Genomic DNA, 48,517 nt, shown 5'->3' on the forward strand with positions numbered 1-48,517 from the left:
ATCTTAAAAGGTAATTTAAAAGTACAAGAAAACGTATAACCAATTATTATTTAATGACTTTTAATTAAAATCGTTTTAATTAACATCAAAAATCTCTTAAAGTTGATCATTTCTTTAGCAGATTCATTTTATTTTTTATTTATAAAAGCGCTTTCAGCTAAAAATTAGCTTTAAAAAAAAGATGCTCCAAAAACAAAACAACGGTTTTGAAATGCTCAAAACCGTTGTTTTTATTGTATTCAGTACGAATCTCTGATTAAGAAGTTGTACCTCGTACAACATTCAAGAAGTAAAGATGACGTTCATACTGATCAATAATGTCCTGAATTAAATCCTCTTGGGTCCAATCCATGACATCATAGTTTTGACCACCTTCTCTCAAGAATACTTCTGCCTGGTAATATTGAGCTTCGTCAGCATCACCTTGTCCAAGCATAAAACTTGGCGGTACGGTCTCATGGGCATATACCGTATAGATGAAGTTAATCTCATGATGATGATCAACACGCAATTGCAAGCCTTGTTCAGTATTTTGAATATTCACTTCAAGATGACGGCGTTTAAATTCTTTCTGAATACTTTCAAACGCTTTTCTCACCTGAGTATCAATATAGTTTCTTACCTCAGCTTCAGTATGCGGGTAATGCATAATCAGACCTAAACGTTGTTGCCAACTACGCGGATTATGAATTGCCCGCGGTGTAATACGCGCTTCCTGAATAGCTTGCATTTTGGTCACATCGATTTTTAAGGCCTTCAATAAACCCCAACTCATCAATAACATCACTAAAGTAAAGGGTAAGGCACTCATAATGATTGACGCTTGCAACGCAGCGAGACCACCCACCAGCAGCAAAATAATTGCCAGAGCCGCCATCAATACCGTCCAGAACAGTCTTTGCCAAGCCGGCGAGTTTTCTGTTTTAGCGGTCAGATAATCCGTCACTAATGCACCAGAGTCCGCAGAAGTCACGAAGAACAGCATCACCAGTACTGTTGCCAGTAAACTCATCACACCCGAAAATGGTAAATGATTCAGGAATTCAAATAAGGCTACTGAAGAATCATTTTGTACAGCTTGAATCAGAGTGACATTGTGTTCTTGCAAAATGCTGAACAGTGCAGCATTCCCTAAGAAGCCCATCCAGATGATGGTAAAGCCCGTTGGAATCAGTAATACACCGACGATAAACTCACGGATGGTTCGACCACGTGAAACCCGTGCAATAAACATCCCGACAAATGGCGACCAAGAAATCCACCATGCCCAATACATGATCGTCCAGCCACCAATCCAGCCATTCGGTTGGTAGGCATATAAGTTAAACGTCATGCTAAACAGATTGGAAATATAAGAACCTGTGTTTTGAATGGTTGTTTGCAATAAGTAGATACTTGGCCCTGCAATAAAGACAAAGGCCAACAGCACTAAAGCCAAGATCAGATTCAGCTCAGAAAGACGCTTTACGCCTTTATCCAGTCCTAAGAACACAGATAAAGATGCCAAGGCACTGACAAAGATAATCAGAACAACCTGAACATTGCTACTTTGCTCGATACCAAAGAGATAATGTAAACCCGAGTTAATCTGGGTAACACCGAAACCTAAAGAGGTCGCAACACCAAATACTGTACCAATGGTGGCAAAAATATCGATACTATCGCCCAAAGGACCATAAATCTTTTTACCAATAATCGGATATAAAGCGGAACGGGTTTTTAACGGGAGATTATGACGATAGGCAAAGTAAGCAAGCGCCAACCCGACAACTGCATAAATTGCCCAGGCATGTAAGCCCCAATGGAAAAAGGTGATGCGTAAGGCTTGCTGCGCTGACTCTACACTTTCAGGATCACCACTCGGTGGACTGATATAGTGCATGACGGGCTCCGCCACGCCAAAGAACATCAGACCGATCCCCATCCCAGCAGTAAATAGCATGGCAAACCATGAGCCATTGCTATATTCAGGCTGACTGTGATCAGGTCCTAATTTAATTTTTCCGCTGGCGGAACAGGCAATATAAATCAGTAGAATCAAAAAGACGGCGACTGATAAAACATAAAACCAGCTAAATGAATCGGTGATCCATTGTTTAAGCTGCTGTGTAAGAAGTTCAAAGGAACTCGGTGCAACAATGACGATTGCGAGAAAAATCGCAATAATGATCACCGTGCTTAAAAACACGTTTGGATTCACATTCGCAAACAGCGAAGATGGCTTGGAAGGCATAATTCCCCCACGTTATTCTAATGATAATGGACAGGCCATAACAGCCAAAATAAGACATTCACAACGTGAATAAAAGCGAGTTCATGTAATGTAAAACTCGTGCTCTAGTATAAAAAATATCAAGAATAACGCAGTTGTAATGCTGTAACAGAATATAAAAATAAACAGTAAGATTTTGATTTTATGTAGATAAAGCTTCAATTTCCAGCGATCTAAACGACACAGGGCATTCTCTACAAATGCCCAATCACCCCTTGCTCAGTCAACGCCGCCAAGACCTCTGTTGAACAATATTTTGCTAAAACCTGTTGGGTATGCTCTCCCAAACGGGGCGGTGCAAGACGATATTCCACAGGTGTCTCAGACAACTTCAATGGCGATGCAATCATTTTAAATTGACGATATTGTGGATGTGGAATCGACACCACCATTTCCCGTGCCTGTACTTGCGGTTCTTGCAAGGCCTCATCCACATTATTGATCATACCTACAGGCACTTTAACAGCGTGAATACGTGCTACCCAGTATTGTGCAGATTGCGTGAGAAAATGCTGATCCATTAACGTGGTCAATTCCCCACGATGCGCAATCCGATCCTGATTGAATCGAAACTTGGGATGCGCTGCCCATTCAGCTTGACCGATGGCCTGACACAAGGCTTTAAACTGGGCATCATTGCCGCACGCAATAATAAAGTCCTTATCTTTTGCCTTAAAGGTTTGATAAGGCACAATATTGGCATGGGCATTCCCCCAACGTTTCGGTGCCTGACCTGTGATCAAATAGTTCATGCCATGATTGGCTAAGCCTGCAACCTGCACATCGAGTAAGGACAAATCAATATGCTGTCCTTTTCCTGTCGTTTGACGCGCCCAAAGCGCTGCCTGAATCGCAATGGTGGCATATAACCCTGTTTGTAAATCTGTGACTGCAACGCCAACTTTTTGTGGGCCACCGCCTGCCAGATCATCCTTTTCACCAGTAATGCTCATCAATCCCGCCATACCCTGAATCACAAAATCATAACCAGGTTCAGATGCTCGCGGCCCTGTTTGCCCAAAGCCCGTAATGGAGCAATAGACCAATCTCGGATTGATTTCACTCAGGCTGGCATAGTCCAGCCCGTATTTGCGTAATGAACCGACTTTATAATTTTCAATCAGCACATCACTGTCCTTGACCATTTCTCTGAGCAAGGCTTGGCCTTCCTTTGATGCAATATCAATGGCGACAGAGTATTTATTCCGATTGGCAGCCTGATAATACCCCGCTTCGCGTGTAGGTTGTCCTGCATCATCTTTCATCCACGGTGGTCCCCACATACGGGTATCATCCCCTGTTTGAGGACGTTCAATTTTGATCACTTCAGCGCCTAAATCGGCCAGAATCTGACTACACCATGGTCCTGCCAACACTCGGCTAAGATCCAGTACACGTAAACCTGTTAATGCACCCATCCTGTTCCTTCCTTATGATTGTTGTGGATCGTATTGACGAACCCGCTTACACAGCCTTGGACGATATTTTTAGGCATGAATTTGCCTAAAGACACACCCAAAAGCGTATCTTTACGTTCAAAAAGTGATGAATTTTTAGTTAGAAAATGCAGCGATGTCTGTTTGTGCACGCCCAAGAATCAAGGCATGCACATCATGAGTTCCTTCATAGGTATTCACCACCTCCAGATTGACCAGATGACGTGCTACACCAAATTCATCACTGATGCCATTACCGCCCATCATGTCACGTGCCAATCGAGCAATTTCCAGTGCTTTACCACAGTTATTGCGTTTGATCAGCGATGTGCCTTCGACTGAAGCAATGCCTGCATCTTTCATTTGACCAAAACGCAAAGCGGCTTGTAGCCCCAAGGCAATTTCAGTTTGCATATCTGCCAGTTTTTTCTGGATGAGTTGATTGGCTGCCAGAGGTCGCCCGAACTGTTTACGATCCATGGTGTATTGATGTACGGTATGCCAACAGAATTCAGCAGCACCCATTGCACCCCATGCAATACCATAACGGGCACTGTTCAGACAGGTAAACGGCCCTTTCAGACCACGCACCTCAGGAAATGCATTTTCTTCTGGTACAAACACTTGATCCATCACGATTTCACCCGTAATTGATGCACGTAGTCCGACCTTGCCATGAATGGCAGGTGCAGAGAGCCCTTCCCAGCCTTTTTCCAAAATAAATCCGCGAATCTCTCCGACATTGCCTGCTTCAGAGACTTCTTTAGCCCAAACCACAAAGACATCTGCGATTGGACTGTTGGTAATCCACATTTTACTGCCACTGAGACGATAACCGCCTGCAACTTTTTTGGCACGGCACAGCATGCTTCCCGGATCAGAGCCATGATCAGGTTCAGTCAATCCGAAACAGCCAATGTATTCACCTGTTGCCAATTTAGGCAGGTATTTCTGTTTTTGCGCCTCTGTACCAAATTCATCAATAGGTACCATCACCAACGAACTTTGCACACTGGCCATAGAGCGATAGCCAGAATCTACGCGTTCAATCTCGCGCGCAATCAAACCATAACTGACGTAGTTCAATCCTGCTCCACCGTACTGCTCTGAAATGGTTGGGCCTAATAGACCTAGCTCACCCATTTCCCGAAAAATACTTGGATCTGTTTTTTCATGGCGGAATTGTTCCAGTACGCGTGGCATGAGCTTGTCTTGACAATAGGCCTGAGCGCTATCCCGAATCATGCGTTCTTCTGAGCTGAGTTGCTGTTCGAGTAAAAATGGATCTTGCCAGTTAAAAGAGACACGCTTTCCTTGATTTGCCATGACTTTTATCTTCCTTTTGAGCAATCTGAATATCAGTGATGCACATGATGCTAGGCCAGATTAAAGCTTCAGGCAAACGATGTTTTTTCATACAGCTATGCGTTTTATGCATAGCTCAATTGAAATGGACTCCATTATTCTGTTAAAAATACAGCAGAGAATAATGTACAACGCTTGAATTATCCCAACCTCATGGTTCTTTTTTTGCAGGTAACACAAGGACGCTGTTATGCGACGTATGATTCCTTCACTCCAGTCATTGATTTGTTTTGAAGCCGCTGCCAAACATAAGACCTATACCCACGCAGCACAGGAACTCAGCATGACCCAAAGTGCGGTTTCCCGACAGATTCAGCAACTGGAAGAGTTTCTTAATCTGCCCTTGTTTCATCGGGTCCGACATGGGGTAGAACTGACGATTGCGGGAGAGCAATATCTCAAGAATATCAAGACGCATTTGCTCGGACTGGAACACAGCACGCTCGACCTGATGTCACATCAAGGTTTAGGTGGCACACTCAAACTCGGGGTAGTGCCGACCTTTGCAACACGCTGGCTGCTACCACGCCTACATCGTTTTAATGAAAACTATCCCGAAATTACCATCCATCTTGAGACCAGCACCAAGCCCTTTTTATTCAGTGAGCAGATTTTTGATGCTGCCATCTATGCAGGTACGCCCGCTCAAGTTGAAAATTGGCCCGGAACAACTGCACATTTTTTGATGCAAGAAGAAGTCGTTGCCGTTTGCTCGCCGACGCTGATTAAAAAGTTCTTCCCTGATCTGATTCCAAATGAATCACCAGCGGCGCTGGATCTGACTGCGGCACAACTCTCACAACTGCCCTTATTACAACAGACCACTCGCCCTGCAATCTGGAAAGAATGGTTCGACAGTCTGGGCTATAACGCCCCCTATGCGATGGAAGGTCAGCGCCATGAGCTGTTTTCCATGCTGGCCGTTGCCGCTACACACCATCTTGGCGTGGCCCTGATTCCACAAATGCTGATAGAAAAAGAACTGAATCGAGGAGAATTGATCATCGTGTCATCGCATAAACTCAGCGGTTCGCGTTGCTATTATTTTGTTTATGCCGAACAGCCGCATAATCCGATTATGCTGAAATTCATCGAATGGCTGGAACAGGAAACTACAACCCGCTTCATTTCAACATCGGATCACTGATTTTTGGGTAAATGCGCAATATATTGCAATGCAATCAAACGGGATACCACCACGGCGAGGTACATCACCCCACCAAACATTTGTAACATTGCTAGGACTCTGGCGGCTGGACTCATCGGCATCAAGTCAGATAAACCTGTTGCCGATTGCAGGCTAAAACTTAAGAACAGCAGATCCAGCCAACTTTGTAAAGCTTGGGGCTGATTGGGATTCAGGAAACTGTTCGGCAAAAGTAGCTGACAAATACTGTATAAAAAAGCAAAGGCCCAAGCGATCAAGGTAAATACGGCACCTGCTGCAAATAGCTCATCCTTGGTCAGATAACGGTCGGCAAACATATAGCGCAACAAGCCATAAGCCGCATAGAAATAGGCCAAAGCCTCAAAACTATAGGCCATAATTTGAATGGTCGGCGTGGCATAACCAATAAAGAGCATAATCGAAAATAGGAAGGCACCACTGACAAAAACCAAACCCCAAAAGGTAAATACAGGTGTTTGTCGAATCACCTTAGCAATAATCAGCAGAGCCAAAACGCCCATTGACCAAGTTAAGGCACGATATTCACTATCACCATAGGTCAGCATATACAGAACCAATAAAGCCAGTTGGACCAGCAACAACCATGCAGATGGCAATAAACGAAATGTACTCCAGAATTGTTTTAAGCTTTGCATGTGGTTTTCCTGAATATTGTTATGGTTTTCATTTTTGTTGAGTGCATCATACTGCATCTAAAAAAGAAACGATCATTTTAGACAGTTCTTGTTGCAGGCGTTGTTCTTCAATAAGAAAAGTATTTTTACTGGCATAACGCATCATGGTAAATAAGGTACTGTTAATAATTACAAAAGACTTATGTTTTAAGGTCTCAAAATCCCAGTGCGGATAATAACGCCCGAATAAATACATGCCGACTTCTAAAAAGTGCTGCTCTAAAACTTGTGCCGCTTCCGAATCACTATATGCATGCCAGTTTTTTAAGATTTCGATAAAAAAGCCTTGATCAGACTTTAGCGATTCAAAGCCAAAGGCAATACTTAATGTGATGATGTCCTGAATAGACGTTTGCTGTTGTAGCATCACCAGTTGCTTTACCGCCTGTCCCAAATTTTCACTTTTACGTAGCAATAATTCCGCAATGATTTGCTCTTTATTTTCAAAATACTGATAAATCGATCCAACACTCACCCCTGATTTTTCAGAGATTTTAGGTGTAGTCACCTGCAAAACCCCATATTCAGAAATACATTTCTGTGCCCCTTCCAAAATGCTTTCAACGATCATTTTGGCGCGTTGCTGCTGCGGTCGTTTTCTCATGCTCAGCCTCAATTGAAATGCGAATTGAATGCGAATAATTATTCATATTAAGCTTTGATTAAATAACAATCAGGGACTTTATGCAATGCAAAGCATCGTTAAACCTAAACGCTTGGCGGCGTTTGAAGACATGATTCAGCGCAATATCAAAACGAAAATTCTCAGTTATATGACCCGACAGGAAGTTCAACCGAGTTATCAGGAATATCTTGACTTGAACACAGCCCTGCAAAGTGGTGATGAACCGATGGATCAGGTACTGCTTTGGGTGCTACAAAACCCTAAACTTCATCGTAAATATTTTGAAACGGCGCTTTATGAGGGCTTAGACAAATTACCGCATGAAATTCCTGAACTCACCACTTTCTTCCAATTCATTGAACAAAAACCTGCGTGGTACGAGCAAACCAAAGTCGATGAGGCACTTAAATTTACTTATCGTTTAGGCATTAATAACGGACTGATCCTGCGAGATTTATCCTTAATGACTGGCTATATGTATCCGGGATTTAACCAACCTCTGATCCTGACTGGTGCATTAAAGAAACAGGCGGGAACACGTCTCGCTGAAACCACCAAATGGTGGGTCGACATCACCGAAGCAGATGGTTTTTCACGTTTTAGCAAAGGTTTTACCTCCACCATTTTTGTACGTTTTATTCATTCACTGGTTCGTCATCAACTGCAAAAATCAGAAAAATGGGATGCCGAGACTTGGGGTCTACCGATCAACCAATACGATCAGGCCATGACCAATATTGCCTTTAGTGGTGTGGTACTGATTGGTATTCGTGCTTTGGGGATTTTTCCGAGCAAGCAGGAAATTGATAGCTTTTTACATTTCTGGAAATATGCGGGCTGGTTAATGGGTGTTGAGGAAAAATGGCTGGTCGATCATGAGGCAGAAGGCTGGAAACTGATTTACTGGATGCAATTTGCCCATCCGCAATCCGATGCCAGTAGTATTTCGCTTGGCTCCAGTCTTTCAAAAGAGCCATTCGAACGCAAATATCGTTATTTACGGACTTTCCAGCAAAAACTGGCATATAAACAGCATTTAGAAATTACCCAGTTTTTTATTGGTCGCAAGAAAATGCAGAAATTAGGTTTGGCTCCGCAATCAGCAGCTTGGTTTGCTTATTATCTGATTGGTCGAAATTTAGCGCTGTATACCAGTGCCAAACATATTCCAAAATTAAACCGTTTTCTTGAACAAAATGGGCGTCATTTGCAACGCATTGGCTTGTCGCTCTATCGCAATCAGTCACAACAACTGGCGAGCATGCATCAATAAGCCATAAAAAAGCCCTCAATCAATGAGGGCTTTTTTTAGCTCAAGCGAATTAGTGATCTGACGCGCCAGAAGCACCGATCCCTGTCATTGAGCGAACAAACTGAGCATCAAAGGCTTTACGCTCTTTCTCTGCACGCGCTGACTTGTCTGTTACAGAGAAGAACCAGCAGCAGAAGAATGAAAGTGGCATTGCAAATAATGCTGGGCCATTGAATGGGTTTGGCGCAGTTTCAGAAATCGCCAAGGTATCTACCCAAACCGCTTTAGATAGAATGATCAGACTCACCGCACCAACTAAACCTACGACACCACCAATCACTGCACCACGCGTTGTTAAGCCTTTCCAGAACATTGATAACACGAGTACCGGGAAGTTTGCACAACATGCCACCGAGAATGCCAAGCCAACCATAAAGGCAACGTTTTGTTTCTCGAACAAGATACCCAAAATCATGGCGAAGATCGCTAAACCTAAAGTTGCGATTTTTGACATCTTCAATTCAGATTCAGGTGTTGTTTTGCCTTTCTTGAATACGTTGGCATAAAGGTCATGTGAAATTGCAGATGCACCTGACAGCGTTAAACCTGCAACCACCGCAAGGATTGTTGCGAATGCGACCGCTGAAATGAAGCCCATGAACAAGTCACCGCCCACAGCATCACTCAAGTGAACTGCCGCCATGTTGTTACCGCCCACCAGCTCTAATTTGCCTGTCACTGCTGCTTTCGCAAGATCAAGGAATTGCGGGTTATTTGCAACAAACAGGATCGCACCGAAACCGATAATGAAGGTTAAAAGATAGAAGTAACCAATAAAGCCTGTTGCCACCACAACTGATTTACGTGCTTCTTTGGCATCTTTCACCGTGAAGAACCGCATTAAGATATGCGGTAAACCAGCAGTACCAAACATCAAGGCAAGACCAAGTGAAAGCGCATCAATCGGGTTTGCCGTTAACGAACCTGGCCCCATGATTTTAGCGGCTTCATCCCAGCTCATGCTGTGCGCCTGGCTATACACATCAATGGCTTGATTAAACATATTGGTGAAGCTAAAACCAACTGCTTTCATTACCATAAATGCCATGAAAGTCGCACCACTGAGCAACATCACTGCTTTAATGATTTGCACCCATGTGGTTGCCAACATGCCACCGAAGATCACATACGCCATCATCAAGAGGCCTACGATCACAACTGCGATGTTGTAGTTCAAACCAAAGAGTAATTTGATGAGCTGACCTGCACCCACCATCTGTGCAATCAGGTAGAACGCCACGACAACCAATGAACTAAATGCTGCCAAGGTACGGACTGGCTTTTCTTCCAAACGGAACGACACCACATCGGATAAGTTATATTTACCCAAGTTACGTAAACGCTCTGCCACAAGGAACAAAACGATTGGCCAACCGACCATGAAACCGAGTGAATAGAGCAAGCCATCAAAGCCCGAACTGAACACCAATGCAGAAATACCCAAGAACGATGCAGCTGACATATAGTCACCGGCAATCGCCAAACCATTTTGGAAACCACTAATCCCGCCACCAGCGGTATAGAAATCTTGTGCAGACTGGGTTTGCTTCGCTGCCCATTTGGTAATGAACAATGTAAAACCGACAAAGATCGTAAACATAATAATCGCATGCCAGTTGGTCGCTTGCTGTTCAGCTGTACCTAAATCTGGACTGGCGAATGCAATACTTGTGCAGCAAAAGCTGAGCAGTGTGAACAGTATCGCTTTGAATGATGTCCCTTTCATCTCAGTGCATCCCTTTTTCATGTGCAATGGCCTCAACTTCCTTGAGGGCTTCTTCATTCAACTGGTCAAGCTTATTATTGGCAATGTAGGAATACACCCCACATAAAATAAATGACAACACAATAATGCCTAAACCGAGGGGAATACCCCAAGTGGTTACACCACCGCTAAATGAACTTGCTAAAAATTCTTTGTTATAGCCAACTAAAAGCATAAATCCAACGTAGATAAACAGCATGATTGCTGTTAATGTCCAACTTAATGTACGCTTTTTGCTGACCATTTCTTGAAACTTTGGATTATGTAGAATTCGATCTACCTGAGAATCATCCATAATCAACTCCTTATTTTTGTGTCCAACCGTGGACCCCTTTTTACGTGGGATTTTTCATTATCCAACTTAACAAGATTATGATTGACTCGTAACTTAGACTTTGGTCTCTAAATGCAAATCTCTACTCCTTGCTATACCCGCGCTTCGGGTATGATAAAAAATGGAATTTGATCACGTGAGCAATATGAACAGTTGGCTTATTCTTGGGGTATTGGCCCTGTACATCGTGCTGTTATTCGGCTGTGCTTTTTTTGGTGAAAAGCACGCTAGCCGTTTAAGTACGCGTGGTCGGATGCTGCTGTTCAGCTTAACTTTGGGCGTATATTGCTCTTCATGGACCTTTTATGGCGCAACAGGTGCCGCGGTTCGTCAAGGCGTGATCTTTCTACCGATTTATCTTGGGCCATTGCTATTTATCTGGTTTGGTTATGACATCTGGAAGCGCTTGGGCCGCATCCGTCAGCACCATGCTATTTCGTCAATTGCCGATTTTGTGGCTGCTCGTTACGGCAAAAGTGGAAGTCTGGCAGCACTGGTCACGATTCTTGCCGTCATTGCGATTGTGCCCTATCTGGCTTTGCAACTTCGCGCTATTGCACTCAGCGCCTCGGTAATTCTGGAGCAAAACGCACATATCCATACCACCACCAATAGTGTTCTGGTGCTGACGGCTGTACTGGCAATTTTAGCCATGATTTTTGGGACACGGCATATTGCGCATACCGAACAGCACGGCGGTTTAATGCTGGCTGTTGCCTTTGAGTCCTTTGTTAAGCTCTTTGCCCTGCTCTGTGTGGCAGCATTTTTCTTATTACAATCACCGGACAATATTAAACAGGTCAGTACTGATGTTCATCAGCATTTTCATGACCTGCAACAACTCGGTGTCCCTGAAACTTTCTGGGTGCAAACATTACTGGCAGGTCTAGCCATGATCTGCCTGCCACGCCAGTTCCATGTGGCGGTGGTGGAATTACGGGATGAAAAACATATTCGTGGGGCGCGTCGCTGGTTCGCTGCCTATCTGATTCTGACCGTGATTGCGATCATTCCAATTGCCAGTTGGGCGCTGCATTCTTTACCCGAATCGTTGGGGACACCAGACATTGCCGTACTGGCCTTACCGATGAGCTATCAGCAAGATTGGTTAGCACTTTTGGCTTTTCTGGGAGGCTTTTCAGCTTCGACCGGAATGCTTTTGGTTGCCTCTGTGGCATTGTCAATTATGCTCAGTAATGACCTGATTATGCCTGCCCTGTGGCGTTTTAAAATTATTTCCCGTCATGATCAGCATTTGCCTCGGGTACTCAAACTCACCCGCCGCATTAGTATCATTAGCGTGATGTTACTGGGCTTTTTGTTTTTCCATTTCTTTAATGATATCAATCAACTCTCTGTTTTTGGCCTACTGGCTTTTAGTGCGGTCGCACAATTTTCTCCTGCCTTGATTGGCGGCTTATACTGGCGTGGTGCAAGTCGTCAGGGTGTCTACGTCGGCCTGTTAATGGGCTTTGCTATGTGGAGCTACACCTTACTGTTCCCGACTGTACTGCGTAGCCTGCCTGATCACTATCAAGATTTTGCACAACATATTTTATTGTTTGGGCCTTTTAATATTAATGGCTTACGTCCCGAAGCCTTACTCGGATTTGAATCGTTTGCCCCACTCACCCATGGTGTGTTGTGGTCTTTAGGTTTGAACGTGGTGCTTTATATTTGGGTATCGCGCCTTTACCGTCCAAGTGTAGCCGAACAAATTCAGGCGGAAAGTTTTTTCTATTATGAAAGCAAACCATTGCCTTCAGCCCAGTCCAACACTGACCTGACAGATCTGCATCTGAATGCTGCACGACTTAAAGTCGGTGATTTACTGGCATTGGCCAAGCGTATTACCGGCGATAAACCAACACTACAAGCTTTTCAGCAATTTTGTGAGCAAAACCATGTGGTTTTAAATGAAAATCATGTGGCGAATGGCATGTGGTGGCGCTTTACCGAGCAGTATCTGGCGGGGATTATTGGAGCTGCCTCTGCCCGTACCTTATTGACCACTGCCATGATTAATAATGGTCTGGCGCTGGGTCAAGTCGCGAATATTCTTGACCAAGCCTCGCAATGGCAGCGTTTTAACCAAAATTTATTGATGACCATGATCGATCACATGACACAAGGGGTCAGTGTGGTGGATAAAAATATGTGTCTGGTGGCGTGGAATAACCAATACCTGAAACTATTTGATTATCCAAAAGATCTGGTCTATGTCGGCTGTCCAATTGCAGACTTGATTCGCTATAACGCGGAACGTGGTGAATGTGGGCCGGGCCCAGTTGAAGAACATGTGCGTAAACGACTGCACTGGATGAAAGTCGGCAGTGCCCATGAGTTCGAGCGGATTCGTAAAGATGGTCTCGTTATTCAAATGCGCGGCAACCCAATTGAAGGTGGTGGCTTCGTCACCACTTTTGCCGATATTACGGCATTCCGTGAAAATGAAGCCGTACTGGAAGAACGTGTCAGTGACCGAACCCAGCAGCTTGCGAATGCGTTGACCGAACAGCAATTGGCGCTGGAACAAGCCGATAAAGCCAATCAATCGAAAAGCCGTTTCTTGGCCGCAGCCAGTCATGATTTACTTCAACCGATGCATGCAGCACGTCTATTTAGCACCGCTTTAGAACAAAGTGTCCATTCCGCAGAAGATCAGCAGACCTTACAACAGCTGGATCGGGCACTTTACGGCGCAGAAAGTATGCTCTCTGCCCTACTTGATATTGCCCGTTTAGAAGGCGGTACCATTCAACCCAAACGCCAAGCCTATTCATTGCATGATTTATTGAACGACCTAGAATTACAGTTCAAATCCATTGCGGCCCAGCGCGATATTCAACTCTCCGTCCACGATACCAAGTTTTGGGTAGATACCGATCCTCAATGGATGCGACGAATTATCCAGAATTTTGTCAGCAATGCTTTACGTTATACAGCGCAAGGACGTGTGGTGGTTGGTGTGTTGCGTTCCGCACAGCGAGCAAACCATATTCGTATTGGTGTGTGGGATACAGGGCCAGGGATTAATGAACAACAGCGCCTTAAACTGTTCCAAGAGTTTGAGCGTTGTGGGCATACTTCACCTTGGGGCGAACAAGGTCTTGGACTGGGGCTTGCGATTGTACAACGAATGACCAGCCTGCTGGATTTCCCCGTACATGTTTATTCTGAACTAGGCAAAGGCTCCTGCTTCATGATCGAAGTACCTTTAGTGGAAGCACCTAAAATTCAAACGGCGACACCTCATGTGACAGCATTACAGCATACGGCCTATAAAGTCCTGTGTCTGGATAATGATGAAACCATTCTGGAAGGCATGCGAACACTGTTGAGCAAATGGGGCTATCAGATCTTCACTGCAACAGAACCTGAAGAAGCACTACGACTCATTGAGCAGGAAGAGATTCAGGTCTGGCTGATTGATCAGCATTTGAATCATGATCAACGTGGTTTGGACTTTATTGAACAATATCGTCCTGCACATATTCCAGTAGCATTGATCACAGCAGATTCTGATCCAGAACTGCCTCAATATTTAAAACAGCAGAATATTGTATTGCTGAAAAAGCCGCTTAAACCTGCTGGTTTACGTGCGTGGTTATCTGGTTTAAAAATCATGCCTATGCAATAAATGACCAAATATTTTGCAATATAGGCAAAAATCATCAAAAAGCAGCATTTTGAGCGATGATAAATTGACCAAAGTGCTCAAATGATAATTGGCTATGGCAAAAACGTTCACTTACATTAGTGAACGTTTGTACACTTACTTACAATTAATTAAGTTATTGTTTTTATTTTATAATTTTACCCTAAAAAACCACCCTACAACTTTAGTCGTATTCTACTTGCTTTCTTGATACCGCATAAATTGATCAAATTAATGGAAACCTATGGCTCATCGTGTTGGGTTTCTAGAAACAGACTGTCGAAAAGGACATTGATCATGAATAATAGTCACCCCACAACAGACCATACGTCACAACAGTTTTATCGCCAATACAGCGCGAATGCCTTATTACCGCAATTAGACTGGCAACAGGTTTTTGCGCATAGCAAACTCGAAGAGACACATTTACATGCACTGGATACCCTCTATCAGGCGGCAGTTCCACTGGCGTTGAATGTATTCCATGAACTGAATTTTGATGTATTTGCTCCCGCAGCCTACCATCCACAAGGTTTGGGATTATTTGAAAAGCTGGCACAGCAAGAACAGAAATTTTTAGATGCACTTGAAGCAGAATCTGCTCATCTCGGCCATGAAACACGCCATCAAATCTGGAGCATGCTGTTACGCGGCGGTGCAGTTCTGGTCTTTAAAGCATGGTTAAGTCATGTCAAAGGCGATGAAAACCAACTGGACAAAAGCCAGTTTGATGAACTTTCCGACTTATTGTTTATCAAAACGCGTCCTGAACAATTGGCACAGCTTTTAAAAGTCGATAGCAATGCACCGTTCACACATATTTTCCTGATGCATGATAATGATGTTTTCCTCGATCATTTTAATAGTCTGGAAACAGCCGCTTTATTTGTTGATTTAGGCGTTTACGATGCGGCATTTTTAAGCCTGCGTGATGACCGCGTGGCGGAATATCTCAAGAGTAAGGGTTACGTCACTCAAGAACAAATTGATGATTTGCAATGTGCATTAAATCCATTGTATTGCGATAGCCTGATGCCAAAACAGGATTGTCTGGCTTAGAGCTAAAGTAAAACAAGGTGGACTGATCCACCTTGTTTTTGCATGGCTTAGAACTTCATGCTCATACGCATCCAGTAGTTGCGTCCAGTATTATTGAACTGCTCTTCACTGGCAAAACCAAAACCTGAACTGCCCGCTTTATTGAGGTGTTCGGTATAAGTTTTATCGAGCAGATTATCGACACCAACTGAAAGATCGACGTCTTTATTCAGACTATAACTACCATTCAATGAAATCGTTGAGAAACCCGCACTTGGTTTAAGGTCATATCCCACGATATTTCCTTGGTGCAAACTCACACGGTTTTGCTGATCGACGACACGCCACAACATACCAAGCGTGTATTTATCAGCAACATAACGTAAATTCACACGACCTTCTAAAGGTGCAATTTGTGGCAACGGCGTATTGTCGCTGGTATTTTTACCCCATGCATACATCGCACTCACGTCTGCCTGAATATGATCGGTAAACTGATACCCGATTCCAGCCTCAGCCCCTGCAATGGTGGCATCAACATTCTTGGCACCTGCGGTAATTCCACCACCTCCATGCCCGCCATGTCCACCTTCATGTAAGTGGCTATGATCGTGATAACTCATCAGAATATAATCATCAATCAGTCCTGCATAAGCAGAAACCCATGAGTTAAATGCACCCTGTTGCTGGGTAAAACCAAGATCTAGCTGTAAGGTTTTTTCTGGACGGACGCCGTTAAAAGTATTGCTCGAACCTGCATTACCATGTTCAGGACTGAATAGCTCCCAATAATCAGGCATACGTTCTACATAACCCAGTCCAACATAGCTGTTAAGGCCATGCTCGGCATTTTGATTTTCCAAACGCACAAACGCACTTGGTAAGGTTTTTTCAAGCTGGGTATTGAACCCTTTAGCTTTAGAGTCAGCACGCTCATCATCCACCTTGACCTGATCGACACGAGCGCCTGTTACAATCTTGTTCTGCGGATTCAACTGATAGGTTAACTCACCAAAAGCACCATAAGACTGGAAGCGCATATCCTGACGGAATGGAACATTCATAGATGGCATGATCGGTGATGACATGCTGCCACCATGTTTATTGAACTGAGAATCCACTCCAGTGATTAAACTCCACTGATCCCATTCAGAGGTCATCGCCAAACGTGAGTTCAAAGTACGGCGCGTCACTTGCATTGCCATTGGGTTTGGCATCAGCATGCTGTGATCACCATGCTGCATTTCAACCATGGGCGGTGTGCGCAAACTATAGTTATCCATAATATGGTCGTTGTAGCTATAGTTCACCTGACCTTCAATTTTCTTGATCACATCGGTGACATTTTTCTTTTCAAAGCGCAGACCTAAACTCTCACGCGCGAATTGGGCACCATCCATACCACGACCCGCATATTCAGCCTCGCCATCAGCCTTGCCGCCCGTCAATTCCAACCAGGTATTTTCGTCAGGTGTCCAGCCTAAAGCGACGTCTGCATTCCAGCGCTCCCATGAAGAAGGCACGGTTTTACCGTCACCATCCTGATAGCTATTCGACTCAGAACGATTGGCATTCAAACGGATATATTTTTTCTCGTCCCCAACCGCGGCTTCAACATTTTGGTCTAAACGCCCAAATGAACCCCACAGTACACTTGCTTGTCCACGATAAGGTTTAGCTTGGGTTAACTTTTCAGGTTGACGTTCAAAAATCACGGTTGCAGCAGAACCTGTATTGGCATATTGAACCGTTTGTGGGCCTTTAATCACCGAAATACGATCATAGCTTTCGGGTGAAATATACGAGGTCGGTGCATCCATACGACTCGGACATGCCCCCAGATTTTCCGTACCATCGGTCAGAATTTTGATACGTGAACCAAACATGCCACGGAAAGTCACGTCACTATTAGTACCGCCACTCTGTATCGCATTAAAGCCCATAATACTTTGTAAATAATCTGCCCCATCCGTTGCAGGGATCGGCTGAATCGGTTGTTTTGGATCGGCTTGTACCACCAAACCATTGCTTTCATTTGGTTGTTGGGCGGTTACCACAATCGGCGCAAGCGAAACATGAGCATGTTCAGTTGCGGATGAGTCGGCTGGATTTGCCCAAACCGTTACCGTATTTGAGGCAGCAAGGATCGCAACCGTGAGCGGTTGTAATAAAAATTTAGGTTGAGCCATGATAGGTCTCTCTTAAAACATAAGTAAAACTAGGCTAGAGTTTTGAAAACCCTAATGAAAATGACGTTTTAATTTATGCAAAGAGTGGCGGGGCTCGCCCTTGGGGCAACAGAAATAATCGTTGTAGTGCAAAATAAACATGCTTAAATGCTTGCTGATAAGCAACTAAACGGATTTGAATCCGAACCAGCACTTCTTTCACACCAAATTCAGGCGGCAGGACCAGATTGGCATAAACCGTACAGTACTGACATTGGTGATTAGGATCATGATGGTCATGATGCGGCATCGAAACCTGAGCATGCTCAAGCTGATGTTCATGAGGATGTTGTGCCGAATGGCTCTGGGTACTTTGTAGTTTAGGTAACAGAAGCGCTTGGGTGATGGTTTCACACACAGGCGCAATCTGATATTGCTTCGGAAGGAGCGGCTGCAAGAAAACCGCAATCTGTAAACAGACCGCGGTTAAAGCCAGCAACAACCCACAACGAAACAAGGACAACATCTGTTAATTCATCGTCGCTACAGTTTAGCGTTTAACTGCAACTTTCTCTTTATCGCGTTGGCGCACCACTTTTTCCACTTTTTCGCGGGCACGCTGACGTTTTAAAGGCGATAAATAATCGACAAAAAGTTTGCCATTTAAGTGATCCATTTCATGTTGGATACAAACAGCGAGAAGTTCGTCAGCTTCTAACTCAAATGCTTGACCTTCAAGGTTAATTGCCTCGATTTTTACGCGTGACGGACGCTCAACTTTGTCGTATATTTGAGGCACAGAGAGACAGCCTTCTTCATAAGGCTGAGTATCTTCGGTCAGTGGAATGACTTTGGGGTTAATGAACACCATCGGTTGGTTTTTCTCTTCCGAGATGTCCATAACAATAAGCTGAATATGATGATCAACCTGAGTTGCCGCCAAACCGATACCTGGTGCTTCATACATGGTTTCAAACATATCTGCTGCAAGCTGACGAATTTCATCAGTGACTTCTTCGACTGGCTTGGCAATGGTACGAAGGCGGGGATCAGGAAAACTTAAAATAGGTAATAAGGCCATACTGTCGTCCTCACTTATGCCATTGATCAAAAAACCAACTGAAGGGAATGCTTGATCAAAAAAATTGTGTGTAAAGTCGTTATTATAGCGCAACTACACACATAATTTTTAGGAATTATGATAATGAAAAAGGTTTTAAACGGCATACCATCATTTCATGCCTTGGGGTTAAAAAAACAACTGATTGCAGCTGCAATTTGTGCAGGATTGGGGATGAGTGTCAATTTTGCGCATGCAGCCAGCCCGAATGTTAGCCCACCTGCAGTAAAAGTAGGTGCTCCGCATGTCTATGTGGTGAAAAAAGGCGATACACTCTGGGATATCTCGGGTAAATTTTTAAAGAAGCCTTGGCGCTGGCCTGAAATCTGGGCAAGCAATAAGCATGTCAAAAATCCACACTGGATTTATCCAGGGGATCGCCTATTACTCTGTAGCCTGAACGGTAAGCCATTGATTGGTAAAGATGAAGGTGATGGATGTGACGGTATTATTCGTCGCTATACAGGCAATACGTCTACCCTACGCCCGCAAGTCCGTGTTGAAGCACTGAACAATAGCGTGCCTGTTATTCCATTGACACATATTCAGCAATGGTTAGAGCGCACTTCTGTGCTGCCAGCAGACGCGATTGCCAATACACCTTATATTCTCGGCACTGCTGATAACCGTGTTATGGCAGGTAAAGGCCAAAGTGTTTATGTGCGTGGACAAGGCCTTGAAAATGGCCAACGCTACGGCGTATTCCGTGAAGGTGAACCCTATGTAGTACTGGATCAGAATGGTAAAAAACAGAATCTTGGCGTTGAACTGACTCAAGTTGCCTCAGGTGTGGCGATTCGTAGTGAAAATGACATTACTACGGTTGAACTGACCGATAGCTATAATGGTGAAGTACGTCGTGGCGACCGTGTTATGGCTGAACAGGATGCCATGCTTCCAACTCTGTTCTATCCAACTGACGCTAATCAGGTCAAAGATGGCGGTAAAATTATCCGTGTGATGGGTTCTATCGGTACAGCCGCAAAAAATGGGGTCGTAACCGTAGATCGTGGAACGGTTGATGGTGTTGAGGTCGGTCAGGTATTTAGTATCTATCAAGATGGTGAAACTGTTCGTGACCCAAAAACCAAAGAACAAGTGAAACTACCTGGACAATATTTGGGTAGTGTCATGATCTTCAAGAGTTTTGACCGTATCAGCTATGCCTATGTACTCGAAAGCGAGTTACCAATTAAGCTTGGCTCAGATATCAAACCACCACGTCTTGACGATTAAGGCCTAAGATGTTGAATCAATTATCGCCTCATCACTACCATACTGTGCTAGTGTGGTACTTGGTTCAACATTCGCTTTCCAGCTTCCAAAAGATCCAACAGCATTTCGGTAGCTGTGAACAGGCCACACAAAGTCATCGTTTTGCAGAATGGTCTCAACTTGGCCTGCATGCCAATCATTTAAAACGTTTAGCGGAATTCCAGACCGCACAAGGCCAGCAACAATTTGAACAACTGATTCAATTGATTTGCCGCCATAGTGATTTTATTTTAACGCCCGAAGATATTGGCTATCCAACGCAACTGCTGCCTTATACAGATCGTCCACCAATCCTTTTTGGGCAAGGTCAGGCGCAAGCGCTGTTACAACCTCAAATTGCCATGGTCGGGAGTCGCAAACCGAGTCCTCATGGGCGACAAGTTGCCTATGATTTTGCTTACTATTTAAGTGAAAAAGGTTTCTATATTAGTAGCGGCTTGGCTCATGGCATTGATCAGGCAGCCCATCAAGGTGGTCTGGTTCATCAGCGTACTATCGCAGTGACTGGCACAGGACTAGACACCGTCTACCCTGCCCAGCATAAACAACTGGCACAACAAATTACCCAGTCAGGCGCAGTAGTGACTGAATTTCTACCCACGACCATGCCCTTACAACAACATTTTCCACGACGGAATCGTATTGTCAGTGGGTTAAGTCTGGGGGTATTGGTGGTCGAAGCTGCACTTAAAAGCGGTTCATTAATTACTGCCAATGAAGCCGCCAGTCAGGGAAAAATGGTATTCGCCATTCCTGGACATATTTATAGTGAACATCATCAGGGCTGTCATCAGTTGATCCGCGAAGGTGCAATTCTGGTAGATCATCCTGAACAGGTGATTGAAGATCTGGCTTTACCCACACAATGGCAAGCCCAACAACAACCAGCAACAGATATTGCCTCTGCACCGCCAACGCTACCCGCTCATTTAATTGAGCTCTATCAGGTTTTAGACTGGGTTGGACAAGATCTCGATCAACTGGCGCAACGCTATTCTGCACCTATTGCTGAGTTAACGGCCCAATTAATGGAACTGGAATTACTCGGTTTAAGCATGCAACAGGCAGGTCGCTATTTACGTTGCCGCCCAATGCATTAAACTAGTCATCTCTCCCTCGCTATTATATTGACCTCGCATGATCACCTCTTCTATTTCTGAAGCAGCACAACTTTTAAAACAAGGACAAATTCTGGCTTACCCAACCGAGGCGGTCTGGGGTTTGGGCTGTGATCCCTATAATGAACAGGCTTTTCAGGAAATTCTGGAACTCAAACATCGTCCCGTTGAAAAAGGCGTCATTTTATTAGCAGGTCATTTAGATCAGGTTGAACATTTACTACAAGGTTTAAGTAACGACATTCGTCAGCAAGTGATCCGCAGCTGGTCAAATCGCCAGCCAACTGAACGGGCCACAACATGGCTATTACCTGCTGATCAACATATTCCAACATGGATCAAAGGTCAGCATCCTCTGGTGGCGGTGCGTGTCACCACCCATCCTTTATGCGTGCAACTGTGCCAACATTTTAATGGATTTATTGTCTCGACCAGCGCCAATCCCGCAGGCCAGACACCTGCCCATAGTTTGGCAGATGCTCAAGCGTATTTTGGCGACGCATTACATTATCTAGAAGGTGATCTGGGATTGAGTCGGGAGCCGAGTCGTATCCTCAATGCACTGACAGGTGAAATTGTTCGGGCTTGATGATTTAGGTGAATAGCGGACAAAAAAAAGCTCAGTTATATAGGGATAACTGAGCATAAAAAGGATGTGTATAATCACATCCAGAGGGTTCATCAATTCGGTAAGCAACTTATTCATTCTAAAATGAATCATTTTGCTGTGGCTGGTATTATGAGCCAATCATTTCATTTATACAAATATATTATTTATCTAACAAAAAATGTGAAAAGCGTACCTTTTTTGTCACTTCAACCTTTTTAATAAAATTATATTTTTATTTTTATTCAGCTTTTTTTGAGCCTAAACCTTCACTATCTTAAAAAATATAGTTGCAAATCAGATAGAAAGGAGAATCATTCAAAAAATAAATTGGTGCGTTTGTCTATTTTTTAAACAAACACACCTATGACTTTCATCTTTATGAGGCAGACTCTGCCAATTTGACTGGTGCTTTAAGGGTTTTCTTTTGTGCCATGATGATCCCCACCAGAATCATGACACCACCAATGGTATGGTAAATAGTCCAGTGTTCCGATAACCACAGACTGGCAATAATCGCGGTGAATACTGGCATCAAGTTCATGAAAATACTGGTACGGTTTGGCCCAATCGCTTGCACGGCGATCATCCATAATAATGGTGCAATCAATGACGGGAACATCCCTGCATAAAGCACACTGGCTGCATTTTCAGCATTGATCCCATCCAGCCCCAACCACAATAAGAATGGCAAGTGATAAATCAGAGCAAATGCAATCTGCACATATAAACTGGTCATCAATGGCAACTGAACTTGCCATTTTTTCAGGAACACACCATAGAAGGCATAGAATCCCACGGCCAATACCATGACCGCATCACCCCAATGACCACCCTGATCAAATAGGTTAGAAATACGTCCCTGACTCATGACATAAATCAAGCCAGCAAAAGACAATAAACTCCCGAAAATGGCATAGCGATTCGGTGCATCTTTTAAAATAATGTAAGAGATGAAAATGGTAAAAATAGGCACAAAGGCATTCACGATTCCCATATTCGTCGCGGTGGTATAGTGCGCTGCGGTATAAGACAGCCCTTGATACAACACCATCCCAAATGCACTGAGTACCGCCAGTTTAGGAATGAATGGACGAATTAGAGCACGTTGCTTCCAGACTTTTGGCAACATAAAAGGAGTCAAGATCAGGAAGGCAACAAACCAGCGATAAAAGCTGATACTGACTGGGGAAATATAGTCTGCCACATAGCGAGTTACCGCAATATTGAGTGACCAAATCAACACGGCAATCAAAGGCAATACAAATGCCCATTTTTGGTATTTCGTTAACTGACCCATCATTTTCTCACAATATTTCAGCAATGGATGTATTGTGGAAGATGTCCAAAATAATTGAAATATCGTATTTCAGACATTTATATCGCGCTTACGACATCCCTGCCTAGAACAGCTCCCAAGCGCGCATGGCATGTTCCACAACTTTATGCAGTTGCTCAACCGTTGCACCATCTCGAGCCTGAATAGTTAAACCTTGTACCACGGTGGCATAGAAGTCTGTCATTTCCTGCAAAGGAGCGGTTGCTGCCAGATCACCGTTCGCTACACCCTGCTCTAAGCGTTCAAACAGTTTCTGCTTGGTTTGCAAACGTTTTTCAAGAATATTATGTTGAACCGCCTGCGCATTATCCGAGCAGTTCATGGTTGCCACCACCAGCATACAGCCTGCTGGTTTATTGGGCTGCGCCAAACGTTTGACGTTGTCATATAGATACAGCTCAAATGCAACTTTGGCAGTTTTAGCTTCTAAGAAAATAGGGACAATTGGACATGCTTCATGTGCCAGATAATAATCGATGCATTTATAAAACAGTCCAGCTTTATCACCAAAACTACTGTATAGACTCGGTGCAGTCAGTTCTAAAGCCTGAGTCAAATCACTGATCGACGTCGCTTCATAGCCATTCGCCCAGAACAGCAACATGGCTTTTTCCAGTGCCTGCTGTTCATCAAAACACTTCGGACGACCACGCTTCTTTTTTAAGCTGTCATCACAGGGTGCTACTGTTGGCTCATGTGCATTTGTCATAACTGTCACAAATATTTCATAACGATCACTATTAAATTAATTGACGCACGCACTTTAATCAACTATTTTATTTTATATCGATCGTTATAAAAACTAATGTTTTTTCAATTTTATTGTTATCTCTATAACAATAAAGGGAATTATTATGGAAAACTCCACGCCCGCTGAGCTAAGTACACTTGAATCTAATCCATCTCAAGGTAACTGGTTTGCCTTACTGTCTGTCACCTTTAGCGCTTTTGCCTTAGTCACTGGCGAATTCCTTGCCATTGGTGTACTCAATGATATCGCGCGTGACTTTCAAATCTCAGTCGGAACAGCAGGTCTCACCGTTTCTTTAACTGCAATCGTGGGCATGTTTGCTGCGGTCCTGATTCCGATCTCAGCCAAAACGATGGATCGGCGTTCGCTCTTATTAATGCTCACCCTGTTGATGATCATTGCCAATCTGCTCACCGCATTTGCGCCTAATTTCATGATTTTATTGTTCGGACGAATTATCTTAGGTGTTGCAGTCGGAGGATTCTGGGCAACCGCTGTTGCATTAAGTGGTCGTCTGGCACCACCTCATTTACCCATTGCCAAAGCGACTGCATGGGTGGCTTTCGGGGTGACCTTAGCCAGCGTGTTAGGTGTCCCAATGGGCACATGGCTTGCTCAATATAATGGCTGGCAAACCTCTTTCACAGCGATTTCGCTCATGGGCATATTGCTTTTGATCTTCCAGTATCTCTATCTGCCTCAATTAAAGCCATCTTCATCTTTGCGCTGGAAAGAGCTGCCTATCTTGGTGCAACATCCTGCTGCCCGCAAAGGTCTGATCATTTTTCTATTTATGGGGTTCGCCCACTTTGCAGCTTATAGCTACTTTTCAGCCTTCTTTAAACATCAGGTCGATTTTTCGGATAGCCTGATCAGCCGTTTACTGCTGGTCTACGGGATTGCAGGGATTTTTGGTAATGTTTTTGCAGGCTACCTCGGTCAGATCAATATCCGTTATACCTTTGCAGTGAGTGGTGTTGCGTTCTTGCTTGCATTTTTAGCTCTTCCGCTAGTCGGGGCAAATGTCATGCTTGCCATTGTATTGACGGCTTTATGGGGCTTTGCCTACGGGATTATTCCAACTGCTGTGAATATCTGGATGTTTACGCATGCACCTGAAGCGGTTGAAAAAGGTATGCCAATGGTGACATTGACCTTTTTAATCCTGATTGCGCTGGGCAGCATGTTCGGTGGCATTATCGTTGACCATTTTGATGGCTCAATCTTATTCTTCGCGATGCTTCCGCTGGTGCTTTGTTCACTTATCCTGATCTTTACACTGGCACGCGGCTTAAATAATCCTAAAGTCACTTATAAAAATTAGTCTTTAGCCTACAGATCAAACAGGAGATTAAACGACTTCTGTTTGATTTGAGAGAAAAATCCAGAAATTTGCTTTTCCTCTTATACAGTTCGCCCACTCCCATGATTCAGGGCGACTGTATTTTTCTTGAACAATCGCCTGCGTACCCATGATGACAGCTCATGCATAATTCTTATAAATGCCACATATATTTTTATAATGACCATTATAAAATTAATTGACGTCTCTCTTTTTATTCTTTATTTTATTTCATAGTGATCGTTATAAAATAAAACTTCATCTTTAGCTTTTGTCCTTGTGCTGACACCTCAGGAAAACCCCATGCAACAATCTACATCTTCAGACGTACGACCCACGCAAACCACACAAGGAAGTTGGTATGCCATTTTAGCGGTTGCCATCGCAGCTTTTGCACTAGTCACCAGTGAATTTTTACCTGTCGGCGTGCTCAACAGTGTCGCAGCCGACCTGAATATCTCAGTGGGCACAGCAGGCTTGATCATTACCCTGCCAGGGGTGATGGCTGCAATTGCAGCGCCGCTCTTGCCCGTTTCCGTGAAACAGCTTGATCGACGCTATGTATTGATCTTGCTGACCGCAATTATGGTGTTTGCCAATACCATTACCGCCTTTGCAGAAAGCTTTAATGTTCTGTTATTGAGCCGTTTGGTATTAGGCATTTCGATTGGTGGTTTCTGGGCAACTGCAATTGCCTTGAGTGGCAAACTGGCACCGCCTCATTTACCCATCGCTAAAGCAACCGCCATTGTTATGGCAGGTGTGACCTTTGCCACTGTACTCGGTGTTCCGATCGGAACCTGGCTTAGCGAGTTTTACGGGTGGCGCAGTGCATTTGGTATTACCGCTGGCATTGGCTTGATTGTCTTGGTGGTACAACTGATTTTCTTGCCTGAACTAAAACCGGATTCAGCCATTCATATTCGCGATTTACCTGCATTGTTACGTACTCCCAAAGCACGTAGCGGTATGTTAATCGTCTTGCTCATCGGTCTCGCCCATTTCTGTGCATATAGCTATCTAGCGCCATTCTTTAAAAATATTGCTGGATTCAACGGCACCACCATCAGTTCCTTGTTATTGCTCTATGGGATTGCGGGTATTTTCGGCAATGCATTTGCAGGCTATAGTGGTAATCTGAATGTACGCTATACCCTCGCCTTTGTCGGGATCTGTTTTGCAATTGTGTTCTTTGGCTTCCCGATCTTTGCGATTCATGAGTTTGGCGCGATTGTATTAACCGCACTTTGGGGCTTTGCCTTCGGCGCATTTCCAACCTCGGCCAATATCTGGATGTTTGTGCATGCACCGCATGCGGTAGAAAAAGGCATGCCTTTGTTCGTTGGCATGTTTCAGGTCATGATTGCAACTGGTTCATTACTTGGCGGTTATGTGGTTGATCATTTCAATGAAAACATCCTGATTTATGGCGTTATCAGCTTTGTGGCTTTGGCATTGATTAGTATCTTCACTTTAGCCAAAGGCTTGAATAATCCTAAAATGACGTGCGAAAACTAAAAGTGAGCCTCCCCGAATGAAGCATAACCTTGCTGAACAATTTCCCTTGCTACGCGATATAGAAGTCCATGAATTTCTATATCAAAAGGATGATATTGTCAGCCCGCATTCTTCGCTCTGGGGGGATTTTAATTTCAGTTTGAACGGAACTTTAGAGTTTGATATTGAAGGGCAATATTACCTCTCGCCTCCCAGCTATGGACTGTGGCTGCCGCCTCGCACTGAGCACCAGTCACTTCCTGTTGAGCATGAAATCCACTATATCTGTATTCGATTACATCCGCGGCTCGGCGCATTTTTAGGCGAAGTTTGCCGTTGTTTTAGTATTGAACCTTTTTTCCGCGCACTGGTCATTCATATTCTGGAACAGCAAAAACAGGCAGCGGCACCTGAATATCTCGAACACCTGTTTCAGGTTTTATATGATCAACTGAAACAGGCACCCGCTTATTCGCATTATCTCCCGCAAAGCACGCATCCCGTTCTTTCCCCAATTCTGGAACAGCTTGCAGACCCAGATTTATTTCATCTCAGCCTACAGAAAGTCTTACAAAACTTTGCGGTCAGTGAGCGTCATGTGTTACGTCTCAGCCAGCAAGAACTGCAATTGTCTCTATCTGAATGGCGTAATCGGGCCAAAATCATTTTTGCCATCAATCAGATTCGGCAAGGCATGACCATAAAGCAACTGGCATTTACGCTGGGTTATCATCATAGTTCCAGCTTTATTGAATTCTTTAAACGCTATACTGGACAAACGCCGATCCAGCTTAAAAATGCGGCAAGCTAAACAAATCCTTGGTTTTGCTTATTATTTGTATGTATTGCAAACAAGAGGATTGCACTCAGCCTCAATAGCAGTTAAAACAAACAGGTCTTGTCACAACAACAAATTAGGACGTATCCCATGAGCCAGTCGGTTTATCATATCCCTGTTAAGGACATCAAAGGTCAGGAGGTCGATCTTGATCAACATCAAGGCAAAGTGCTTTTGATCGTAAACGTTGCATCTAAATGTGGCTTAACCCCGCAATACGAAGGCTTAGAGAAACTGTATCAAGCCAAGAAAGATCAAGGTCTGGAAATCCTCGGCTTCCCTGCTAACAATTTTCTGGAACAGGAACCGGGCAGCAACGATGAAATTCAACAATTCTGTTCATTGAATTATGACGTGCATTTCCCGTTATTCGCCAAGATCTCAGTTGCAGGTGATGATAAGCATGCTTTATATGAGACATTGACTCAGGCAATTCCTGAGCGTACAGGTGAAGGCCCTTGGTGGAAAGATCTGGTTGATTACGGCTTAACACCAAACAACCCACCTGAAGTATTATGGAATTTTGAAAAATTCCTCATCAATAAGAACGGTGAAGTGGTTGCCCGTTTTGCACCTGATATTACGGCAGATGATGAGCGCATTGTCAGTGCTATTGAAGCCGAGTTAGCAAAATAAGCATGAGAAATGTAGAGAAAAGAATAGCTTATCTATTCTTTTCTTTTAAACTCCTAGACAGTTCCTTCTACCATTTTCCTAGATCAAACTGTTGCTGAATTGCAAAAATCACTTTTTTCTCCACATTTTCTCATTATAGTGACGCTCTTCTCATAATCTGGTGCAATTCAGCCATGATGGAACATTTCTCTATCAAAGCCATTCTCTCAGTAACCACCTTGGTTAGTCTCTTAACGCTGGCAGGTTGCGATCAGGTTCCTCATGACAATGAGCAAGCTGAGCAAAACACTGAGATTGAACAATCAATAACAACCTTTGAAGATACAGAACGTGAAGCAAGCATTGCTCAGGACACTCAAAATCTGAGCAAAGGCAATATGCTGAATATCGCCCGCGATATTGCCAAGTTGCAAATTGAAACTGATGACTATGTAACGCTACTCAAGCAATCACAAAGCAATCTTGAACAAGCCATTCAAGATAAGAATGTCCAGAAATTACAGCATACAACAGGCGATTTAAACCAAGAGCTACATGGCTTGCATGATGCTTTATTATCGTTAAATTTAAGAAGCAATGAAGTGGATCAGATCCGCCAAAACTTATTAACTGCAAATCAAAAACTGTTAAATATGCCGTTATTGCATGGTCAAACTGATCTTTCAAAAATTGATTTTGCCAAGATTGAAAAACAGTTCAATACCATTCAGATGGATATGGTGAAACTGGCAACCTTAGTACTCGGCAATAAAGATGATTCAAACGCTTAAAGTCCGTTTATTTTAATTTTCGATTCCATATAAAAAAGCCACCTAACGGTGGCTTTATTTTTTACTTTTTATCGAGCGTAATCGTTGGTTTGCTGCATTTACCAGATTGTGCAAGTTTATATTCACTCACCGCTTTTTTTCCAGTTTCATCATCAACCTGTTTCACATTTGCACCACCGACAAATGCACCCATTTTGATTGATTGTTGAACAAAGTAATTTTTACCTGGTTCTGTTTTAAGTACCAAATGGTTAGGTGAAAATTCTGATTCAGTCGAGATTGTATGCTCTTGATTTCCTAAAACTTCCTTTAAGAAAAATGTGCCACGAGCAGTTTCACCTAAACACTCCCCATCTACCCATACATCTTTCTTGAGTGCCGCACCCACAACACTATTTGAACGATAAACATAAATTGCGGCATTACCCTCAGAAGGAGCTGCAAGTTTCTTGGCTTGTTCGTTCAGTTGATTGTTCGCTGGTGGTACCGATGCACACCCCACAAAAGCCACAGCAATGAACAATGGAAGACTTTTTATCATTTTCATGATGATTTTTACTCTTTGGTTTAATAATTCTAAATATGCTTGGTAATTTATAGAAAATTTATAATTATTCAAGATATCTAAATAAAAAAAGCCACCTGACGGTGGCTTTTTTCAATCTCGAACCTGCAATAATTAAAGTGCGCGGTTTTTGATTTTACGAATCGTTTCAAGCTGAGCTGCAGTTTCTGCAAGCGAAGCAAGTGCAGCAGCAGAATCCAAATCACTCTTTTGATTGGCTAACAATTGTTCAGCTTGTTTACGAGCTTCCATAATTGCAGCTTCATCCAAGTTGTCAGCGCGAATTGCAGTATCTGCAAGCACGGTCACAACGTGAGGTTGAACTTCTAACACACCGCCTGATACATAAACGATTTCTTCTGTACCATTTTCCAACTGAACACGAATCGGGCCCGGTTGGAGCAAAGTTACGAGTGGCGCATGTCCTGGTAAAATACCAAGCTCACCGCCCGCACCTTTTGCGATTAACATCGTAACTTGTCCAGAGTAAATCGACTCTTTAACACTTACAACATCACATTGCATAGTCGCCATGAGAATCTCCTTAAATTAGAGTTGCTAATTAAAGTTTCTCGGCTTTAGCAATCACTTCGTCAATACCACCAACCATATAGAACGCTTGTTCTGGGATGTGATCGTATTCACCAGCTAATAGACCTTTAAAGCCACGAATCGTTTCTTTAAGTGGTACTAATTTACCAGGTGCACCAGTAAAGACTTCAGCTACGTGGAACGGTTGAGAGAAGAAACGTTGGATTTTACGCGCACGGTAAACAACCAATTTATCTTCTTCTGCTAACTCGTCCATACCCAAGATTGCGATGATGTCTTTAAGCTCTTTATAACGTTGCAATACGTTCTGTACAGAACGTGCAATTTCATAATGCTCAGCACCAACCACTAACGGGTCTAACTGACGTGAAGTCGAGTCAAGTGGATCGATCGCTGGGTAAATACCAGAAGATGCGATGTCACGGCTCAATACAACTGTAGCATCCAAGTGAGCAAACGTTGTTGCAGGCGATGGATCTGTTAAGTCATCGGCAGGTACGTATACTGCTTGGATCGATGTGATCGAACCAGATTTAGTAGACGTAATACGCTCTTGAAGAACACCCATTTCTTCTGCAAGTGTCGGTTGGTAACCTACTGCAGATGGCATACGACCTAACAATGCTGATACTTCAGTACCCGCAAGTGTATAACGGTAGATGTTGTCGACGAATAATAATACGTCACGACCTTTACCATTTTCGTCTTTTTGATCACGGAAGTATTCAGCCATAGTCAAACCAGTTAACGCTACGCGTAAACGGTTACCTGGTGGCTCGTTCATCTGACCGTAGACCATTGCTACTTTGTCAAGAACGTTAGAATCTTTCATTTCGTGATAGAAGTCGTTACCTTCACGAGTACGCTCACCAACACCAGCAAACACAGATAAACCTGAGTGAGCTTTCGCGATGTTGTTGATCAACTCCATCATGTTAACGGTTTTACCAACACCGGCACCACCGAACAGACCAACTTTACCACCTTTCGCGAACGGGCAAAGTAAGTCGATGACTTTAATACCAGTTTCTAAAAGGTCAGTCGAAGCTGCTTGTTCAGCATAAGAAGGTGCTTGACGGTGAATCGGCAAACGCTCTTCAGTCGCTACAGGACCTGCTTCATCGATAGGGCGACCCAATACGTCCATGATACGACCAAGTGTCGCTGGACCTACTGGAACAGAAATCGGTGCATTTGTGCTAGTTACATTAAGGCCACGTTTAAGACCTTCTGTAGAACCCATTGCGATGGTACGAACAACACCATCGCCAAGCTGTTGCTGAACTTCTAAAGTAGTTTCAGTACCGTCAACTTGGAGAGCGTCATAGATCTTAGGAACGCTATTGCGCTCAAACTCGACGTCGATAACCGCGCCGATGATCTGAATGATACGACCGCTACTCATTGCTGTCTCCTCAATTCAAACTTAATAATGTTAAACGGCAGCGGCACCGCCAACGATCTCGGAAATTTCCTGAGTAATCGCGGCTTGACGCAGCTTGTTGTAAATGAGTTGTAGGTCTTTAATCAGTTGTCCTGCGTTGTCTGTCGCTGCTTTCATCGCGACCATACGAGCTGACTGCTCACATGCAACGTTTTCAATCACACCTTGATAAACCATAGACTCGATATAGCGAACCAACAAACCATTTAACAATTCTTCTGCTTCTGGTTCGTAGATATAGTCCCAACCATAAGTACGGTTGAGGTCATCGCCTTCTTCTGCCGGTGCTAAAGGAACAAGTTGTTCTACTTTAGGCTGCTGAGTCATTGCATTGATGAAGCCATTTGAAACGAGATAGATACGATCTAGTTCGCCTTTATCAAATGCATCAAGCATTACTTGTACTGAGCCTGTTAACTGTTCCAAACTCGGCGCATCGCCAAGTTGGGTCGTTGCACCAAGCACTTTACCGCCGTAATTCTTAAAAAACGAAACCGCTTTTTGACCAATCAAAGCAAATTCAACTTCAATTGACTGCTGTTGTTGTGCTTTGACATGCTGCACAACTTTCTTGAACAAGTTAATGTTCAAGCCACCCGCCAAGCCACGATCTGAAGACACAACGATATAGCCAACGCGCTTAACCGGGCGTTCAACCATATAACGGTGTTTGTATTCAGGGTTTGCTTGTACCAAGTGAGCAATTACACGGCGCATATTATCGGCATACGGACGGCCCTGAGCCATGCGCTCTTGCGCACGACGCATTTTCGAAGCAGCTACCATTTGCATCGCGCGAGTAATCTTTTGCGTGCTCTTGATACTAGCTACTTTGGCGCGAATTTCTTTTAAATTTGCCATACGCTTAACCTAGTATTCGAAAGCTCTTTCGAGCTTCCGAAGGTTGATCCGTGAACCAAACTTAACTAAAGATAAACTTAGTAAGTTTGAGTCGCTTTGAAGCTCTCAATACCTGATTTGATTGCTGCTTCGATGTCTTTGTTGTAATCACCAGTTTCATCGATCTGTTGCATTAACGCAGCATATTCAGAACGGAAGTAAGAGATTAACGCAGCATCAAAGTCTACGATTTTCTTCACTTCTACGTCAGCCATATAGCCTTCGTTAGATGCATAAACAGATACAGCCTGATCAGCGATTGAGTAAGGAGCATATTGTTTTTGCTTCATTAACTCAGTTACACGTTGACCATGCTCAAGTTGCTTACGAGTTGCTTCGTCAAGATCAGAAGCAAACTGAGCAAACGCAGCCAATTCACGGTATTGCGCTAGAGCGGTACGGATACCACCAGACAATTTCTTGATGATCTTAGTTTGCGCAGAACCACCAACACGAGATACAGAGATACCCGCGTTCACAGCAGGACGAATACCTGCGTTGAATAATGATGTTTCTAAGAAGATCTGACCGTCAGTAATCGAAATTACGTTCGTTGGTACGAATGCAGATACGTCACCAGCTTGAGTTTCAATGATCGGTAATGCAGTTAAAGAACCAGTTTGACCAGTTACTGCACCGTTCGTGAATTTCTCAACATAATCAGCTGAAACGCGCGAAGCACGTTCAAGAAGACGCGAGTGAAGATAGAATACGTCACCTGGATACGCTTCACGACCTGGTGGACGACGTAAAAGTAATGAAATTTGACGGTAAGCAACAGCTTGCTTAGACAAATCATCATAAATGATTAACGCGTCTTCACCACGATCACGGAAGTATTCACCCATTGTACAGCCAGAGTACGGAGCTAAATACTGCATTGCTGCAGGATCAGCGGCCGCAGCTGCGACAACAGTTGTATACGCCATAGCGCCAGTTTCTTCTAGCTTGCGTACAACGTTTGCAATTGTTGATTGTTTTTGACCAATCGCAACGTATACACATTTAATGCCAGAGTTTTTCTGAGCGATGATCGCATCGATCGCCATTGCTGTTTTACCAGTTTGACGGTCACCAATAATCAACTCACGCTGACCACGACCTACAGGGATCATGGTATCAACTGATTTATAACCAGTTTGAACAGGTTCGTCGACAGACTGACGCCAAATTACACCTGGTGCTACTTTTTCAACAGCATCAGTAAGTTTTGCATCAATAGGGCCTTTACCATCAATCGGGTTACCCAAAGCGTCTACGACACGGCCAAGAAGTTCAGGACCAACCGGAACTTCTAATACACGACCTGTACAACGAGCTTTTTGACCTTCTTGAAGGCTTAGGTAGTTACCTAAAACAACGGCACCCACTGAATCCTGTTCTAGGTTCAGTGCCATACCAAATAAGCCGCCGTCGAATTCGATCATTTCACCGTACATTGCATCCGCAAGACCGTGAATACGCACGATACCGTCAGATACCATGACGATGGTACCTTCATTCTTAGCGGTCGCGCTGGTGTCCAGATCGCCGATACGCTGTTTAATGAGCGCACTGATCTCGGATGGATTCAGTTGTTGCATTGCGCTATTCCTCAATCTTTTTTAAGTTCAGTCTTTTTGCTGTTAGGCAAGAAGACGAGTCCGCATTTTTTCAAGCTTGTTAAGCGCAGAGTCATCTATCACTTGGTCGCCTGCACGAATCACAACACCTGCGATTAACGCTGGATTAACGTTGACAGTAACCTGAACGGTTCTGTTAAAACGTTTTTCAAGCGCATGAGCCAAAATGTGCTCTTGTGTCGCATCCATTGGGAAAGCAGATTCAATCTCTACTTCCAACGTGTTGTTGTTCTGCGATTTAAGTAATTCATATTCTGCAGCGATTTCAGGCAATAAAACTAAACGATCGTTATCCGCAAGCAATGTCAAAAAGTTAGACACTGATTGTGATTGATCTTCACCTAAAACCTTTGCAAAAAGACCTACTTGTTCCGCAGGAGTCAGCTCAGGGCGATTTAAATAAGCGGAAAATGCTTCGTCTTGCACCGCAGCACCGAGCAGTTGTAACGCATTTGACCAAGCGTCAGTTGCATTCTGCTCAGATGCATAAGCAAATGCTGCTTTGGCGTACGGGCGTGCTAACGTCAAGAGTTCAGCCATATTCGCCTCGCTTAAAGTTTAGCAGCCAGCTGATTCAGCATGGCATTATGAGCTTCTGCGTCAACTTGTTGGTTCAGAATTTTTTCTGCGCCAGCAACTGCCAAAGCAGCAACTTGTTGACGTAATTCTTCGCGAGCAGAATTGATGTCTTGATCAACAGTTTCTTTCGCCTGTTGACGAATACGCTCACCTTCAGCAGATGCCTGGGTACGCGCTTCTTCGACCAATTGTGCTGCACGACGGTTCGCTTGTTCGATCAATTGAGCCGCTTGTGCTTTTGCTGCGTCTAATTCTGCCTTAACTTGTGCTTGCGCATCAGCAAGGTCAGCTTTTGCTTTTTCAGCAGCATTTAAGCCATCAGCGATTTTACGCTGACGCTCACTAATCGCATTGATTAGTGGTGGCCAAACAAACTTCATGCAGAATGCGACAAAAAACGCAAATGCAATCGCTTGGCCAATCAATGTGAGGTTGATATTCATTTCGCTATTCCTCAATATGTGGATTTAGGAATTAAGCTATTAACCTACAAATGGATTAGCGAAGATGAAGAACAAGCCAATACCAACACCGATCATAGGCACAGCATCAAGAAGACCCGCAATTAAGAACATACGAGTTTGAAGTTGTGGAGCCAATTCTGGTTGACGAGCAACAGCTTCTAAGAAGCGACCACCTAAAAGACCGAAACCAATCGCAGTACCTAAAGCACCGAAAGCGATCAAGATAGCAGATGCAATTGCAACTAGACCTAAAGTGAGTTCCATGAAAAATTCCTCAGAGGTTAGGTTATTACCAAATTAAACTAAAATTTAAGCCCAACCATCAGGTGACAGTTAGGCAATACCATTAATGCTTTTCGCTTGCCATGCTCAAGTAAACGATGGTCAGCATCATAAAGATAAATGCTTGCAGCGTGATTACGAGAATGTGGAAGATAGCCCAAGGCACAGATAACGCCCACTGGATCCAGAACGGCAATAATGCGATCAAGATGAAGATCAACTCACCCGCATACATGTTACCGAACAGTCGTAGAGCCAACGAAACTGGACGAGCAAGGAAAGTTACTAATTCCAAAACTAAGTTCACTGGAATCAATAACGCTTTTGCAAATTTGTTACTTGGGTTGAATGGGTTAAGTGCCAATTCACCGACGAAACCGCCGATCCCTTTCTCACGAATACTGTAGAACAAGATCAAGGCAAATACTGACAAAGACATACCTAAAGTAATGTTAGGGTCAGTAGATGGAACAATCTTGAAATACACGTGGTGAGGGTCCATACCAAACACACTTGCACCAATTTGTTGAGCTAGATAAGGAACCCAGTCAACAGGGATTAAGTCCATTAAGTTCATGAGGAAAATCCACACGAAAATGGTTAATGCCAATGGCGCAATTAAGCGTGATTTGCCGTGGAAAGTATCACGAACACTTGAGTCAACAAACTCGATAATCATTTCGATTGCTGACTGGAATTTCGTTGGAACACCTGCGTTAGCAGCTTTCGCAACGATCCAGAACATCAAACAGAAAATCACACCAAGTCCGATAGACCAACCCATTGAATCCAAGTGAATTGCAGTGAACCCCATCGATTGAGCTTCTTCAGCAGTCTCAGCCAATTTCCATGTACCGTCAGGCATTTTGCCATAGGTCATATTGGTCAAGTGATGCTTGATATACTCGGTCGAAGTCAGGGCATGTTCTTCAGCAGCCATAAATCACACCTGGTCAATGTCAATCATTAAAAAGAAGAGAAACGAATCGTGCGGATGGCAATGATTCCGCTTCTACTTCCAAAAATCTTAAAATGTGTCTTAAACTCGTTTTTGTAGACGTGCCACCCAAAATGGCGCGACCCACGACATCGCTTGTACGAGAATAAATCCACAAAACAATGCAACCGGTGACAGCGGTTTAACATTGCTCAAAATTAATATAAAACCCACGATCACAATCGCAAACTTACCGAGCATCCCTCGGTACATATTCAGCATGACTTGTTTTGATGCTCTTGCGCCTGCCGTTCTAAACGACTGCCAAGCAAAATAACAATGTGCCAACCAACATACCAAAGCCCCAAGCGCAGCACTCAAAGCAGCAGTTGTGTCTTTCATTGCCCATGCCAGTAAAGCGGCAACGGGAATCATACATGCTTGTAAGAAGACCAAAGCTTTTGCTAATCGTCGGTCAATCATGCGACTAGTTTGGCTCATTTTTTACCCACTTACAGCAGAACTGCTTGACAAGTTTTAATCATGATCGTTTCGAATCGCAGGCATTATAGAGTTACACCCCTGAACATGCAATCTTTTCTCGACTTAAGTCTGGTTTTTTCGTTACCATATTTTTTGACGCTAGAGTCAATTGATTTTTATTTTTTTCATCAATTTTGTGCACTTATTACGCATTTATCGGTTTTTGAAGCCAATTTTTTCCACGCTGTTACAAAATCGTCTTCACCACGCATGCTTTCATCGACGGGTTGGAAAACTACTGGGTTCATTTTTTGGTACTGACTCGAACTTGCTGTCGTTTCGGCCAATAAGCACATTTTATTCTGCGGACGATTGTCTCTTAAGTACTTAATTTGCGCTGCTGTCGGTGCAATATGTGGATCATCGGTCAAAGCGCCCGAAAATTTTAGATTTAATGCTCTTTCCAGATACTGATAGGCATCGTGATAAGACCAATAGTTTTTCGCCTTGCTTGAGCTTTCATATTGTTGTGATGCCTGCAACATTTGTTGTGAGAATGCTTTGGCATTGGCAAGATATTTGGCTTTATTTTCTGGATGTTGTTGTGAACGTAAAGTTGCGATAAAGAAGGCAATACGTACGGCATTATTCGGTTCTAACCAGACATGGCTATCCACTGTGTTCGCCAAAGATGCACCACGCAGGTTACGCTGTGGCAAAACGGTTAAAATACCAGAGTCTAATAGCGCAATCGCTTTACGGTTCTGATTCAACATCTTTTCGAGGGGCGCTTCATGCGACTTGCCTAACCAGATAACGAGAGAGGCATCCTGAATCGCTTTACGGTGTGCAGGTGTTAGTTGTACATCATGACCACTTTGGTCTTTCAACAAAAGAACAGGTTCTTCCACCCCTTCCGTGACTTCTTTCGCAATCAGGTAAATTGGATGTGTTGAAACCACCAAGCTTTGTGTCCAGCCCCATGTGCTTAACATTGAAAACAAGACGAGAACAATTAGGCGGGACATCACAATATTACTCAATTTGGCGAAGCATGTTATAATATAACAAAAGTTGCAAAATACCTATGTCTATTTTCAGATTTGCCGCACTATCCGTCGTGCGCTTCACTTATATAGATAGTTATCATAAATTGCATGTTATGATAGCAGGGCTATTGAGACATCAGCGAGCCATTCTGTGCCAGTGAAGAATCAATAGACTCTACAAAAACAATGAGGTCAATCTATGAGTTCTTGTTCACATGAACATGACAATGCTTTACATGGTGTTCACGGTCATCACGATATTAAAGCGCGACTTGCCGAAGCAGAAATTTTATGTACTGCGACTGGCGCACGCCTAACACCTTTACGTAAAGAAGTCCTTGAACTCATTTTGAATGCCTCTGCACCAATGGGTGCTTATGACTTGCTGGCTAAAATAAAAGGTCAGGCAGACCGCCCTGCTGCGCCACCCACGGTGTACCGCACTTTAGACTTCTTATTAGAAAAAGGTCTGATTCACCGCTTAACATCTATTAATGCCTATATTCCATGTTGTCACCCACGTGAAGGACATCAGGCTGCATTTTTGATTTGCACCGAATGTCATTCTGTAAAAGAAGCCTCCGCTCAGGGACTGATCCAACAACTTGATCAACTTGCTGCCTCAGACCAGTTTTCTGCTCAACATAGCATTATTGAAATTTCTGGAAAATGTCATCAGTGCAGCACACTTCAATAAGTACTCCACTTATTCAACTGGAGGGTATCTCGGTTCGACTTGATGAACGGGATATTTTGAGAAATGTCGATTTTTCGCTACAAGCAAAAGAGATTGTGACGCTGATCGGTCCCAATGGTGCAGGTAAATCAACTTTAATTAAAGTCCTGCTCGGGATCATGTCACCGACTAAAGGCAACATACATTTCTCAAAAAAATTAAAGCTGGCTTACGTACCACAGAAGTTTAATCCTTCTGCTAGTCTACCTTTGCGTGTACAGGACTTACTGGATCTGGAAGTTTGCGAAGCATCGCTTCGTGCAGAAATCATTCGCGATACGGGCATCCAGAAGTTACAGTCATCTAAAGTACAGCAACTTTCTGGTGGCGAACGGCAACGCGTTTTACTTGCGAGAGCCTTATTACGTCAGCCAGATATTCTGGTGCTGGATGAACCCATGCAAGGTCTGGACATCCAGTCCGAAGCAGAACTATACGAATATGTACGCAGCCTGCCAGAACGTTATGGCTGTGCCGTATTGATGGTCTCGCATGATTTGCAATGGGTCATGCAAGGGACTCATCGTGTCGTCTGTCTGAACAAACATATTTGCTGTAGCGGTTTACCTGAAAGTATTCAGCAACACCCCGAATATCAGGCCATTTTTGGTACGCAACGGATGTTCTATCAGCATCATCACAACCACTGCGGTCACAGCGATCATGCCGAACCTTGCACACATGATCCACGTCCACACATTCACCCTGAGCCGAAGGTCTAAGCCATGATGGAATGGTTACAACTCCTCTTACCTGCTTGGATCATGGGTTCACTGCTGGTTTTCCTGACTGCACCACTCGGTTGCCTGATGCTTTGGCGCAGAATGTCTTTCTTTGCCGATACCATGGCACATGGCACCCTGCTCGGCGTTGCGATTGCAGGAATCCTCAATTTACCGTTCTGGTTAGGCGTCGCCTGTCTGGCATTATTACTGGTGGCGATTCTCTGGGTATTACACGACTCGCGGTTACCGAATGATGCATTGCTGGCTTTAAGCTCTGCCACCCTGCTCTGTTCTGGCCTACTGTTGATTCAACAGGTGCCAAGCTTGCGTCCAGAATTGCTTAGCTATTTGTTTGGCGATCTGCTTAGCATTGAATGGACTGATTTGCCTATGTTTGCGGTCGTCATTGCGGCAGCATTGATCGTACTCTATCGTTCATGGTCAGCGCAGATTCAAATTGCCATTGATCCAGATATTGCCATGAGTGAAGGCGTCAGCGCCAACTGGCAACGTTTAATCTTTATGTTGCTACTGGCATTATTTACAGTACTGGCATTACGTGCGGTGGGTTCATTATTGATGGGTGCTTTACTGGTGATTCCAGCGCTGAGCGCTCGCCTACTGGCCCATTCTCCAAAACAAATGGTGATCTGGGCCTTTGTACTGGCTCAATTCGGTGTGACGGTCGGTCTCTGGTCAAGTGCGGCGCTCAATATTTCGACGGGCTTAAGCATTGTTTTATGTATGGCACTGTGCTTTGCCACTATTTTCCTCGTACAAAAATTAAAAAGCCAAGCTCAATCTGCCTAATCGGCTATTAGCTTGACTGTTGAATCGCACTTAATAACAGTGCCGCGCCACTAAACATCACAGCAAAACCACGATTTAAATACTTTTGCTGTGAGGGTGAGCGCAACAGCCTGAGTACTTTCGATGCCAGTCCTGTATATCCCGCCATCACAATCAGATCAATGATCACCATCGTGATCGCCATAATCAGGTATTGCAGCCACTGTGGTCGGCTCAGATCCAGAAACTGAGGCAAAACAGCAAGCAAAAAGACAATCGCTTTCGGATTACTCATATTCACCACAAAGCCTTTCAAGATTAAGGCGAAAGCAGATTGATATTGTTCCTGCTGAATCTCAATCGTTTGAACAGGCGCAGTCCACTGTTTATATGCCAGATAGATCAGATAAGCGACACCAAACCATTTCACCGCCTGAAAAGCCCACGGCGTTGTCGCAAACAGCACCCCTACCCCTGCGGCCACGATCAAGAATTGAATCATCAATGCGATCTGTAAGCCAATCACATTCCAGTAACCATGACGAAAACCATAATTGAGACCACTCGACATAGATGCAATTGCGCCTGCGCCCGGCGAGATGCTAATCACCCAACACGCCAACATAAAAGCAAACCAAACCTGCAAAGACATAACCACAGCATCAAAAACGAAAAGGTGAATTATACTGTTTTATTGGCAAGTTACGATGCTTTTTTAGGCAACAAAATTGCATAAATAAGCTACTCAGCTCTCGTAACATCAGGCACAATAATTCTTTTTTTATCCCTTAAACACTAAGGAGATTTTAATGACTGCGCAATCTGTCATTCTTCCATTACCTTCTGATCATGCACGCTTTATTGTGTTACGTTTAAAAGACCTAAGCATTGCCGAATTAAAACAACAGATTGAAGCTCTACTTTCAACGCGCGATCGTTTAATCACTCAACATCCCAATGACCAGATCAAAACAGCAATCGCCTTTGGTCCTGAACTTTGGGCAAAACTTTATGCACAAACACCTGAAGGGTTTAAGCAACTTGACCCTCAAAGTGGGGCATTTAACATGCCAGTAGTGCCAGCTGATGTCTTTATCCATATTGCCAGTGCGCGTGCAGATATCTGCTTTGCCATGAGTCAGGCCTTCTTTACTGGCATTCAGGATAAAGTTGAAGTACTGGATGAGCGTGCCTGCTTCCGTTTCTTCGACGGTCGCGACATGACAGGCTTTATTGATGGAACAGAGAACCCACAATTCCCTGATGATCGTGCTGAGGCAGCCTTACTTCCTGAAGAAGCGGGTGCCTTTGCAGATGGCAGTTTTATCTTTGCTCAGCGCTATACGCATGACCTAGTCAAATGGCGCCAGCTCAAAGTAGATGCACAAGAACATGTATTTGGTCGTACCAAACTTGAATCGATTGAACTCGATGATGACGTAAAACCAGAAAACTCACATGTCGCGCGTACAGTCGTTGAAGATGATGAAGGCGAAGAAATGGAAATCTTGCGTCACAGCCTACCTTATGGAGATGGTAAAGGCGAACAAGGACTTTTCTTTGTGGCTTATACCAACAATTTAAGCATCATTGATGAAATGCTTAAGCGCATGTTTGGAACAGCTGGAGATGGCATTCATGACCGCTTATTGCATTTTACCACTGCAATCGATGGTGCTTATTATTTTGCGCCAAGCGATGAATTGCTGGAACAGGTTTTAGAAGATTAAAAAATCGAAAGATGCTATGTTATTCAATAATATAGCATCTATTCTGCAACTACAAAAACAAGAACTGACAAAAGATTTACCGGAATATGTGAATTCCAGCTAAATCACTCTCCCCTTAAGCCTGCAAAGTTTGCTATATTTGACGTTTTTCCGCGACATTTATTTTCGGTAACTATGAATACGGCAATACAAGCAGCTCTTGATCATGCGGTACAAACCCTGCAACAGCAAGGTGTACTCCCTTCAGATTGGACCAACACGAGCCATTTAACCCGTACCAAAGACCGAAGTCACGGAGACTTTGCTTCAAATATTGCCATGATCGGTTCTAAAGCCGCAGGCATGAAACCACGTGATCTTGCTGAAAAAATTCTGGCAGCACTTCCAGAAGTCGCTGACATTACCAAAGCAGAAATTGCAGGTCCTGGTTTTATTAACTTCTTTTTAAATGCAGACCAACGTTATGCAGTGCTCGACCAGATTCAGGCACAAAAAAATGAATATGGTCGTAGCCAAGCCAATGCGACTAAAAAAATTCAGGTCGAATTCGTTTCTGCAAACCCAACTTCTAGCCTGCATGTCGGTCATGGCCGTGGTGCAGCGTATGGCATGACCGTTGCGAACTTACTCGAAGCAACGGGTGCAAAAGTTGATCGCGAATACTATGTCAACGATGCTGGCCGTCAGATGGATATCTTGGCGACTTCAACTTATTTACGTTATTTAGAATTGACTGGGCAAACACTGGTTTTCCCTAAAAATGCTTATCAAGGCGACTACGTTAAAGAAATCGCACAAGAAATTATTGATAAAGATGGCGATGCACACGTTCGTGCCGTTGCTGACATCTATAAAGATGTACCAGAAGATGTGCAATATGCTGAAGAACTTGATGCTGAAGGCAATAAAGTTGTGCTTTCAGGCGATAAAGAAAAGCACATTGATGGTTTGATTGCGAACTCGCAACAACACTTGGGCGCAGCTTATCGCGTGTTCCATCAGGCAGCTTTACATGCCATTCTGGATGATATTAAAGATGACCTTGCTGACTTTGGTGTAACCTTCGACAAATGGTTCAGCGAAGATTCATTAACTGACAAGATTGATGAAGCACTTGAAACGCTAGATCAACGTGGTTACCTCTACGAAAAAGATGGCAATATCTGGTTTAAATCAACTGAATTTGGTGATGAAAAAGACCGTGTTGTAAAACGTCGTAATGGTCAAACCACTTACTTTGCATCTGACATTGCTTACCATCTGAATAAGTTACAACGTGGCTATACTGACCTGATTGATATCTGGGGCTCAGACCACCACGGTTATATTTCACGTGTAAAAGCTGCCATTGATGCAATGGGTTATGACTCGAAGAAACTAACTGTACTTTTAGTTCAGTTCGTGAGCTTATGGCGTGGCGGTGAGATGGTTCAAATGTCATCTCGTTCAGGTCAGTTCGTGACTTTACGTGACTTGCGTAAGGAAGTGGGTAACGATGCTGCCCGTTTCTACTATGTGATGCGTAAATCTGAGCAACACATTGACTTTGACCTTGATCTTGCAGTTTCTCAAAGCAAAGACAATGCGGTGTATTACATCCAATATGCCCATGCACGTATTTGCCGTATGTTAGAAAAAGCAGCGACAACAGGTCTTAATTTAGACCTAAGCGCAGCACGCGAACATGCCAACCGTTTAGAACTCGATGCTGAAACCGAGATCTTGTCTAAACTTGCCGCTTATCCAGATATTCTGGTACGTGCAGCCAATGCCTATGAACCGCATCAGATTGGTAACTACCTCAAAGAGTTAGCTGCCCTGTTCCATGCTTGGTACAATGAACATAAAGTATTGGGCGATGATGTTGCACTGACACAAGCGCGTTTATTACTTTCAATCAACGTACAGCAAGTGTTACGCAATGGCTTAGAATTGCTCGGTGTATCCGCTCCTGAGACGATGTAATCAGCAAAGCATCGCTTTGCACATCGTCGCAAGACGGAGGGCTATGCCCGAAGTAGTCATGCAATATAAGTGAAATGATAGCTTCATATATGGCTAGGCTATACCTGAGGTGAACCTTAATCAGCAAAGCTTAAAGCCATGTAAACTTAAGCCATCATTGTTAAACAATATGGTAAACAAAGCATTATTTTTAAACATAATGCTTTGTTTTTAAGTAAATTCAAGTTACAAATAAACGAATAGGATCAAGAGGAATTTCCGGTGTTTGGAAAAACGCAACGTGGTGTATCTGAACGACCAAACAAGCCTAAAAAACCGCTCATTCCGAAGTGGTTAGGAATGCTTGTCGCTATTCTTGCGATCCTATGTGCAGCTGTCATGCTGATGCTTTGGCAGCCTTGGCAACCTGTCCCAACCAAAAATCAGGTTACTTCCGAGCATTACCAAGAAGAAAATACCAATAAAGACTACCGTTTCTATGATTTGCTCCCTCAGCAGCAAGTCACACCAATCCCTGAACAGGCGGTGCCAGAGACCAAGCAACAAGGTAATGTTGTAATTATTGAGTCACCAAAACCTGAAACCACCACAGCAGAAGATCCAGCGGGCCTGACCCCAAGTGAACCTGTTGCACCAGCACGCGCAACCTACATTTTACAAGTACGCAGCTATCCTGATCCTGATAGTGCCGATGCACGTCGTGCAGAAATCATCTTGAATGGCTTGTCTGCGGATGTGGTAAAAAGTGTTGAAAATGGTCAGACATGGTATCGCGTTTTCTCTGGCCCTTATGATAGCCAAGAGTCGGCGCTTGCAGCTCAACAAACATTACAACATAGTGGTATTGATTCAATCGTGATCAAACACTAACCGAATATCTAATAAAAAAGGGAGCGATTTGCTCCCTTTTTTATTGTTCAGATTTAGGCACACTGTGAATGCAAGCTTTTCTGCTCTGCCTTTTGAAATGCGGAACGTTGCTGTACACGTTGTACGAAGGCCTGAATATTCGGATACTTGCCATGCAAACGGTTTTGAATCGCAATTAAAGGAAATGCCATTTGAATATCTGCGAAGGAAAAATCTCCCGCAAAATAATCATGTTCTGATAAATATTGCTCAAGGTACAGAATATGTTCTTTCACCCGTGGCCGAACAAAACCTGCTTTTACACCACCTGTAATTTTTTCGGCAATCGGACGAATCACCCAAGGTACATGTTTGCTGACACTATTCATCACCAAAGTCATGACCAATAAAGGCATTAAAGAGCCTTCTGCATAGTGCATCCAGTAAGCATATTGCCGCTGTTCTTTGGTTGATTGTGGTTTGAATAGCTGTTGAGAATCATATTCTTGCTGCAAATAATCCAGGATCACAGCAGACTCAACAATCACCTCTTGATCATCTACCAAAATCGGGGCTTTACCTAAAGGATGAATATTCTTGAGGCTCTCAGGTGCGCCATAACTCGGCAACCTTTGATAATACTCAACCTGATAATCAATCCCAAGTTCTTCTAATGCCCACAGGATGCGGAACGAACGTGAGCATTGTAGATAATGTAAGGTAATCATTTTTGTGCCTGCTTTTTTGCTGTGCAATTGCGATTTTAGGTCCCTCTCACAATTGCACTTAGAATTATGTTTTGCCCCAGCACAATAGCACTTTAGTCTTAAAGAATCATGGTGTGAATGTCTAAACTACGTAACAAAGTTTTAGTTACAGGTGTTTTGCTACAGACATTGAGAAGTTTTTCTTGCAAGTCTTGTGCAACAGTTTGCTTGAACACAACTCTACGTTCTATACGCTCCTGCTGCTCGCGATTACTATGAAAATCAACCTCGACAGTAAATTCACCCAGATCGATTTGCTTATGCTGCGCATACATACGCAAGGTGATCATGGTACATGAGGCCAGACTCGCAGTCAGGAAATCATACGGCGCAGGGCCTGTATCATGTCCTCCAAACTGCTCAGGCTTATCGGTGAGGAACTGATGTGTACCGCTACTCACCTCACCTTTCCAAGGTTCAGCTAAGGTCAGGACTTTGCTGCTGGCAATGATGCTCATTTTGAAGCCCTCATCTGGTCTGGTAATACTGGAGCTTCTAAGCGCTTGCCTTGATAATCAGGAATTTCACCAAAACGCGCATCATGATTAATCCAGTCTTCGCGTGCCTGCTGCAAGTCTTGCATGGTACGTCCCACAAAATTCCACCATAGCAAGATTGGAGACTCAAATGGCTCACCTCCAATTAACAGCAAACGATGACCTTGAGTTAACTCAACCTCAATTTCAGTCAATCCAGTTTCAAGCACCACCATGTTATCGGCTGTAAGTTCATGCCCATTCACACGCGCTGTACCTTCCAAAGCCATAAAGGCATATTCAAACTTTGGATTCAATGGAATACGGGTTTTAGTATCGGCTTGTGCCGTTAAATCAACACCGACCAACGGTGTATGCACTTGAACAGGTGATGTTGTTTCTAAGAAGTCGCCGACCAATACCGTAAATTCAACCTGATCTTTGCTGACCACAGGTAATTCTGGATAATGCTCAAACTTAGGGTCAATATTGAGCTTATCATCTGGCAAGGCAATCCAGAGCTGCGCCGCATGCATTTTAGTTTCACTATCAGGTGCCACTTCAGTATGCGAAATGCCGCGGCCCGCAGTCATCAAGTTCACTTGTTTTGGACGGATCAACTGTTTTGAACCCAGACTATCGGTATGCATCATGGTGCCTTCAATCATCCAGGTAAAGGTCTGTAAACCAATATGCGGATGTGGCCCAACATCAAGCCCATCGCCAGCAGGAAAGCTGACAGGCCCTGCATGATCAAGGAAACACCATGCGCCGACTAAGCGTTTATGGCGACTCGGTAATGCACGTTTGATGACAGTTCCTTTGCCAATTTCCGCTGAGCGAATGGTAAATTCCTGAATAAATTGATTGATATACGTTTCGCAGTCTTTTGAGTCAGAAATATCGTAGTCATTATTATTGCTCATGATTTTGCTCTCTTTTACCTATGCTATTGCAATGAGTTGTTTTATTGATCTTAACAACACCCACCTCATTCAATATAGTCTTTTGGTAATACGCAGAGTGCCATCCATGAGACAATCCCACCGCCCTTTCATTCAAATATTAATGAGGTGGCATTTCCACAATCAGGCTGGTCAATCGCCTCACCAAAGGCAAGAAAATCAAAACCAGCGGATAGGCAATCACCCATGAAACCATCCATGTGCTCAGCCATTGATTGATCAATGCTGTTGAAAAACCGAGGTTCATCAACAGATTTGCAAAAGATAAAGTGCCACTCATCAGGCAAGACAAGATGAGCGGGATAATCCATGCTGCATATTGAGCAGGTAATTTACGGAGGAATGGTTTGGACGTTTTCAATAGATCAGACTCAATTCAAAGCTGGAAATATTCATGCTGAATTTTTCACTTGCTGTTTTAGGTTCTTCATAAACTGACCAAAGTGCGGCCAGAAATCTTCAAATAGTGGATGATCCCGATGTTCTAGCATAACTTCACTAAACAGTTTTAAGCCAACTGCAAATGACTTAGTGGTTTGATCATCAAAGAACTCAACCTTCTTTAAACGCTCAACAATCTCGAAAATGTCATCATGATTACCTGTATAGAATTCCAGACGTTCGGTGTAGGTTGAGGCTTGCCCTTTATTATCTTTTAAGTGTTGGACTGTCACATGATATTGATGTTGTTTCATCGCTATGCTCCAGAATGCTTAAGCACTCTCTTTAATTCCGACCTGCATCAGGTCAACTTGATCTTGGTTAAATACAACGTCTAATGAATGCAGCAATTGCGCCCTTTTGATTTTCTGCTGTCGCGCTAACAGCTTTCGTTCCCGCCTTATAACCGCCCAATGGCAATCGCGGCCTGATCAATGTGTTCTGCAATTTGATGAATCTGTTCAGGCTTTAAATCCACAACATTCAGCTTTAAACGCAATGCGGTTTTGAGGTTCTCCATAGCACGATGGATATCAATCAGTTGATCATTGTTATGAATTTCACGTCTCAAGCGTAATTTTTGCAGGAGCGCCAGCAGCATCTCTTGCTGTTCTTTTAGATAAGTTTCGCCATATTCGGTGATTTGATATTGCTTACGTTCAGCATCGAGTAATGAGATGCAAGTCATTTCCTCCAATGCAGTCAAGGTTGGATAAATTGTGCCTGCACTGGGTGAATAGCCATCGCCGACCAGATCACTAATTTCTTTAATAATTTCATAACCATGCTTTGGGCTTTGCTGAATGAGATGCAGCACCAACAGTTTCATTCGACCAGATTCGAATAGACGCCCACGACGGCCAGAACGGTGATGTTCTCTATGCTGGAGATCACGTTCACCTTCGTGATGATCGGATGCCTGTTTCATCTTTATTTTTCTCGTATTGCTCAAATTATAAATATTAAGATATATCTTAATTTATCTTAAAACAAGTTAAGATATATCTTTAAATTTTAAGATTCTGATATTGAATGAGTTATTTATTTTAAAAATAGAGATTTAGAAAA

At 43.6% G+C, this 48,517-nt stretch carries 48 protein-coding genes; 18 read left to right on the top strand and 30 right to left on the bottom strand.

Translation table 11 applies throughout. From position 1 onward, the window contains the following. Window positions 1–256 precede the first annotated feature (256 nt). From A9Z07_RS12900 to A9Z07_RS12910, 3 genes are all read right to left on the bottom strand, one after another. On the bottom strand, window positions 257–2,233 hold the full coding sequence (locus A9Z07_RS12900) for a BCCT family transporter (protein WP_069579180.1): 1,977 nt from the start codon (window positions 2,231–2,233) through the stop codon (window positions 257–259). A 233-nt stretch (window positions 2,234–2,466) separates the two neighbouring features. Beyond that, window positions 2,467–3,690 carry a CaiB/BaiF CoA transferase family protein gene (locus A9Z07_RS12905; RefSeq protein WP_069579183.1) on the bottom strand — a complete coding sequence of 408 codons (1,224 nt, stop codon included), beginning with the start codon at window positions 3,688–3,690 and terminating at the stop codon, window positions 2,467–2,469. A gap of 135 nt (window positions 3,691–3,825) precedes the next feature. After that, on the bottom strand, window positions 3,826–5,034 hold the full coding sequence (locus A9Z07_RS12910) for an acyl-CoA dehydrogenase (RefSeq protein ID WP_069579186.1): 1,209 nt from the start codon (window positions 5,032–5,034) through the stop codon (window positions 3,826–3,828). Window positions 5,035–5,263: 229 nt separating this feature from the next. Here A9Z07_RS12910 and A9Z07_RS12915 point away from each other — a divergent pair, with 229 nt between their 5' ends. Beyond that, window positions 5,264–6,220: a LysR family transcriptional regulator gene (locus A9Z07_RS12915; protein WP_069579188.1), complete on the top strand. Its 957-nt coding sequence runs from the start codon at window positions 5,264–5,266 to the stop codon at window positions 6,218–6,220. Here A9Z07_RS12915 and A9Z07_RS12920 read toward each other — a convergent pair. Then, on the bottom strand, window positions 6,214–6,897 hold the full coding sequence (locus A9Z07_RS12920) for an ion channel (RefSeq protein ID WP_004773200.1): 684 nt from the start codon (window positions 6,895–6,897) through the stop codon (window positions 6,214–6,216). The two genes, A9Z07_RS12915 and A9Z07_RS12920, sit on opposite strands and share 7 nt — an antisense overlap. 46 nt (window positions 6,898–6,943) lie before the next feature. Beyond that, window positions 6,944–7,540 carry a TetR/AcrR family transcriptional regulator gene (locus A9Z07_RS12925; protein WP_004773202.1) on the bottom strand — a complete coding sequence of 199 codons (597 nt, stop codon included), beginning with the start codon at window positions 7,538–7,540 and terminating at the stop codon, window positions 6,944–6,946. Window positions 7,541–7,625: 85 nt separating this feature from the next. Between A9Z07_RS12925 and A9Z07_RS12930 the strand changes: the two genes are divergently transcribed. Then, window positions 7,626–8,834 carry an oxygenase MpaB family protein gene (locus tag A9Z07_RS12930; RefSeq protein ID WP_069579190.1) on the top strand — a complete coding sequence of 403 codons (1,209 nt, stop codon included), beginning with the start codon at window positions 7,626–7,628 and terminating at the stop codon, window positions 8,832–8,834. A gap of 49 nt (window positions 8,835–8,883) precedes the next feature. Here A9Z07_RS12930 and A9Z07_RS12935 read toward each other — a convergent pair whose 3' ends face one another. Together A9Z07_RS12935 and A9Z07_RS12940 are read right to left on the bottom strand one after the other, a co-directional pair. After that, complete coding sequence (locus A9Z07_RS12935) at window positions 8,884–10,599, bottom strand: cation acetate symporter (protein WP_062846323.1); 1,716 nt, start codon at window positions 10,597–10,599, stop codon at window positions 8,884–8,886. A gap of 1 nt (window position 10,600) precedes the next feature. Then, window positions 10,601–10,933, bottom strand: coding sequence for a DUF485 domain-containing protein (locus A9Z07_RS12940; protein ID WP_004773206.1), 333 nt, complete (start codon window positions 10,931–10,933; stop codon window positions 10,601–10,603). Between the two features lie 184 nt (window positions 10,934–11,117). On the opposite strand from A9Z07_RS12940, the gene A9Z07_RS12945 reads away from it, so the two are divergent. Both A9Z07_RS12945 and A9Z07_RS12950 read left to right on the top strand, forming a co-directional pair. After that, window positions 11,118–14,612 carry a PAS domain-containing hybrid sensor histidine kinase/response regulator gene (locus A9Z07_RS12945; RefSeq protein ID WP_171258979.1) on the top strand — a complete coding sequence of 1,165 codons (3,495 nt, stop codon included), beginning with the start codon at window positions 11,118–11,120 and terminating at the stop codon, window positions 14,610–14,612. A gap of 315 nt (window positions 14,613–14,927) precedes the next feature. After that, window positions 14,928–15,689 (top strand): hypothetical protein, encoded by a 762-nt coding sequence (locus A9Z07_RS12950; RefSeq protein ID WP_069579194.1) that lies wholly within the window; start codon window positions 14,928–14,930, stop codon window positions 15,687–15,689. 47 nt (window positions 15,690–15,736) lie between these two features. Here the strand turns inward: A9Z07_RS12950 and A9Z07_RS12955 are convergent, their stop codons facing one another. From A9Z07_RS12955 to def, 3 genes are all read right to left on the bottom strand, one after another. Next, entirely contained in the window at window positions 15,737–17,857 is a 2,121-nt protein-coding gene (locus A9Z07_RS12955) for a TonB-dependent copper receptor (protein WP_069579196.1), read from the bottom strand. Window positions 17,858–17,930: 73 nt separating this feature from the next. After that, the gene (locus A9Z07_RS12960; RefSeq protein ID WP_004773211.1) at window positions 17,931–18,362 is read right to left on the bottom strand and encodes a DUF2946 family protein; all 432 of its coding nucleotides are present in this window, start codon (window positions 18,360–18,362) and stop codon (window positions 17,931–17,933) included. A gap of 24 nt (window positions 18,363–18,386) precedes the next feature. Continuing rightward, window positions 18,387–18,917 (bottom strand): peptide deformylase, encoded by a 531-nt coding sequence (gene def / locus A9Z07_RS12965; protein ID WP_004773212.1) that lies wholly within the window; start codon window positions 18,915–18,917, stop codon window positions 18,387–18,389. A 123-nt stretch (window positions 18,918–19,040) separates the two neighbouring features. On the opposite strand from def, the gene A9Z07_RS12970 reads away from it, so the two are divergent. From A9Z07_RS12970 to A9Z07_RS12980, 3 genes are read left to right on the top strand one after another with little or no spacing between them, the layout of a single operon-like run. Continuing rightward, the gene (locus tag A9Z07_RS12970; RefSeq protein WP_004773213.1) at window positions 19,041–20,192 is read left to right on the top strand and encodes a LysM peptidoglycan-binding domain-containing protein; all 1,152 of its coding nucleotides are present in this window, start codon (window positions 19,041–19,043) and stop codon (window positions 20,190–20,192) included. Between the two features lie 8 nt (window positions 20,193–20,200). Beyond that, a complete protein-coding gene (dprA, locus tag A9Z07_RS12975; RefSeq protein ID WP_069579197.1) occupies window positions 20,201–21,331 on the top strand; it encodes a DNA-processing protein DprA in 1,131 nt (376 codons plus the stop codon). Between the two features lie 37 nt (window positions 21,332–21,368). Next, entirely contained in the window at window positions 21,369–21,938 is a 570-nt protein-coding gene (locus A9Z07_RS12980) for an L-threonylcarbamoyladenylate synthase (RefSeq protein WP_069579199.1), read from the top strand. Between the two features lie 397 nt (window positions 21,939–22,335). Here A9Z07_RS12980 and A9Z07_RS12985 read toward each other — a convergent pair whose 3' ends face one another. Both A9Z07_RS12985 and A9Z07_RS12990 read right to left on the bottom strand, forming a co-directional pair. Next, window positions 22,336–23,256 (bottom strand): DMT family transporter, encoded by a 921-nt coding sequence (locus tag A9Z07_RS12985; RefSeq protein ID WP_069579223.1) that lies wholly within the window; start codon window positions 23,254–23,256, stop codon window positions 22,336–22,338. Between the two features lie 103 nt (window positions 23,257–23,359). Beyond that, window positions 23,360–24,013, bottom strand: a complete 654-nt coding sequence (locus tag A9Z07_RS12990) for a TetR/AcrR family transcriptional regulator (RefSeq protein WP_171254662.1) — start codon at window positions 24,011–24,013, stop codon at window positions 23,360–23,362. A gap of 136 nt (window positions 24,014–24,149) precedes the next feature. Here A9Z07_RS12990 and A9Z07_RS12995 point away from each other — a divergent pair, with 136 nt between their 5' ends. The 5 genes from A9Z07_RS12995 to A9Z07_RS13015 all read left to right on the top strand — a co-directional run bounded on the left by A9Z07_RS12995 (window position 24,150) and on the right by A9Z07_RS13015 (window position 29,129). After that, window positions 24,150–25,370 carry an MFS transporter gene (locus tag A9Z07_RS12995; RefSeq protein WP_069579201.1) on the top strand — a complete coding sequence of 407 codons (1,221 nt, stop codon included), beginning with the start codon at window positions 24,150–24,152 and terminating at the stop codon, window positions 25,368–25,370. A gap of 321 nt (window positions 25,371–25,691) precedes the next feature. Next, window positions 25,692–26,906, top strand: coding sequence for an MFS transporter (locus A9Z07_RS13000; RefSeq protein WP_069579203.1), 1,215 nt, complete (start codon window positions 25,692–25,694; stop codon window positions 26,904–26,906). 16 nt (window positions 26,907–26,922) lie between these two features. After that, window positions 26,923–27,696 (top strand): AraC family transcriptional regulator, encoded by a 774-nt coding sequence (locus A9Z07_RS13005; RefSeq protein WP_004773223.1) that lies wholly within the window; start codon window positions 26,923–26,925, stop codon window positions 27,694–27,696. A 117-nt stretch (window positions 27,697–27,813) separates the two neighbouring features. Then, entirely contained in the window at window positions 27,814–28,359 is a 546-nt protein-coding gene (locus tag A9Z07_RS13010; RefSeq protein WP_069579205.1) for a glutathione peroxidase, read from the top strand. A 173-nt stretch (window positions 28,360–28,532) separates the two neighbouring features. After that, window positions 28,533–29,129, top strand: coding sequence for a hypothetical protein (locus A9Z07_RS13015; protein ID WP_047433125.1), 597 nt, complete (start codon window positions 28,533–28,535; stop codon window positions 29,127–29,129). 61 nt (window positions 29,130–29,190) lie between these two features. Here the strand turns inward: A9Z07_RS13015 and A9Z07_RS13020 are convergent, their stop codons facing one another. The 11 genes from A9Z07_RS13020 to A9Z07_RS13070 all read right to left on the bottom strand — a co-directional run bounded on the left by A9Z07_RS13020 (window position 29,191) and on the right by A9Z07_RS13070 (window position 37,985). Then, window positions 29,191–29,676 carry a DUF2846 domain-containing protein gene (locus tag A9Z07_RS13020; protein WP_069579207.1) on the bottom strand — a complete coding sequence of 162 codons (486 nt, stop codon included), beginning with the start codon at window positions 29,674–29,676 and terminating at the stop codon, window positions 29,191–29,193. 132 nt (window positions 29,677–29,808) lie between these two features. Further along, on the bottom strand, window positions 29,809–30,228 hold the full coding sequence (locus tag A9Z07_RS13025; protein ID WP_005228378.1) for a F0F1 ATP synthase subunit epsilon: 420 nt from the start codon (window positions 30,226–30,228) through the stop codon (window positions 29,809–29,811). A gap of 28 nt (window positions 30,229–30,256) precedes the next feature. After that, window positions 30,257–31,651, bottom strand: coding sequence for a F0F1 ATP synthase subunit beta (atpD, locus tag A9Z07_RS13030; RefSeq protein ID WP_004656517.1), 1,395 nt, complete (start codon window positions 31,649–31,651; stop codon window positions 30,257–30,259). 30 nt (window positions 31,652–31,681) lie between these two features. Then, window positions 31,682–32,551 carry a F0F1 ATP synthase subunit gamma gene (gene atpG / locus A9Z07_RS13035; protein WP_004773227.1) on the bottom strand — a complete coding sequence of 290 codons (870 nt, stop codon included), beginning with the start codon at window positions 32,549–32,551 and terminating at the stop codon, window positions 31,682–31,684. 77 nt (window positions 32,552–32,628) lie between these two features. Further along, window positions 32,629–34,173 carry a F0F1 ATP synthase subunit alpha gene (gene atpA / locus A9Z07_RS13040; protein WP_004773229.1) on the bottom strand — a complete coding sequence of 515 codons (1,545 nt, stop codon included), beginning with the start codon at window positions 34,171–34,173 and terminating at the stop codon, window positions 32,629–32,631. A gap of 42 nt (window positions 34,174–34,215) precedes the next feature. Then, window positions 34,216–34,752 (bottom strand): F0F1 ATP synthase subunit delta, encoded by a 537-nt coding sequence (locus tag A9Z07_RS13045; protein WP_004773231.1) that lies wholly within the window; start codon window positions 34,750–34,752, stop codon window positions 34,216–34,218. Window positions 34,753–34,763: 11 nt separating this feature from the next. After that, window positions 34,764–35,234, bottom strand: coding sequence for a F0F1 ATP synthase subunit B (locus tag A9Z07_RS13050; protein ID WP_004773233.1), 471 nt, complete (start codon window positions 35,232–35,234; stop codon window positions 34,764–34,766). A 39-nt stretch (window positions 35,235–35,273) separates the two neighbouring features. Beyond that, window positions 35,274–35,519, bottom strand: coding sequence for a F0F1 ATP synthase subunit C (gene atpE, locus A9Z07_RS13055; RefSeq protein ID WP_000424060.1), 246 nt, complete (start codon window positions 35,517–35,519; stop codon window positions 35,274–35,276). 82 nt (window positions 35,520–35,601) lie between these two features. Then, on the bottom strand, window positions 35,602–36,477 hold the full coding sequence (atpB, locus tag A9Z07_RS13060; RefSeq protein WP_004773235.1) for a F0F1 ATP synthase subunit A: 876 nt from the start codon (window positions 36,475–36,477) through the stop codon (window positions 35,602–35,604). Between the two features lie 99 nt (window positions 36,478–36,576). Next, on the bottom strand, window positions 36,577–36,975 hold the full coding sequence (locus A9Z07_RS13065; protein WP_004773236.1) for an ATP synthase subunit I: 399 nt from the start codon (window positions 36,973–36,975) through the stop codon (window positions 36,577–36,579). Between the two features lie 170 nt (window positions 36,976–37,145). Further along, on the bottom strand, window positions 37,146–37,985 hold the full coding sequence (locus A9Z07_RS13070) for a metal ABC transporter substrate-binding protein (protein ID WP_069579209.1): 840 nt from the start codon (window positions 37,983–37,985) through the stop codon (window positions 37,146–37,148). Between the two features lie 220 nt (window positions 37,986–38,205). Between A9Z07_RS13070 and A9Z07_RS13075 the strand changes: the two genes are divergently transcribed. Genes A9Z07_RS13075 through znuB form a run of 3 tightly spaced genes read left to right on the top strand, consistent with a single transcriptional unit; the run spans window position 38,206 to window position 40,277 of the window. Next, entirely contained in the window at window positions 38,206–38,703 is a 498-nt protein-coding gene (locus A9Z07_RS13075; RefSeq protein WP_004773240.1) for a transcriptional repressor, read from the top strand. Further along, window positions 38,676–39,464: a zinc ABC transporter ATP-binding protein ZnuC gene (gene znuC, locus A9Z07_RS13080; RefSeq protein ID WP_069579211.1), complete on the top strand. Its 789-nt coding sequence runs from the start codon at window positions 38,676–38,678 to the stop codon at window positions 39,462–39,464. Before A9Z07_RS13075 ends, znuC begins: the two co-directional genes overlap by 28 nt. A gap of 3 nt (window positions 39,465–39,467) precedes the next feature. Continuing rightward, entirely contained in the window at window positions 39,468–40,277 is an 810-nt protein-coding gene (gene znuB, locus A9Z07_RS13085; protein ID WP_004773244.1) for a zinc ABC transporter permease subunit ZnuB, read from the top strand. Window positions 40,278–40,284: 7 nt separating this feature from the next. On the opposite strand, the gene A9Z07_RS13090 is transcribed toward znuB, so the two are convergent. Then, on the bottom strand, window positions 40,285–40,908 hold the full coding sequence (locus A9Z07_RS13090) for a LysE family transporter (RefSeq protein WP_032863823.1): 624 nt from the start codon (window positions 40,906–40,908) through the stop codon (window positions 40,285–40,287). A 157-nt stretch (window positions 40,909–41,065) separates the two neighbouring features. On the opposite strand from A9Z07_RS13090, the gene A9Z07_RS13095 reads away from it, so the two are divergent. From A9Z07_RS13095 to A9Z07_RS13105, 3 genes are all read left to right on the top strand, one after another. Continuing rightward, complete coding sequence (locus tag A9Z07_RS13095; RefSeq protein ID WP_004773248.1) at window positions 41,066–41,986, top strand: Dyp-type peroxidase; 921 nt, start codon at window positions 41,066–41,068, stop codon at window positions 41,984–41,986. 174 nt (window positions 41,987–42,160) lie between these two features. Further along, window positions 42,161–43,951 (top strand): arginine--tRNA ligase, encoded by a 1,791-nt coding sequence (gene argS / locus A9Z07_RS13100; protein ID WP_047433115.1) that lies wholly within the window; start codon window positions 42,161–42,163, stop codon window positions 43,949–43,951. A gap of 261 nt (window positions 43,952–44,212) precedes the next feature. Next, window positions 44,213–44,821 carry an SPOR domain-containing protein gene (locus A9Z07_RS13105; RefSeq protein WP_004773251.1) on the top strand — a complete coding sequence of 203 codons (609 nt, stop codon included), beginning with the start codon at window positions 44,213–44,215 and terminating at the stop codon, window positions 44,819–44,821. 53 nt (window positions 44,822–44,874) lie between these two features. On the opposite strand, the gene A9Z07_RS13110 is transcribed toward A9Z07_RS13105, so the two are convergent. The 6 genes from A9Z07_RS13110 to A9Z07_RS13135 all read right to left on the bottom strand — a co-directional run bounded on the left by A9Z07_RS13110 (window position 44,875) and on the right by A9Z07_RS13135 (window position 48,377). Beyond that, complete coding sequence (locus A9Z07_RS13110) at window positions 44,875–45,528, bottom strand: glutathione S-transferase family protein (protein ID WP_069579213.1); 654 nt, start codon at window positions 45,526–45,528, stop codon at window positions 44,875–44,877. A gap of 98 nt (window positions 45,529–45,626) precedes the next feature. Next, window positions 45,627–46,025: an OsmC family protein gene (locus A9Z07_RS13115; protein WP_069579215.1), complete on the bottom strand. Its 399-nt coding sequence runs from the start codon at window positions 46,023–46,025 to the stop codon at window positions 45,627–45,629. Then, complete coding sequence (locus A9Z07_RS13120; RefSeq protein WP_062846339.1) at window positions 46,022–46,969, bottom strand: pirin family protein; 948 nt, start codon at window positions 46,967–46,969, stop codon at window positions 46,022–46,024. Before A9Z07_RS13120 ends, A9Z07_RS13115 begins: the two co-directional genes overlap by 4 nt. Before the next feature lie 139 nt (window positions 46,970–47,108). Continuing rightward, entirely contained in the window at window positions 47,109–47,369 is a 261-nt protein-coding gene (locus A9Z07_RS13125) for a DUF2798 domain-containing protein (protein ID WP_227516943.1), read from the bottom strand. A gap of 31 nt (window positions 47,370–47,400) precedes the next feature. Continuing rightward, window positions 47,401–47,703: a DUF3861 domain-containing protein gene (locus A9Z07_RS13130; RefSeq protein ID WP_069579219.1), complete on the bottom strand. Its 303-nt coding sequence runs from the start codon at window positions 47,701–47,703 to the stop codon at window positions 47,401–47,403. Window positions 47,704–47,849: 146 nt separating this feature from the next. Further along, window positions 47,850–48,377, bottom strand: a complete 528-nt coding sequence (locus A9Z07_RS13135) for a PadR family transcriptional regulator (RefSeq protein ID WP_069579221.1) — start codon at window positions 48,375–48,377, stop codon at window positions 47,850–47,852. Between the last annotated feature and the right edge of the window lie 140 nt (window positions 48,378–48,517).

The organism is Acinetobacter sp. YK3 (assembly GCF_001729365.1).
Classification (GTDB): domain Bacteria; phylum Pseudomonadota; class Gammaproteobacteria; order Pseudomonadales; family Moraxellaceae; genus Acinetobacter; species Acinetobacter vivianii.

Excerpts from the sequence above, each read along its gene's own strand:
- A9Z07_RS12900 (WP_069579180.1), bottom strand. The coding sequence starts at position 2,233 with ATGCCTTCCAAGCCATCTTCGCTGTTTGCGAATGTGAATCCAAACGTG.
- A9Z07_RS12905 (WP_069579183.1), bottom strand. The coding sequence starts at position 3,690 with ATGGGTGCATTAACAGGTTTACGTGTACTGGATCTTAGCCGAGTGTTG.
- A9Z07_RS12910 (WP_069579186.1), bottom strand. The coding sequence starts at position 5,034 with ATGGCAAATCAAGGAAAGCGTGTCTCTTTTAACTGGCAAGATCCATTT.
- A9Z07_RS12915 (WP_069579188.1), top strand. The coding sequence starts at position 5,264 with ATGCGACGTATGATTCCTTCACTCCAGTCATTGATTTGTTTTGAAGCC.
- A9Z07_RS12920 (WP_004773200.1), bottom strand. The coding sequence starts at position 6,897 with ATGCAAAGCTTAAAACAATTCTGGAGTACATTTCGTTTATTGCCATCT.
- A9Z07_RS12925 (WP_004773202.1), bottom strand. The coding sequence starts at position 7,540 with ATGAGAAAACGACCGCAGCAGCAACGCGCCAAAATGATCGTTGAAAGC.
- A9Z07_RS12930 (WP_069579190.1), top strand. The coding sequence starts at position 7,626 with ATGCAAAGCATCGTTAAACCTAAACGCTTGGCGGCGTTTGAAGACATG.
- A9Z07_RS12935 (WP_062846323.1), bottom strand. The coding sequence starts at position 10,599 with ATGAAAGGGACATCATTCAAAGCGATACTGTTCACACTGCTCAGCTTT.
- A9Z07_RS12940 (WP_004773206.1), bottom strand. The coding sequence starts at position 10,933 with ATGGATGATTCTCAGGTAGATCGAATTCTACATAATCCAAAGTTTCAA.
- A9Z07_RS12945 (WP_171258979.1), top strand. The coding sequence starts at position 11,118 with ATGAACAGTTGGCTTATTCTTGGGGTATTGGCCCTGTACATCGTGCTG.
- A9Z07_RS12950 (WP_069579194.1), top strand. The coding sequence starts at position 14,928 with ATGAATAATAGTCACCCCACAACAGACCATACGTCACAACAGTTTTAT.
- A9Z07_RS12955 (WP_069579196.1), bottom strand. The coding sequence starts at position 17,857 with ATGGCTCAACCTAAATTTTTATTACAACCGCTCACGGTTGCGATCCTT.
- A9Z07_RS12960 (WP_004773211.1), bottom strand. The coding sequence starts at position 18,362 with ATGTTGTCCTTGTTTCGTTGTGGGTTGTTGCTGGCTTTAACCGCGGTC.
- def (WP_004773212.1), bottom strand. The coding sequence starts at position 18,917 with ATGGCCTTATTACCTATTTTAAGTTTTCCTGATCCCCGCCTTCGTACC.
- A9Z07_RS12970 (WP_004773213.1), top strand. The coding sequence starts at position 19,041 with ATGAAAAAGGTTTTAAACGGCATACCATCATTTCATGCCTTGGGGTTA.
- dprA (WP_069579197.1), top strand. The coding sequence starts at position 20,201 with ATGTTGAATCAATTATCGCCTCATCACTACCATACTGTGCTAGTGTGG.
- A9Z07_RS12980 (WP_069579199.1), top strand. The coding sequence starts at position 21,369 with ATGATCACCTCTTCTATTTCTGAAGCAGCACAACTTTTAAAACAAGGA.
- A9Z07_RS12985 (WP_069579223.1), bottom strand. The coding sequence starts at position 23,256 with ATGGGTCAGTTAACGAAATACCAAAAATGGGCATTTGTATTGCCTTTG.
- A9Z07_RS12995 (WP_069579201.1), top strand. The coding sequence starts at position 24,150 with ATGGAAAACTCCACGCCCGCTGAGCTAAGTACACTTGAATCTAATCCA.
- A9Z07_RS13000 (WP_069579203.1), top strand. The coding sequence starts at position 25,692 with ATGCAACAATCTACATCTTCAGACGTACGACCCACGCAAACCACACAA.
- A9Z07_RS13005 (WP_004773223.1), top strand. The coding sequence starts at position 26,923 with ATGAAGCATAACCTTGCTGAACAATTTCCCTTGCTACGCGATATAGAA.
- A9Z07_RS13010 (WP_069579205.1), top strand. The coding sequence starts at position 27,814 with ATGAGCCAGTCGGTTTATCATATCCCTGTTAAGGACATCAAAGGTCAG.
- A9Z07_RS13015 (WP_047433125.1), top strand. The coding sequence starts at position 28,533 with ATGATGGAACATTTCTCTATCAAAGCCATTCTCTCAGTAACCACCTTG.
- A9Z07_RS13020 (WP_069579207.1), bottom strand. The coding sequence starts at position 29,676 with ATGAAAATGATAAAAAGTCTTCCATTGTTCATTGCTGTGGCTTTTGTG.
- A9Z07_RS13025 (WP_005228378.1), bottom strand. The coding sequence starts at position 30,228 with ATGGCGACTATGCAATGTGATGTTGTAAGTGTTAAAGAGTCGATTTAC.
- atpD (WP_004656517.1), bottom strand. The coding sequence starts at position 31,651 with ATGAGTAGCGGTCGTATCATTCAGATCATCGGCGCGGTTATCGACGTC.
- atpG (WP_004773227.1), bottom strand. The coding sequence starts at position 32,551 with ATGGCAAATTTAAAAGAAATTCGCGCCAAAGTAGCTAGTATCAAGAGC.
- atpA (WP_004773229.1), bottom strand. The coding sequence starts at position 34,173 with ATGCAACAACTGAATCCATCCGAGATCAGTGCGCTCATTAAACAGCGT.
- A9Z07_RS13045 (WP_004773231.1), bottom strand. The coding sequence starts at position 34,752 with ATGGCTGAACTCTTGACGTTAGCACGCCCGTACGCCAAAGCAGCATTT.
- A9Z07_RS13050 (WP_004773233.1), bottom strand. The coding sequence starts at position 35,234 with ATGAATATCAACCTCACATTGATTGGCCAAGCGATTGCATTTGCGTTT.
- atpE (WP_000424060.1), bottom strand. The coding sequence starts at position 35,519 with ATGGAACTCACTTTAGGTCTAGTTGCAATTGCATCTGCTATCTTGATC.
- atpB (WP_004773235.1), bottom strand. The coding sequence starts at position 36,477 with ATGGCTGCTGAAGAACATGCCCTGACTTCGACCGAGTATATCAAGCAT.
- A9Z07_RS13065 (WP_004773236.1), bottom strand. The coding sequence starts at position 36,975 with ATGAGCCAAACTAGTCGCATGATTGACCGACGATTAGCAAAAGCTTTG.
- A9Z07_RS13070 (WP_069579209.1), bottom strand. The coding sequence starts at position 37,985 with ATGTCCCGCCTAATTGTTCTCGTCTTGTTTTCAATGTTAAGCACATGG.
- A9Z07_RS13075 (WP_004773240.1), top strand. The coding sequence starts at position 38,206 with ATGAGTTCTTGTTCACATGAACATGACAATGCTTTACATGGTGTTCAC.
- znuC (WP_069579211.1), top strand. The coding sequence starts at position 38,676 with ATGTCATCAGTGCAGCACACTTCAATAAGTACTCCACTTATTCAACTG.
- znuB (WP_004773244.1), top strand. The coding sequence starts at position 39,468 with ATGATGGAATGGTTACAACTCCTCTTACCTGCTTGGATCATGGGTTCA.
- A9Z07_RS13090 (WP_032863823.1), bottom strand. The coding sequence starts at position 40,908 with ATGTCTTTGCAGGTTTGGTTTGCTTTTATGTTGGCGTGTTGGGTGATT.
- A9Z07_RS13095 (WP_004773248.1), top strand. The coding sequence starts at position 41,066 with ATGACTGCGCAATCTGTCATTCTTCCATTACCTTCTGATCATGCACGC.
- argS (WP_047433115.1), top strand. The coding sequence starts at position 42,161 with ATGAATACGGCAATACAAGCAGCTCTTGATCATGCGGTACAAACCCTG.
- A9Z07_RS13110 (WP_069579213.1), bottom strand. The coding sequence starts at position 45,528 with ATGATTACCTTACATTATCTACAATGCTCACGTTCGTTCCGCATCCTG.
- A9Z07_RS13115 (WP_069579215.1), bottom strand. The coding sequence starts at position 46,025 with ATGAGCATCATTGCCAGCAGCAAAGTCCTGACCTTAGCTGAACCTTGG.
- A9Z07_RS13120 (WP_062846339.1), bottom strand. The coding sequence starts at position 46,969 with ATGAGCAATAATAATGACTACGATATTTCTGACTCAAAAGACTGCGAA.
- A9Z07_RS13130 (WP_069579219.1), bottom strand. The coding sequence starts at position 47,703 with ATGAAACAACATCAATATCATGTGACAGTCCAACACTTAAAAGATAAT.
- A9Z07_RS13135 (WP_069579221.1), bottom strand. The coding sequence starts at position 48,377 with ATGAAACAGGCATCCGATCATCACGAAGGTGAACGTGATCTCCAGCAT.